This is a genomic window from Actinomyces provencensis (assembly GCF_900155435.1).
GTDB lineage: Bacteria > Actinomycetota > Actinomycetes > Actinomycetales > Actinomycetaceae > Pauljensenia > Pauljensenia provencensis.
Genome location: NZ_LT700212.1, coordinates 2,208,272 through 2,265,085, shown reverse-complemented (window position 1 = coordinate 2,265,085; position 56,814 = coordinate 2,208,272). Strand labels below are relative to the sequence as shown.

The following is a 56,814-nucleotide window of genomic DNA, read 5'->3' as shown; positions in this document are numbered from 1 at the left end:
TCCTCCCCAACGCCCTCATGACGCAGTTCCAGCTGTTGCTGCGCCTGCACCTGTACAACACGCAGATCGGCTACATCCTCATGGTCGGCGTCGGTGTGGGCATCGGCCCCCTGCTCTTCAGCGGGTTCGTCACCTCGATCCCCAAGGAACTCGACGAGGCAGCCGCCCTCGACGGCGTGGGGTACTGGACCTACCTGTTCCGTTTCGTGTTCCCCCTGGCGAAGCCGGCGCTCGCGACCGTGTTCATCCTCCAGGCCGTGTGGATCTGGAACGAGATCATCCTCGCCACCGTCCTCTTCTCCGACCAGGCGAAGTTCCCGATCTCGGCAGGCCTGTTCGCCTTCAAGGGCACCTACTCCAACAACTGGCCGCTCCTGGCCGCAGCGACCCTCATCGTCGCCGCGCCCCTGGTCCTGGGGTACGTGTTCATCCAGCGCTACCTCGTCAACGGCGTCCTCGGCGCCGTCAAGGGCTGAGGACCTGGATCCCCGCCCTCCCCTTCCCGCCCGTGCAGCACCACCGACAGGAGCAACGACGCATGTCGTCCCCCATCCCCAACACCACCGCGCCCGCAGTGCCCTTCGCCCTCACCCGGGTCGGCACGCTCATGCGGCCCTCGGGCGACCCGCTCGAGGTGGACGGCGTCCTCAACCCCGCCACCGTGTGGACCCCGGACGGTCAGCTGCACCTGCTGCCCCGCCTCGTCGCCGCGGGCAACGTGTCGCGCATCGGACGTGCGCGTGTGCTCGTCGAGGGTGGGGTCCCGGTGGACGTCGTCCGTGAGGGGATCGTGCTGTCCCCCGACCGTGGGTGGGAGCACGGCACCCACCACGGTGGCGTGGAGGACCCGCGCAACACGTGGATCCCCGCGATCGGCCTCAACGTCATGACCTACGTGGCCTTCGGCCCGCTGGGTCCCCACCCCGCCCTCGCGGTCTCCGCGGACGGCCTGTCGTGGACGCGCCTGGGTCCGCTCCTGTTCGGGTACGAGGACGACCTCGACACCGACCTCAACCTCTTCCCCAACAAGGACGTCGTCTTCCTGCCCGAGCCGGTGCGGGGACCCGACGGACGCCCGTCCCTGGCGGTGCTCCACCGCCCGATGTGGGACCTCACCTTCGTGCGTCCCGACGACGCGCCCCCGCTGCCCGCGGGCGTGGAGGACGCGCGTCCCACGATCTGGATCTCCTACGTCGCGGTGGAGGACGTGCAGCGGGACCTGCGCGCCCTCACCCGCGTGTTCGGACACCGCCAGGTGACCACCCCCGCCTTCCCCTGGGAGGAGTCGAAGATCGGCGCCGGGCCGGCACCGATCCGGGTGGAGGAGGGATGGCTCCTCATCCACCACGGCGTCACCGGTGCGATCGAGGGTTCCGCCTTCACACCCCAGCAGTCGGTGCGCTACGAGGCCGGGGCCATGATCCTCGACGCCGACGACCCCTCCCGGGTCATCGCCCGCACGCCGGCGCCGCTGCTGAGCCCGGAGACCGGCGAGGAGACCGAGGGCACGGTCTCCAATGTCGTCTTCCCCACCGCCATCGAGCGGATCGAGGGCGAGGACTACGTCTTCTACGGGATGGCCGACAGCGCGATCGGCGTCGCCCGACTGGACCGCGTGCAGGCCTGAGCCGGTTCAGGGCCGATCGCGGGCCCGGGGCGGGGGCGGACCTCGTGCCCTGATCAGGACGGACCTCAGGGCCCGAACTGAGCGGACCTCGACCCCAGAACTGAGCGGACTTCGACCCCAGAACAGAGCGGACCTCGAGGGCAGAACTGAGCGGACTTCGACCCCAGAACTGAGCGGACTTCGGCGGGGTCTGGGGGGTGGGGGGTGGGGCTGGTCAGCGCAGGTGCGACATGACGAAGGCCAGCAGGTAGGAACGGGTGTTGCCGTCGTCGATGCGTTCCTCCGGCAGGGTCCGGGCGAGTTCCAGCGCCTCAGCCGCATCCTCCGCACCGGCCAGGGACCGGTACATGAGCAGCTGGTCACCGAACATCACGTCGTGGTCCTCGGCCCCCGCCAGGGCCTCCTCCAGGTTCTCCCGGATCCGCCCCGGGTCCCCGGCCAGGTAGTCGGCGACCGGGGGCGCGGGGATGACGAGGATCCCCAGCATGGCCGAGGGCTCGGGGGAGAACCAGGTCGCCCAGTCCCTCTTCCCGCCCCACTCCAGGGACACGACCGTGTGGTCGAAGCCCTCGTACACGGGGTCCGCCCGGTCGAAGTCCGTCCAGTAGGCGTCCGAGGCGTGCGCCTCCATCGACAGCATCCAGGTCGCGCGCTCCTCCAGGTCAGCCTGCCCGCGCACGCGCGCCCACAACGCCAGCCCGTTCCACGCGTTGACGGCCTCGGACACGGACTCCTGGTTGTTCCCGTCGGCGAAGGGTGCCCAGCCGGAGGCCCAGGAGTGGGACCAGTACACGTCGAAGGTCCGCAGGCGTGGCGCGAAGGTGCTGGTGCTGCCCGCGCCCACCGTCTGGGCCAGGGCGTCGATCACGGGTGCGATCTCCTGGGCCAGTTCCGGATCCCCCGCGCCCACCATGGCGGCCGCACTGAGGAAGTAGCCCAGGTGGAAGTGGGCGTCATTGGCGGTCTCGGAGCCGAAGGCGATCGCCTTGCCCACCACGAGGTGCTGGACGGGGTCGTAGGTGAAACAGCGCTCGTCCCGGGAGGAGCACCCCTCGGCCTCCGCCCAGGTCCGCAGTGCGTCGCCCACCCGGGTGCGCAGCTGCGCGGCCTCGGCGTCCATCCCGAGTTCCTCGGCGATGAGCATGAGGGAGGCCTCGCGCTGCAGGGCCTTGCCCCCGAAGTACGTGTCCGCCGGCAGCTCCCTCTCGGTGGCCGCATCGGTACGCACCTGGTCGGTGAGCTCATCCCTCTCCTCGTCCGTGAGCCGGCCGAGGTCGAGGCGGTCCAGGGCCTCCACCACCGGTGCCGTCCACTCCAGGGAGTTGCCGGAGCACGCGTGGAGAGTCCCGTTGACGGAGGGGTAGGTCCCGACCTCGGTGCCGCACGTCCCCTGGTGCGGGGCCGTGGTGAGCAGGGTCGGGGAACCGTCGGCCGTGAGGTAGTCGAGGGTGGTCCGCGCCTCCCCGTCCTGCGTCGAGTGGGTGGCGCGCGTGGAGGTCACGGGTACCGCCCCGGTGACCTCGTCGCCCGCGGTGGGGGTCAGTCCGTCCGGTGCGGCGACGAGGGCGGCGCCCTCGTCCGCGTCCAGTGGCACCGTCAGCGTCCCACCCGAGGCGCTGGCGCCTGCGGGGGCGGTGACCACCCAGGCGCGCCCGGAGGCGGAGCTGCCCACCCACTGCCCGTCCCCGCCGAGCTCCTCCCAGGACTGGGCGTGGAGCGTGAGGTCCAGGTGGGCGCGGGCGCTGAGCCCGACCACGGGGGAGCCCTCGGCGAGTGTGACGTCGAGGAGGTCCCCGCCCGTCGAGCCGTCAGCGGCCTGTCCGCGCAAGGTCAGGGTGAGGCTCGCGTCGTCGTAGCGGGTGACGAGGAAGTCCCCGGCACCCGCCTCCACCCGGATGTCGGGGGCGGCCGGACCCATGATGGTGGAGGCGGAGGTCGTGACCTCCGGGACCCCGACCTCGAACCCGTCCGTGGTGGGGGTGTAGGACAGCGGGCTGGGGAAGACGGGCTGGGCCTCCTCAGGGAAGACCAACCCGGAGAACCAGCGGTTCGTCGGGGGGACGAGGTCCTCGGCGAGCCTCAGTGCCGGAGGTGTGGCCAGGGACTCCTCGGGGAGGGCGGCGAGATCGGTGGGTGGTGCCGCCATGCTCTGGGACTCCTCGGACTGGGCGTACTCCGCACCGGCGTCCCGGCAACCGCCGAGGGCCAGGACGGCCAGGAGGGCCCCCAGTGCGAGCCGTGCGTGGAGACGGGGGGAGTCCATGGCCATCCCCTCATGATCCCAGACGCTGGAGGAAGAGGTCCAGCGTCGTGAGGGCCTCGGAGACCGCACCGTTGTCCTGCAGGTGCACCGAAGCCGTGACGGGAGTGCCCGGAGCAGTGAGCGTGGAGCTCGTCGTGGCGGCCAGTTCCTCACTGGCGATGCGCACGGTGGCCGTGGCCCACCCGTTCTCGGAGGTCACGGAGACGGCGTCGACCATGCCGGCGAACTCGGTGCGGTCCGGGAGGGTGATGGTCGCCGGGGCGCCGACGATGAGACGGGCGTAGTCGCGGGCCTCCAGTTCCATCTCGGCCTCGACGTACTGGGAGCCGGCGACGTTGATCGTGGTCACCACGGATCCCGCGCGCAGGAAACTGTCCACGCGTGTGCCGACCTCGGTGACGGTCCCGGGCTCGGTCGCGACCAGGGTGAGTTCCCCCTCGGGTGTCACCTGGCCGGGGAAGGTCGCGGCGCTCACCTCGCCCGTGGTCAGGTCGTGCTGGAGCAGGCCGGAGTGGATCGTGGCAACGGGATCGCCCGCCTCCACCACCTGGCCCTCCTTGACGTGGAGATCACGGACCGTGCCGCCGTACTCGCTGCCGATGTCGTAGGTGCCCACGGAGATCACCGCATTGGTGGAGGTCGCCTGGCTGGTCCGGCGGTTGAGCATGAGGGTGAGCCCGAGGACCATCGCCACGGTGAGCACGAGTCCGGTGAGGAGCCTGAGGCGGATTGTCCAGGTCATGGTGTGTTCCGATCGTCGAGGGCGCGTCGGCGCCGACTGGGGAAGGTCGGGGGGAGGGCAGCGGGGGCTCCCCTGCCGGGTCCGGGAGTCGGGTCCGGGAGGACCCGGGCGACCGGGGAGGGGAAGGTGCTCCGGGCGGCCCGGTGGTCCGGGTCCCGCGGACCGGACGGTGAGTCGACCGCGGGGACGGGTGGGGTGGCAACCGGGGAGTCGGTCGGGGACTCGGCCCGGGTGGCGGACCGGGAGTCCACCCACGGGGTCGCCGCCACCGGGACGGGCGGTCGGGAGGTGCCGTGACCCTGAGCGGGCAGGAGGTCCTGTCCGACCACCTGCCCCTCGGTGTCGGACAGGTCCGCGCTGGCCCTTGGGGTCGGCGCCGGTGCGGTCGCTGCCTCGCGGCGCGCGCGACGCATGCGACGTGCCTCGACGGACGCCTGGAACAGGAAGCCGAGGAAGATCAGGGTGTTGACCCCGTTCCAGACGAGGGCGAGTGCCCCGTCCGTGGTGTGGCTGAGCTTCCAGGCCCCCACCAGGCTGGTGAGGAGCAGGAATGCGGCGGTGATGATCTGGGGCAGGATGTGGGCGAAGGGCGAGGTCGCCCGTCGTCTCGACCCCGTCGCCTGCCAGGCCTGGTCCCGCGCTGTCAGAGCACTCCACAGGGCCTTGACATAGGCGGGGAAGGTCACGATGGAGAGCAGGAGGACCTCCCAGCGGAACGAGCCCATCGAGAAGAAGGCGACGAGCACCTGGGTCCCGTAGAAGCCCAGGTAGAAGATGACCCAGGTCGTCACCGAGGTGGAGGCCGCGATCGGGGCCAGGTCCAGGAAGATCTGCATCGGGGGGACGACGAGGAGCACCAGGGGCATGATCCCGGTGAAGTAGAAGGTGGAGGTCACCCCGTACTGGATGCGCTGGTCGACGGTGAGACGGCGCCGGGGGCTCCACGGGAAGTGCGTGAAGAGGAGTTCGAACCCGCCCGTCGCCCAGCGCGTCTGCTGCTTGAGGTAGGACTCGATCGTGTCCGGGGTGTCGCCCACGGCCACCGTCCGCGCGATGTAGATCGACCGCCACCCGCGCTCGTGGAGCAGGATCGAGGTCCACACGTCCTCGGACTTCGAACCCGTGTACATCCCCCCGATCTCGGTGACGGCCTCCCGGCGGAAGATGACGTTCGTCCCGACGCAGAACGCGGCGTTGAACTGGTTGCGACCGGTCTGGATGAACCGGTAGAAGACGGTCTGCATGTAGCCCGCACCGCGGGAGATGACGTTGTCCATGTTGCCGTAGACCTGGGGGCCCTGGACGAAGGCCACCGTGCGGTCCGCGAAGAAGGGGACCATCTCGGTGAGCATGTCGGGTCGTGGGACGAAGTCCGCGTCGAGGATGGCGAACAGTGGCCCCTTGGCCAGGGTCAGGGCGTAGTTGACATTGCCGGCCTTGGCGCCGTTCGAGGTGGGGCGGCGCACGTACCGGGCGCCCAGTTCCCGGGCGAGTGCCGCCACCTCGTCGCTGCGGCCGTCGTCCAGGATCCACGTGCGGTGGGCGCCCTTCATGGCCAGGGCGGCCACGACCGTGCGCCTCAGGACGTCCACCGGTTCGCCGTAGGTCGTGATGAAGACCTCGACGGTGACGGGGCGCCCACCCAGGTGCATCGGCCAGAGCTCCGGCCGGTCCTGGATGCCCTCCCGCACGATCTCCTCGGGGTCGAAGAGGTGGTTCGAGGCGTGGTGGAAGGAGCTGTCGTGCGGGTCGTAGCCGGAGGACAGGATGGTCCACATCGCCAGCAGGGCGTTGAGGATCACGACCGCCTCGGCCACGACGATGAGGAGGTAGGGGAGCATGTCCCCCCGGTGGGCGGGGTTGAGCAGGAAGGCCGCATATGCGATCACGCCCATCGTGGCCAGCAGCACGAGCGCCATGAGCGAGGGCGAGGGGCCCCGGGTGCGTGTCGTCTCCTCGTGGCGTCCGGTGAGGTCGCCCCCGTCCACGACGGCGGCGAGGGCGTCACCGGGATGGTCGTGGGCAAAGGTTCCGGTGCCCGGGCCCGGGGTCTGGCGTGCGGTCGTGGCCAGGAGCTTCTCGAAGTCCTCGAGGGTGCTCCCGCGCTCGGGTGGGGGCAGGGGGGAAGGAGAGTCGGGTGGGGTGTTCATCGGCGGGACCTCCAGGGAGGTTCGGAGGGGAGATGGGCAGTGATCTGCCGACATCGTTCGACTCCGCACCACGACCGAGGCTCGCGGCCCCCGCCGTGGCCGTCATCGGTCATCCCCGGGCCCTCCCCGCCTGGAGGTGTTCCCGGTACTGGTGCGAGGGTAGGCATGGTGGACGCTGTGGGTGGAAGCGGTATCTCGCCCCTCGGGCACCGGCGGGCCGGGTCGGGGTCGGGTCGGGCTGCGTCACGGTCCGGACCTTCGGGGGCAGGAGCGCAGGTGGGAGGCGGTTGGGACCTTGGTCCCGAGCCTCCGGGAGGTCGGGTCCGGGCAGGCGTGTGTGAATTGTTGCAATTCGTGAACGACTGTCCTCAGGGCCGTCCGTGACCCCCGAAGGGCCCGGGGTCCTGGGGAGGATTGGTGACCCGTCCGGCTCCGCCGGGGCCGCCCTCGTCCGCGTCCCTCCCGTGTCCTGCGCCCCTCGCGCCGCGCCTGTCCGCTCGCCCGCCACGCGGGGTGACGTCGCGGCGACGGACGGTCCACCCCGTCCCGTGATCGGCGAGGAGCTGGCGCACCTGGGAGGAGGTGAGCGAGAGCGTCCACTCGGGGTTCTGCGGGAGCTGCCAGCGGCGACGGTGGGCGACCACGGTGAAACCGGATCCCACGACCGTGGCGGCCAGCATGCCGACCATGTCGAGGCCCGCCTGGGAGAAGGTGACCATGACGGCCGCGGAGACCAGGGCGGGTGTGGCGTAGAGGTTGTTGCCACCGAACACCTGGGGGACGTTCCCGGCGGCCACGTCCCTGATCATGCCGCCCCCGACCGCCGTCATGATGCCCAGCAGCAGCGCCGGCATGATGCCGAAACCTGCGGAGAGCGTCTTGAGGGCCCCTGTTGCCGCCCAGCAGCCCAGCACCGTGCCGTCGGCGATGACGAGGGCGATGCGCCAGGGTCTGGAGTCCAGCTTCCAGAGCATCGCGATCCCCGCACCCACCAGGGCGGTGGCGAGGTACCAGGGATCGGTGAGTGCCACCGGCGGTCCCACCTGCAGGAGGACGTCGCGCACCATCCCCCCGCCCAGCGCCGAGATGACGGCGAGCACCGAGAAACCCACCGCGTCGAAGTGCTTGGTGCGTGCCAGCCTCCCCCCGAGGACGCCGTTGAGGAGCACGCCGATGAGGTCGATGACGCGGAAGAGGTCCGGGAGAGCGGTGTTGAGGGGTTCCAGCACGGGGGACATTGTCCGCGAGGGGCGGCCGCAGCCGCATCCCGGCTCCCCGGTGCCCGGCGTGGCTTCGCCCACTGCGTGGCGGGCGCGGGCGGCGGGGCCCTGCTCAGCCCAGGGTGGCGTCGAAGAGCAGCCCCAGGGCATAGGTGATCGAGGCCGCGCCGTAGCCGATCACCAGTTGGCGCAGGGCACGTGGCCAGGGTGACTGTCCCGACAGGACTCCCACGACCCCTCCGGTGGCGAGCAGGGCGAGGCCGACGATGACGGCCGCCACCGCGATGGCGACGTATCCGGTGAGTCCCAGCACGTAGGGGATCAGGGGGATCGCGGCGCCCACGGCGAAGAAGCAGAAGGAGCTCAGGCCTGCGCGCAGCGGTGTGCCGATCTCCTGCCCGGCCCCGTGCGTGGCGGACTCCGTGTCGCCCAGGGCGGCCCGCACCGCGATCGACCCGGACTGCTCGGTACGGGGTTGTCTGATCTGGCCGAAGACCGCGGTGGCATGGGCCCGGGCCTCGGCCTCGTCCTCGCCGCGGGCCCGGAAGACCAGGGCGAGCTCATTGGCGTCCACGTCCAACGCGGGGACGGAGCGGTGTGCCTGGGGGTCCGGCACGGAGGCGTCCAGGAGTTCGCGTTGGCTGGAGATGCTCACCCACTCACCCGCAGCCATCGACAGCGCGCCCGCCAGGAGTCCCGCGACGCCGGTGGCCAGCACCAGGTGGGGGGTCATGCCGGTGGCCGCGACACCGAGGATCAACGCGAGGTTGGAGACGAGACCGTCGTTGGCGCCGAAGACCGCGGCGCGGAAGGACCCGGCCAGTGCCTGACGGGAGCGTGCGGTGAGGCCGCGGATGACCTCGCCGTGGATGTGCTCGTCGGCGGCCATCTGCGCGGTGGCGTCGGAGTCGTGGTCGTAGGTCGTGCGCTGCTCGGCGCGCTGCGCCATGGCCAGGACGAAGACGGTGCCGAAGACGCTCGCCAGACGGGCATGGATGCGTGCGGAGATCGAGGGGCGTGGGGCGGGCTCGGAGTGGGGACCCAGGAGCTTGAGCCAGTGGGCCTCGTGCCGGCCCTCGGCGTCCGCCAGGGCGAGCAGGACCGCGCGGTCCTCGCCGCTGCGTCGGTCCGCGAGCCGCCGGTAGGTCTCCGCCTCCATCCGTTCCTCGGCCAGGTGGTGTCGCCACTTCTTGATCTGGGCGGGGGAGGGGTCGGGGAGTGCGACCGGCGGGTCGGCGGGGGACTGGCCGGGCGACCCCGTCGGGTCGCCCACGGGGTGGGACCGCGCCCTCGTCGGGTCGGCAGAAGGGGAGCGGGCCCCCGCCGGGTCGGGGGAGGGGCCGGGTGGGGCGGAGGAGGGCACGTCGTTCTCGGACACGGTGCCCACCGTGGCACCGGGTCCCGGGGGTGTCCACGAGCCGTCCCGAAGGAACGGTTTCGGGGGGCCGCAACCTCGCGGCACGGTGCGGCCCGGGCGTACGAGGGCGCTCCCGCATGTGACGAATCTGTGACCGCCCGAGGACTGCCGAGGGGTCAGTGCGTGTCCGAGTGGGCCCAGGGGTCCTCGACCTCGACCTCGACGTCGACGTACTCACCACGGGAGGGGGAACCCCCGAAGAGTCGTTCCTTGACGACGTCGGCGACACGGTCGGTGACCCTCTCGCCCTGGACGCGCACGGCGTCGGAGACGCGGTCACCGATGGAGTCGAGGGGTCGGGCCACCAGGGGGGTGCTGCGGATCCGTGTCGCTGCCGAGCGGATCGACTCGTAGCGCTCGCGGCCCGCGCGGGTGCCCAGGACGTAGCCGACGCCCAGTCCCAGGATGATGCCGGTCTTCATGCCCATGATGTGATGCCTCCCAGTCGTCCGCCCCAGACTACCGGGCGCGTGTGTCCGACGCCCGGTCCCGCGGGACGGTCCTGGTGTCCTTCCCTGCTGCCCGCCCTGTGGGCCGGTCCTCCTGTGCCCGTCCTGCGCGCGGGACTCAGACGCCCAGGACCTCGCGGAAGGACCGACGCGGGCGGGGGTGCACGCAGGAGATCCGCTCCAGGACCATGTCGTCAGTTGGCCAGGGTGTGTCCTCGGGCCAGGGCTCGTCGATGTCGCGTCCCTCGTGACCGGGGAGCATCCGGACGTGCGCGCGTCGCCAGAAGTCGAGGGAGAGGTCGCCCTCGCCCTCGGCCGCGGCGTGGAGTTCGTCGACCTCGTCGAAGGGGACGACGGCCACTGCGTCGGTGCGCACCAGGGCGCGCGGGTTGCCCGCGCCGTCACAGACGATGCCGAGTTCTCCGACCTCGGGGAGGGGTTCGCCCTCGTCCTCGTAGTCGGAGAGCGGGCCGGCGGTGGCGGTCTTGGCACCGGAGAGGACCAGGTCGAGGAGGTGGGTCGCCTGGTCCGCGGTCCAGCCGAACTGCCAGGCCGGTGGTTGGACGAGGGCCTCCGGGTTCGATCCGATGACCACGTCCAGGCGCGTGAGGCCCGTCGCCTTGCTCGCCTCCTGCCAGAACAGCTCCACGGCGTGCTCGTCGGGTGCCACTGCGTCGCCGCCGGAGTAGGCGATCTCCTCCTCGTGGAGTTCTGCGTCCACACCCGCATCCGGCGAGGAGCCCGGAAGGGGGGTGGAGTCATCGGGCGTGTTCGCTGCGGGGGAGTCGGTGTCCATGACCCCATTGTGGCGCGGGTCGCGCAGCCTGTCCCGAGGTCGCGGTGCGCGGGTGCTCCTGTGGGTGCTGCGGCGGCCCGCCCTCGTTCCCTCCTGCGGCGGCCCGCCCTCGTTCCCTCCTGCGGTGCCCTGCCCGGTCCTCCCGTGGGCACCCGGGCCGTCGGCACTGCGGACACGCGCCTCCCCCGCACGGGTCCACGGGGTCCTCGGAACGGGGATGGCGGGGCTCCCACGGGCAGTTCACCTTCGTGCACACACCGGGACTCCCCCTGCCGTTGTGGGCCCCCAGCCACTAGGTTGGATGCGTGAGTGAGGTCCGGATCCAGACCCCCCGCGGGCTGACGCTCGCGGGGACCTTCATCAACCCCGTCGACGCCCTGGATGCCGCCGTGCTCTTCTCCCATTCCTTCCTGGCGAACCGCCACTCGGGGGAGCACTTCGACCGCTTGGCCCGGGTCTACCGCGCCGCAGGCTACGCGACCCTGGAGTTCGACTACTCGGGGCACGGTGACTCCGATGACGACATCGTCACCTCCGAACACCAGGTGGAGGACCTGCGGGCGGCATCCGGTTGGTTGGTGGACCAGGGGTTCCCGCGTCAGGCCGTCCACGGTCACTCCTTCGGGGCGGTGACCGCACTCCTGGCGCGCCCGCGCGCAGCCCGGACCATGATCCTCTCGGGAGCTGTCACCGGTCCCCTCTCCTTCGACTGGGAGTCGATCTTCTCCCCGGTCCAGCTCGACGAGTTGGAGGAGCACGGCGTCACGACCATCCCCGACGACTCCCCGGGCCCGCGCCGCAACTTCACCATCTCCAAGCAGACGCTGGTGGACCTCTCCATGGTCGACACCCATCAGGTCCTCGACGGTCTGGAGACACCGGTGCTCATCATCCACGACGCCGATGACGAGCAGGTCGGTCTGGTGGAGATGACCCAGGAGAACTTCCAGCGCCTGCCCGTCGGCTCACGTGTGGAGGTGGTCCAGGGGGCACGCTTCGGTGCGGGGGAGAACCCGCGGGCACTCTCGGACCTGTCGCTGGAGTGGGTGAGGAAGTTCCTGCCGCTGGAGCACTGAGTGTCCCGGTCATTACCCCGCGTCCGACGCGATGGAGTTTCGGCAGGTCACAGGCAGTCGTCGACGGTGTCGCGCGGGTGTGGTCCGCAGATTGCCTGCCGCCGGCCACCGGCCGTCTGACGTCGGCTGCTGACTGCAGGGTGGCGGATGTCGGTCGTTCAGGCCGGGACGGCCAGGCCCTCCACCACCTCCGCGCCGGGCAGTGCCACGAGGAGGTCACCGGTGACGAAGAGCTTGGACCGCCGCAGGCCCGATCCGATGCAGGACCACCCCACCGCGACACGCTCGTCGATGAGGAGGCGCCACTCGGCGGGTACGCCGACCGGCGTGATGCCGCCGTACTCCATGCCTGAGGCCTCCACGGCGTGCTCCTGCGGCCAGAAGGAGGCCTTGCGCACGTCGAGGGTCTTCTTCACGACGTGGTTGACGTCGGCGTTGGTGGTTGCGCGCACCACGCAGGCCGCGACCCGTTCCTCCCCGGCGCGCTTGCCCGCCACGAGGATGCAGTTGGAGGAGAGTGCGAGGTCCATGCCGTAGGTCTCGGTCATGACCTCGGTGTCGGCCAGGGACGGGTCGATGGGCACCACGCGCGCGAGGTCGACCAGGGCCGGGTCGTGACCGGCCAGGGCCTTCAGCGCGTCCGCCACGGGCCGTGCGACCAGGTCGAGGTGGTCCAGCGCGGGGAGGGTCTCGAGGTGACCGATGCCGGGGATCTCGGGGTCGGACTGGGACATGGGTTCCTCCTGTGGGCGGTGTTCGCTGCTCGGTTGTCACGACCGGGGGGACCGGTCCGGCCGACGGGGCGAGTGCTCCGGGACGCCGGAGTGGGGCCCCGGAACGGGGTGCGCCCCCCGAAGGTCGCCGGCCGGACCTGGTCCGTCCTGCCGGTCCGCTCCCACGCTAGACGGAGGGGAGAGGGTGTCCCGGGGTGTGGGCCACAGTGTGGTCACCCTGTGTCCGGACCGGTCGCAGTCCCGCACCCGGCGTGGGGTGGAGTCGGGTGGGGCATCCCGCACGAGGGCGAACCCGGTCCCCACGGGGCGGTGGGATCGGGGAGGGCGGACTTCGAGGTGGCAACTGAGCGGAGCTCAGGCTCGGAGCAGGGCGGAGCATCCTCGTGCCCAGAACGGAGCGGACCTCGACCCGGGAACGGAGCGGACCTCGACCCCAGAACAGGGCGGACTTCGACCCGGGAACGGAGCGGACTTCGACCCCAGAACAGAGCGGACTTCGCGGAGGGGGTGTTACCGAATCGTGTCCCTGCGAATGTGACGTCCAGCGGGTGAGTGTGGCACCATTGACTCAACCCGCTGAGAGCGCTCTCGCATCCGGGTTCTGCACGAGTGGTCCGCGAGGTCGCGGACCTCCCGCCCAGCGATCCCACACACGAAGGAGCAGTTGTGAAAACCAGAACGATCATGGGCACCGTCGGCATCGCCGCCGTCAGCGCCCTGGTGCTCGGAGCCTGCTCGTCCGGCTCCGCCCAGTCCGGCGAGTCGGGGGAGTCGGGATCGGCCGACGGAGACATCACCCTGACCGTCGCCACCTTCAACGAGTTCGGCTACGACGACCTCTACCAGGAGTACATGGACTCCCACCCGGGCATCAAGGTCGTCGAGAAGAAGGCCGCCACCTCCAACGAGGCCCGCGACAACATGAACACCCGCCTGGCCGCGGGTTCCGGCCTCTCCGACATCGAGGCCATCGAGGTCGACTGGCTGCCCGAGCTCGCGCAGTACCCGGACGAGTTCACGGACCTGACCTCCGACGAGACGAACGGCCGCTGGCTCGACTGGAAGACGGAGGCCGCCACCGTCGACGGCAAGCTCATCGGGTACGGCACCGACATCGGGCCCGAGGCCATCTGCTACCGCGCCGACCTCTTCGAGAAGGCCGGGCTGCCCACAGACCGCGACGAGGTCGCCTCCCTCCTCGATGGTGGATGGGACAAGTACTTCGAGGTCGGCAAGGACTTCGTGTCCAAGACCGACATCCCCTGGTACGACGGGGCCACGGCCACCTACCAGGGCATGATCAACCAGGTGAAGAACCCCTTCGAGCAGGACGACAACACGGTCATCCCGCTCAAGGACAACACCGAGATCAAGGGCGTCTACGACGACGTCCTGACGGCTTCCGTCGACGACAACCTCTCCGCCCACCTCTCCCAGTGGTCCGAGGACTGGGTCAACGCCTTCCAGAAGGACGGCTTCGCGACCATGCTCTGCCCGCCGTGGATGCTCGGCGTCATCGAGGGCAACGCCGCCGGCGTCACCGGCTGGGACGTCGCCCCGGTCTTCCCCGGTGGTGGCGGCAACTGGGGTGGCTCCTACCTGACGGTGCCCGCACAGGGCGACCACCCGGAGGAGGCCAAGGAGCTGGCCGCATGGCTGACCGCTCCCGAGCAGCAGATCAAGGCCTTCAAGACCAAGGGCACCTTCCCCTCGCAGGTGGAGGCCCTGGACGATCCGGAGCTCCTCGACTACACGAATGAGTTCTTCAACAACGCCCCCGTCGGGAAGATCTACTCCGAGCGCGCCAAGGCAGTGACGGTCCAGCCGCACAAGGGCCCGAACTTCTTCGCGATCACGACGATCGTGACGGACGCGATGACGCGTGTCGACGTCGACAAGACGGATGACGCCGCCTCCTCGTGGGACAAGGCCCTCACCGAGTTCGACCAGCTCGGCCTCGAGTGAGACCACGGTGGGCCGGGACCGCGAGGTCCCGGCCCACCGGATCCGCCCTCGTCAGCACTGCCACACCGGGAGACCGGACACCGAAGGACCACACACCATGACCACCACGACCGCTGCCGCGCAGCCCACCTGGAAGGACAGGTTGGGACGCGCCGAGTACCGCTGGTCCCCCTACCTCTACATCGCCCCGTTCTTCGTGGTCTTCGCGATCACCGGGCTCTACCCCCTCCTCTACACGGCCTGGGTGTCGCTGCACAAGTGGCACCTGATCGGCGGTGAGCAGGGATTCGTCGGGATGCAGAACTACGTCGACGTGGTCCAGCAGCCGACCTTCTGGATCGCCCTGCGCAACACCTTCTCGATCTTCCTGCTCTCCTCGGTGCCCCAGATCATCGTGGCGGTGTTCATCGCCTGGATCCTCGACTCCAACCTGCGGGCCAAGACCTTCTGGCGCATGGGTGTCCTGCTGCCCTACGTCGTCGCCCCCGTGGCGGTGTCGATGATCTTCACGAAGGTCTTCGCCGACCAGTCCGGCATGGCGAACACCCTGCTCGGGATGATCGGTGTCGACCCCATCGGCTGGCACGCGAACGCCTTCGCCTCCCACATCGCGATCGCGAACATGGTGAACTTCCGCTGGACGGGCTACAACGCCCTGATCCTCCTGGCAGCCATGCAGGCGATCCCCCAGGAACTCTACGAGGCCGCCACCGTGGACGGCGCGGGCCGACTGCGCCAGTTCTTCTCGGTGACCATCCCGCAGCTGCGCTCCACCATCATCTTCGTCGTCATCACCTCCACCATCGGTGGCCTGCAGATCTTCGACGAGCCCCGCATGTTCGACACCATGGGCAACGGCGGCGCGGACAAGCAGTGGTTGACCCTGACCATGTACCTCTACCAACTGGGCTGGGGGCCCCAGAAGAGCTTCGGGCGGGCCGCGGCCATCGCCTGGATCCTCTTCCTCATCATCATCCTCATCGGGATGATCAACTTCGCGATCACGCAGCGCATCGCCACCTCCGGCGGGGACCGGCGTCGTGGGCGTGGGCGTGGGGGACGCGGACGGGGGCGGGGCGGCTCCTCCGCAGGTGAGGGCTCCACGCCCCTGCCGACGCCGGCCCCGCAGACGGGACTGGACGTCACCCCCGGCGCCGTCCTCGTCGATGACGGGAAGGAACAGCGATGAGCACCACCACCAACTCCCCCTCGGTGGCCATGACCGAGCAGCGCGCCGGCAAGGGCGCGGCGCGTGCCGCCCGACGCAGGCTCGAGCGGGACAACCGGCGTCGTTCGGCCCGCGTGGAGCACCGCTCCTTCGGCGTCAACCGTCGGCCCGGGTGGGTCACCTACGTGATCCTCACCGTGGCCCTGCTGGTCTCCGCCTACCCGCTGTGGTTCGCCCTCCAGCTGGCCTCCTCCACGGCGGCCGACATCGCGCGCAACCCGATCCCCCCACTGTTCCTGCAGGGGCACCTGGTGGAGAACATCCAGCGCGTGCTCAACTCCGACATCGACTTCCTCGGGGCGTTCGTCAACTCCGTCATCGTCTCCACCGTGGTGTCCCTGTCGGTGGTGTTCTTCTCCACCCTCGCCGGCTACGCCTTCTCGAAGCTGCGCTTCCGGGGTCGCGACGGACTGCTGACCTTCGTCATCGCCACCATGGCGGTGCCCGCCCAGCTGGGCGTGGTGCCCCTGTTCATCGTCATGGCGAAACTGGGGTGGACCGGTGAGCTGGTCTCGGTCATCGTGCCCGGCATGGTCTCCGCCTTCGGGGTGTTCTGGATGACCCAGTACATCCGCGACGCGCTGCCCACCGAACTCATCGAGGCGGCGCGTGTGGACGGGGCCTCCATGTTCCGCACGTTCTGGTCGGTGGCCCTGCCCTCGGCGAGGCCTGCGGCCGCGATGCTCGCGCTGTTCACCTTCGTGGGTTCCTGGACCAACTTCTTCTGGCCCTTCATCGTGCTGGGTGCCAAGAACCCGACCCTGCCCGTGGCCCTGCAGTTGCTGCAGGCCTCCTACTTCAAGGACTACTCGCTGATCATGGCGGGCGTGGTGGTGGCGACCGTGCCGCTGCTGGCCCTCTTCGTCCTCGCCGGACGCCACCTGGTGTCGGGCATCATGCAAGGAGCTGTCAAGGGATGACCACACTGACCTTCCCCGAGGGATTCCGCTGGGGTGCTGCCACCGCCGCCGCCCAGATCGAGGGCGCGGGGCACGAGGGCGGGAAGGGTGACTCCATCTGGGACACCTTCTGCCGTGAGCCCGGCACGATCATCGACGGGTCCGACATCGAGGTCGCCTGCGACCACTACCACCGGGTTCCCCAGGACGTGGCCCTCATGCAGGACCTCGCTCTGGGCACCTACCGCTTCTCGGTGTCCTGGGCGCGGGTCATGCCCGACGGGCACACCCTCAACCCCGAGGGCCTGGACTTCTACGAGTCCCTCGTTGACCAGCTGCTGGCAGCTGGGATCCGCCCCTGGCTGACGCTGTACCACTGGGACCTGCCCCAACCCCTCCAGGACAGGGGCGGGTGGACGGAGCGCGCCACCGCACAGGCCTTCGCCGAGTACGCCCGGACGGTCTACCGGCGCCTGGGGGCGAAGGTGGACACCTGGACGACGCTGAACGAACCGTGGTGTTCCTCCCTGCTGTCCTACGCGTGCGGCGAGCACGCCCCCGGGCACACCAGCCCGGAGGAGGCGGTCGCCGCCGTCCACCACCTGCTCCTGGCCCACGGCCTGGCCGTGCGCGCCATCCGCGAGGAGGCACAGGCACGCAGCGAGCAGCCCCGTGTGGGGATCACGCTGAACTTCTCCACCGTCCACGCGTGCGACCCCACCGACGAGGGCGATCTCGATGCGGCGCGCCGCATCGACGGCCTCGCGAACCGGCTGTTCCTCGACCCGATCTTCCGCGGTGAGTACCCAGCGGACGTCGTGGAGGACATGCGCGCCGAGGCCGACATCCTGGCCTCGGTGGAGCCGGGGGACCTGGAGGTCATCAGCTCACCGATCGACGTGCTCGGCGTGAACTTCTACAACGGGCAGCAGGTGGCGGCCCCCGTGCCGGGGGAAGCACCGGCCGTGGAGTGGCGCAACGGCGCGGGCCTGCTGCGACGCTCCCCCAACGTGGGCTCCGAGGGGGTGCGCATGGTGCCCCGCGACCTTCCCCACACGGCAATGGGCTGGGAGGTGGACGCCGAGGACCTGCGTCTGCTGCTCGTCCGACTGCACCGGGAGTACACGGGGCCCGTGGGCGTCCCGCTGGTCATCACGGAGAACGGGGCGGCCTACGAGGACCACCCGGACGCCGCGGGCTTCGTGGACGATTCCGCCGACCGCCTGGCCTACGTGCGCGACCACCTGGCTGCGGTCCACGCCGCCATCCAGGAAGGGGCGGACGTCCGTGGCTACCTCGTGTGGTCCCTGACGGACAACTTCGAGTGGGCCTGGGGCTACACCAGGCGCTTCGGGATCGTCCGGGTGGACTTCACGACGCAGCAGCGCACGCCGAAGGCCTCCGCGCTGTGGTACCGCGACGTCGCCCTCGCCAATGCGGTGGAGGTGGACTGAGGGAGCACCGGGACGCCCACGACCCCTGAGGCACGCCTCCCCGGACCCGTGAGGCACGCTGTGCGGACGGTGGGGCGCCGGGACGAGGTGGGACCCGCTGGCGGGACATCGGTATCGTGGGTCGACCAGGCTCGTGGATGGAGGCGGACATGTCGGTGGAACCCGGACCTTCTGTCACGCTCGAGGACGTCGCCCGTGTGGCGGGGGTGTCGCGCGCGACAGCGTCGCGTGTGGTGCGCGGTGACCACGGGGTCTCCGAGGAGCGGGCAAGGGCGGTCCGCAGCGCGGTGTCCTCATTGGGCTACGTCCCCAACCGGGCCGCACGCTCCCTGGTCACCCGACGCACCGACACCGTGGCGCTGGTGGTCCCGGAGCCGGACCAGCGGATCTTCTCCGATCCGTTCTTCGCCGTCACCGTCCAAGCGGTCTCCCAGGCGTTGGAGGACACCGACATCCAGTTGGTCATGGCCTTCGCGGACCGGGCGGGCAGCCACCAACGCCTCCGTTCCTTCCTGCACGACGGGCACGTGGACGGGGCGATCGTCGCCTCCCACCACCAGATCCCCGGCCAGATCGAGACCTTCATGCGCGCCCCCATCCCGGTGGTGTTCATCGGGAGACCCGCCCAGTCGACCTCGTCCCTGGCTTGGGTGGACGTCGACAACCGGGAGGGCGGGCGCATCGTCGCGCGTCGACTGCTCGAGCGGGGCTCGCGCGCGCCTGCCATCATCACCGGCACCCTCGACATGGTCGCCGCCCAGGACCGGTTGGAGGGGTTCTCCCAGGAGATGGAGACCCATGGGATCGTCCCCCGGGTCATCCACGGTTCCTTCACCCAGGACTCGGGTGCCCGCGCCGGTGTCGAGTTGACGCCCCTGATCCGGGACGGATCCGTGGACGCGGTCTTCGCGAGCTCCGACCTCATGGCGCTGGGTGCGATGGGCGTGTGGGGCAGGGAGGGCATCCGGGTCCCCGAGGACGTGGCCGTGGTGTCCTTCGACGACCTGGAGGCCGGGGCCCTGGCGGACCCGGCGCTCACCTCGGTGACGAACCCTGTGGACCGGATGGGCTGGGAGGCCGCGCGGATGCTGCGCGAGCGTCTGGCCGGGGGAGGCGTGGAGGGACCGGTCCTGCTGCCCGCGAAGCTGGTACCGCGCGTCTCGGGGTGACCCCCCGGGCCTTCCGGGGCGCCTCTCGGACGTCCTCGTGGACGTGTAGACTGGTGGCCGATCCTCCGCGTGACGGTATCGTCCGAACCTCCCCAGGGCCGGAAGGCAGCAAGGATAAGGTCGCTCTGCCGGGTGCGCGGAGGATCCTCCAATTCAGCCGGTTGTGGACGGAGCGTCGGGGCGGTGCAAATGCCCACGGGTGCCCGTAAGGTTCGAGTGTGACGACAGCTCTCTACCGCAGGTACCGACCCGACACCTTCGACGAGGTGATCGGGCAGGACCACGTGACCGAGCCCCTGCGTGCGGCGCTGCGGGCGAACCGGGTCACCCATGCCTACCTCTTCTCCGGTCCGCGGGGCTGCGGGAAGACCACTTCGGCGCGCATCCTGGCGCGCTGCCTCAACTGCGCGGAGGGCCCCACCGACACCCCGTGCGGGCACTGCGACTCCTGCCGTGAGTTGGCCACCGGCGGGTCGGGGTCGCTGGACGTCGTCGAGATCGACGCCGCCTCGCACGGCGGCGTCGACGATGCGCGCGACCTGCGCGAGCGTGCCACCTTCGCCCCGGTGCGCGACCGGTACAAGGTCTTCATCATCGACGAGGCCCACATGGTGACCACCCAGGGCTTCAACGCCCTGCTGAAGTTGGTGGAGGAGCCGCCCGAGCACGTGAAGTTCATCTTCGCCACCACCGAGCCGGAGCGCGTCATCGGGACGATCCGTTCCCGCACCCACCACTACCCCTTCCGCCTCGTCCCCCCGGACGTCCTGGAGCCCTACCTCCAGAAGCTCTGCGACGAGGAGTCGATCACGGTCGGGGACGGCGTGCTCGGACTCGTCGTGAGGGCCGGTGGCGGGTCGGTGCGTGACACCCTCTCGGTCCTCGACCAGCTCATGGCGGGCTCCCCCGACGGGAACCTCGACTACCACCGGGCGGTGGCGCTGCTGGGGTACACGGACTCCGCGCTGCTGGACCAGACGGTGGATGCCCTGGCGGGCGGGGACGGCGCAGCCGTCTACCGGGTCGTGGAACGCATGGTGGAGTCCGGACACGATCCCCGTCGCTTCGTGGAGGACCTGCTCCAGCGTCTCCGTGACCTCCTCATCATCGCGGTCGCCGGGGACGGAGCGGTGGACGTCCTCTCCGGGACGCCCACGGACCAGTTGGAGCGCATGCAGGTCCAGGCCCGCAACTGGGGACCCCGGCAACTCTCCCGGGCAGCCGACCTGACCGATCGCGCGCTGCGCGCCATGACAGGGGCGACCTCCCCGCGCCTGCAGCTGGAGCTCCTGCTCGGGCGCATCCTGGTGCCCCCGGCCACGGTGGCCGCGCCGGCGGACGGGCCCGTGCCCGGCACCGTCGGCATGGTGGGAGGCGGGGCACCGCGGGATCAGGGCCAGCGCACCGCCGTGCAGGGGGGTGGGAGCGGCGGCGGAGCGGGATACGGTGCCGCCCAGGCGAAGGCCGAGTTCAGACGGAGGAAGTCCTCCAACGCCGATCAGCACGAGGGCGCGGCCTCCCCGGGAGGTGTCGGTTCCCAGGAGGACGACCCTCGGCGCTCCGACCACCGCCAGGACAGTGCGGCCTCACGGCAGGGGAGTGGGCAGCAGACGTCCCCCCGGCAGCAACCGCAGGCACAGCGCCCCGGCCAGCAGCGACCTGACCAGCAGGGTCCCGGTCGGGCGGAGGCACAGCAGCGCGCGGACCGGAGGACGCCTGTCGGCCCGTCCGCGCAGGAGCACGGCTGGGCCGAGGAGGTCGCCCCCATCGGCGGCGCCGCGGGCCAGCAGACCCCGCGCACGACGGAGCAGGACGCGCCCACCGAGGTCGTGCACGACCAGAGTCCTGCAGGCGTCGGTGCGCCCGGGCAGCGCGCGGACGTACGGGGCGACCGTGGGCAGTCCGTGACCGGGCAGTCCGCTGCGACTCCTCCCACGGGTCCGACCGGAGCCCAGGTCTCCGTGTCCCCGGGGGACGACGCCGCGGCGCGGCCCACGGGCGCAGGTGGCCCGGGCGATGCCGCGCGTGACGCGGACATGCTGCGCCAGCGGTGGTCTGAGGTCGTCGAGAGACTCTCCTCGATCAGTCGCGCCACCTGGTCCCTCGTGCAGAACAACGGGCAACTGGGGGGCGTCGACGGGTCCGTCGCCGTCATCCTCTTCCCGACCGACGGCCTGCTCGGCGCCTTCACGCACGGCAACCGCTCCGCCGATGTGGAGAAGGCCATCCACGAGGCCACCGGTCTGGACCTCTCGGTGCGGGCCGAGGTCGGCCAGGCCGGCGGAGGCCCCAGCGTCACCACGCCGGGAGCCGTCGCAGCAGCTCCCCCTGCCGGACCGGCGGCTCCCGCCCGGGAACGCACCGGGGACGACGGGCGCGACGGTCGCGGTCGGGACGCAGGCGGGTCCACCGACACCTCCGGAACTTCCGAGGGGTCACGCAGCCACGGGCGGGACGCCGGACCCGGCCCGGACTCCGCGCTGGTGCAGGACTCCGCACCGGTTCCGTCCGCACAGGCTCCGTCCGCACAGGCTCCGTCCACCTCCTCGTCCGAACCGGTTCCGTCCGTCCCCCCGTCCGACTCCCTCCCGGCGGCAGATGTCCCCCCGGCGAGTGACGGCTGGGGACCTGTGGCGACCCCGGGTGCCCCGGGGACAGCACCCGGGGACCGCCGGGCACTGGAGCATGACGCCGGACCCCGGTCCACGCCCACCGGCGCCGGTTCGACGGACACCCCACCCACGGATGCCGCGGGGTCCTCATCGGTGTCGGGGTCCCCGTCCGCTCCCGGGCCGGGATCCCCCGCAGGTTCCGTCCCGGCGTCCAGCCCGGCCCCCGGGGCGGTGGACGCTGCCCTGCGTGCGCCCACGTCCGCATCCGGCGCGACCCCACCGGTCGCGGCGTCGTCGGCCTCCACCCCCTCCGGTGCCGCCTCCTCCCCGTCACGTCCTGCTCCCACCCGGCAGACCGACGTGGAGGCCGTGACGCCGGTCCCCGGTACATCCCCGCAGGTGCCCGCCTTTGAGGACGACCTTGAGGGGCCGGTGGTGGAACCGGATCCCATCGAGGACCGTGACGACACCGGCTGGTCCGAGGCGGTCGCCGCCATTCCCGGCGGCATCACCGAACCCGCCTTCGAGGACGACTCCCCCGGGCCCACCCCGCCCACACACGGAGGACGGGACCGGGGCGGTCCGCCCTCGTCCGGCAGGTGGCAGGAACGCACCGACCGCGGGAACACGCCCACTCCTCCCGAACGGGAGGCCGGCGCGGACGACAACGACGATGGTGCGCCGGAGGAGTCCCTCGAACCGGTTGCCGGTGCCCACCCCGCGGTCGCGGCCTCGCTGGACGACACCGCGAGCGTCGACGACGCGGACATGGAGACCACCACCAGTGCCGGACTGCCAGCAGTCCTGGAGATCCTCGGTGGCACGGTCATCGAGGAGATCGCCGATGACGGGAAGGATTGGTAGGCGTGTTCGAGGGAGCCCTGCAGAACCTCATCGACGAACTCGGTGCCCTGCCCGGCGTCGGTCCGAAGTCCGCCCAGCGCATGGCCCTGCACCTGCAGGCGTCCGAGCCCGAGGACGTCACGCGCCTGGTCGAGGCGATCCAGGCGGTGCGCGTGCGCGTCCACCACTGCGAGGTGTGCGGGAACCTCACCGAGTCAGAGACCTGCTCGATCTGCCGGGACGCCTCGCGTGACCCGTCGGTGATCTGTGTGGTCGAGGACGCCAAGGACATCCAGTCCGTGGAGAACGCCCGCGTCTTCCGAGGGCGCTACCACGTGCTGGGTGGCGCGATCGACCCGATCCACGGCATCGGGCCCGACCAGTTGCGCATCCGCCAGCTGCTCACACGCCTCAGTGACGGACAGGTCACCGAGATCATCATCGCCACCAACCCGAACATCGAGGGCGAGGCCACCGCCTCCTACCTGGCACGCACCCTGGGCACCATCGGGATCGAGACCTCGCGACTGGCCATGGGTCTGCCCGTGGGCGGGGACCTCGAGTACGCCGACTCCGTGACACTGGGGCGTGCCCTGGAGGGGCGTCGCACCATGGCGTGACACCGTCGGTCCAGCAGCATCCGCACGTCCGGTCGGCGTGCGCGTTCCGATGACGGAGGAGGGGGCCGTGGTGACACAGGAGGAGCCTCGACCACCCAGGGTCTGGGCACCGGACCTGCGGGGACTGACCCCCGGGGACGCCAGTGACCTCGCACCCTGGGAGGACGTGGAGGGACTCTCGCTGCGCGGCGTCGACCTCGGGGGATCGGACCTGGAGGGCGTGGGCCTCACCGGGTGCGAGATCGTCTCCGTGCGTTCGGGAGAGGTGGCGATGCCCGGCTCGCACCTGAGCGAGGTCCGGTTGGAGCGCATCGAGGTCGCCGCCTGGTCGGCACCCCGGTCAGGGACCACTGCGGTCAGCCTCGTGGCGTCCCGTGTCGGGGCGCTGGACCTCCACGAGAGCGAGATCCACGGTCTGACGGTGGAGGACTGCCGCCTCGACTGGGTCAACCTGCGCGGTACCAGGATGCGCGACGTCCTCGTGCGGGGTTGTCATCTGGGCGAACTCGACCTGGAGGGTGCGACCCTGGAGCGGATCGCCTTCGAGGGGTGCACGGTCGGCACCCTGAGGGTCGGGCGCGCACGGATGCGCGACGTGGACCTGCGGGGACTCTCGATCGGCCGGGTCCACGACGCCGAGGGGATGCGCGGAGCCTGGGTGTCCGGTGACCAGGTCCTGGACATGGCCCGGGACCTGGCGACCCAGATGGGGATGCGGATCCTCGGCTGAGGCATCCGCCGTGCACACACAGCAACTCCACAGCCGCGCGCACACCCACGATGGGACAATGTGAGCGTGACTGACGCCGATTCCACCTTCGTCCGAGAGGACGGCTCCCCCGCCCACGTCCTGGTCGTCGACGACGAGGAGGTCCTCGCGGAACTCCTCGCCGCGACACTGCGCCACCACGGCTGGGAGGTCTGCACCGCTGCCAACGGTTGGCAGGCACTGGACGCCGCGCGCGACTTCGACCCCGACGTCGTGGTCCTCGACATCCAGATGCCGGGGCTGGACGGCATCCAGACCCTGGAACGCCTGCGCAAGACGGATCCCCGCCTGCCGGTCCTCTTCCTCACGGCCCGTGACGCCGTCTCCGACCGGGTCGCCGGGCTGCGGGCGGGTGCCGACGACTACGTGACCAAACCCTTCGACCTCGACGAGGTCATCGCGCGCCTGGACTCCCTGCTGCGCCGTTCCGGGATGAGTGCGCGCAGCGTGTCGCACGTCCTGACCGTCGGCGACCTGGAACTGGACGAGGACTCCCACGACGTGAGCCGGGCGGGGACCCTGATCCCCCTGACCAACACCGAGTTCGAGGTCCTGCGCTACCTGATGGAGAACCCGAACACGGTCCTCTCCAAGTCGCAGATCCTGGACCGGGTGTGGTCCTACGACTTCGGTGGACAGGCGAACGTGGTGGAGCTCTACATCTCCTACCTGCGCAAGAAGATCGAGGTCGACCGCACCCCGATGATCCACACGGTGCGGGGCGCGGGCTACATCCTGCGCCCCGGGGAGGACGCCCGGTGATGTCCGGGGCGCCGCGTGGGGAGGGTCGATCGGCGCCGCGTGGGGACGCCCGGGTGGGCCAACCCCGGCGTCGGCGGTCCCTCTCGTGGCGCGTGAGCCTCTTCGTCGCACTGGTCGTGACCGTCGCCCTCTTCATCATGGTCGCCGCATCGGGTCTGGCCATGCGGCAGTGGATGGTCTCCCAGACCGACACCGACCTGCAGGACCGCCTGCGGCGTGCCACCTCCCAGACCGGAGGTCCGGCGCAGGGGGACTGGGGATCGGGTCCGCAGTCCGGCGTCTCAGGCGCGCAGTCGGGGGAGTCCGCAGGACCCACGACCACCGGTGCGGAGGGGGGAGTGCAGTCCCAGGCACCCGGGGTCGGGCGACCCGGACAGCAGTCCGGCGTCGGCTCCCCGTCCCAGGGGGACCTGCCCGGTGTCCCCCCGGGCCTCGACGGTCCGGGCTCCGACGAGGGATCACTCCAACTGATCCGGCGCGACGGGGTGACGACCTCCGGCATCGTCCAGGACTTCGCCGTGCTGACACTGGACGAGGGCGACCAGGCGATCCTCCTGCAGGTCCCCACCGACGGGCGCGGACACACCGTCTCCCTGTCGGGTGAGGGACGTTTCCGGGTGGTCGCCGCCGAGACGGACTCGGGGCAGGTGGTCATCGGGCAGTCGCTGGCCCGGACGGACAACACCATTGCCACGCTGGTCTGGGTCGGGGCGCTGCTGGCGTTGCTCATCGCCGGGCTCGCGGCGCTGGCAGGTCGTCGTTGGCTCAGCCGGGAGATCGCCCCCCTCGGGCGGGTCGCCGCCACCGCCAGACGCATCGGTTCCCTGGACCTGAGCAACGCACGCCTCGAGCCCTTCGAGAGGGTGGACCCGGACTCGGTCGAGCTCGGGACCGAGGTGGGTGACGTCGGCCTGGCCCTGGACACCATGATCGACAACGTCGAGTCCGCCCTGCGCGAGCGCATGCTCTCCGAGCAGCGCCTGCGGCAGTTCGTCGCCGATGCCTCCCACGAGCTGCGCACACCCCTGGCCTCCATCCAGGGCTACGCCCAACTCCTCCAGCGCGGTTCCGTCGACCCCGAGTCGGCACTGTCCCGGATCGGGTCGGAGTCGCGGAGGATGTCCGCCCTGGTCGAGGACATGCTCCTGCTCGCCCGCCTGGACGCCGGACGAGAACTGGAGTCCGTCCCCGTGGACCCGGTGCCCCTGGTCGTGGACGCGGTCTCCGACGCCCACGCCGCCGGGCCCGACCACGTGTGGTCCCTCGACATCGACGAGGTGCCCGCCAACTGCCTGGTGCTCGGGGACGAGTACGCCCTGCGCCAGGTCCTGGCCAACCTCATCAACAACGCCCGTGTCCACACCCCCGCCGGCACCCGGGTCGTGGTCGGTGTGCACGCCCTCTCCGCGGCCGAGGTGTGCGTCTTCGTGGCCGATGACGGACCGGGGATCCCCGAGGACCTGCGTGCCACCGTCTTCGACCGCTTCGTGCGGGGTGACCGCTCGCGCACGCGCAGCGGTGCGGGCAGTTCAGGACTGGGGCTCTCCATCGTCTCCACCATCACCACCGCACTGGGAGGGCGCGTCGAGATGGACACCTCGGAGGAGGGGACGAGGTTCAGGGTGTTCCTGCCCCGCGTCGGTGGGTCGGGGACGGGGACCCAGGGGAGCGACGATCCGCAGGGATGAGTGGCCCGCGGGGACAGGTGCTCCCGGGGGCGTGGGGCCCGTCGGGGCGGGCGAGGGCGCGTGGGTTGCGTCATGCACGCCCGTATCGCGGTCACCACGCTCCCTCGCCGCGCAACTCCCTAGGATTGACCGCGACCCGCGCACCCGGCGGGGTCGGGGGGAGGACCCGTGGCACTGATCGTGCAGAAGTACGGCGGTTCGTCGGTGGCCGATGTGGAGGCCATGAAGCGCGTCGCCAGACGCGTCGCCGACACCCGCAACGCCGGTCACCAGGTGGTGGTCGTCGTCTCCGCCATGGGTGACACCACCGACGACCTCCTCGACACTGCCGCCCAGATCACCACCCACGCGCCCGAGCGTGAGATGGACATCCTGCTCACCGCCGGGGAACGCATCTCGATGTCGTTGCTGTCCATGGCGGTCAACGAACTCGGCGTCCCCGCACAGGCGTACACGGGCGCCCAGGCGGGCATCCGCACCGACTCCCACTTCGGGCGTGCCCAGATCATCGGCATGGTCCCCGAGCGGATCGCGCGTGCCATCCGCGAGGGACAGGTCGCGATCGTGGCGGGCTTCCAGGGGATCTCCAAGGACGAGGACGTGACCACCCTGGGACGCGGCGGCTCCGACACGACGGCCGTCGCGCTCGCAGCTGCCCTGCACGCGGACGTCTGCGAGATCTACACCGACGTCGACGGACTCTTCTCCGCCGACCCGCGCATCGTTCCCCGTGCGCACCGCCTGCGCACGATCAGCCAGGAGGAGACACTGGAGCTGGCGGCGCACGGCGCCAAGATCCTGCACCTGCGGGCCGTGGAGTTCGCGCGCCGGTACGACGTCCCCCTGCACGTGCGCTCCTCCTTCTCGGAGAAGGAGGGCACGTGGATCTCCAACCGACCCGCCAATCCCGAGCTCGCCGGCCTCGTCCCGGAAGCAGCCCTCGCACACAACCAGGAGGAACTGGTGGAGGAACCCCTCATCTCCGGCATCGCCCATGACCGGTCCCAGGACAAGATCACCGTCAGGGGCGTCCCCAACGAGCCCGGCAAGGCCGCGCGGATCTTCGAGGTCGTCGCCGCGGCCGGCGTGAACATCGACATGATCGTGCAGAACATCCCCATCACGGACCAGACGAGGGCGAACCTGACCTTCACCCTCCCCGAGGGTGACGCCCAGCGTGCCCTGGACGCCCTCGAGGCCGCCCGGGACGAGCTCGCGTTCCAGGAGCTGCGCTACAACCCCGACATCGGCAAGCTCTCACTGGTCGGTGCCGGGATGCGCACCAACCCCGGTGTCTCCGCCAAGCTCTTCGGTGCGCTGTCGGATGCGGGGATCAACATCGACCTCATCTCGACCTCGGAGATCCGCATCTCCGTCGTGACGAGGTTGGAGGACCTGGACCGAGCGGTGCAGGCGGTCCACACGGCATTCGGCCTGGACTCCACGGAGTCCGAGGCCGTCGTGTACGGAGGGACAGGACGATGAGTGGGAGGACAACCGTGGGTGGACTGACAGTCGGCGTCGTGGGGGCAACCGGACAGGTCGGGCGCGTCATGCGCACGCTCCTGGAGGAGCGGGCATTCCCGGCGACGACAGTGCGCTTCTTCGCCTCCTCGCGCTCCGCCGGTCGTGTGCTGCCGTGGAAGGGTGGGGAGGTCGTCGTCGAGGACGTGGCCACCGCGGACCTGTCCGGGATCGACATCGCCGTGTTCTCCGCCGGGGCCACGGCCTCACGTGAGTACGCACCGAAGTTCGCCGCGGCCGGTGCGGTGGTCGTGGACAACTCCTCCGCGTGGCGCAAGGACCCGGACGTTCCCCTGGTCGTCTCCGAGGTCAACGGCGCTGACATCACGCAGCGCCCCAAGGGCATCATCGCCAACCCGAACTGCACGACCATGGCGGCCATGCCCGCCCTCAAGCCGCTGGTCGACGAGGCCGGTCTTGAGAGGCTCTTCGTGTCCTCCTACCAGGCCGTGTCGGGATCGGGACTGAAGGGAGTGCGCGAACTGGAGGGTCAGGTGCGTGCCGGCGCCGAGCAGGACCTGGCAGCACTTGCACTCGACGGGCGCGCGGTGACCCTCCCGGCCCCGGAGGTCTACGTGGCCCCCATCGCCTTCGACGTCGTGCCCCTGGCCGGCGCCATCGTCGACGACGGGTCGGAGGAGACCGACGAGGAGCAGAAGCTGCGCAACGAGTCGCGGCGCATCCTCCACATCCCGGAACTGCGGGTCTCGGGCACCTGCGTGCGCGTGCCGGTCTTCACCGGTCACACGCTGACCATCCACGCGGAGTTCTCCCGGGCGATCACCCCCGACCGGGCCCGCGAACTGCTGGCCGACGCCCCCGGTGTCCGCCTGGTCGACGTGCCCACACCCCTGGAGTGCGCGGGCATCGACGACGTCCTGGTGGGTCGGATCCGCCAGGACCAGGCCGTCGAGGACGGGCGCGGGCTGGTCCTGGTCGTGGCCGGGGACAACCTGCGCAAGGGGGCGGCGCTGAACGCCATCCAGGTCGCGGAACTGGTGGCCGCCGACCTCGGGGCCTGAGAGCACGACACCCACACACGAGCGCGACGGACCTGGAGCCGCCCCGGACCGAAGGGTCCGGGGCGGCTCCGTCCTCGTCAGTCCTCCCCACACGGGCCCGGCCGGGAGCGGGGGAGTGCCCACACGGGCCCAGCCCGGGAGCGGGGGAGTGCCCACACGGGCCCAGCCGGGAACGGGGTCGTCCCGATGATGGCCCAGCCGGTGGCGGGGCAGTCCCGACACCCGAGGTGAGGTGTGCGCGGTCGGATCCCTGAGCAGTCCCCTCTCGGGGGTCAGGGGTGGCTGTTCAGGCCTGGGGATCGTCCTCGGCGGCCGTGGCCTTGGCATCCTCCGCGGCGATCTCGGCACGGACCTTGTCCATGTCCAGGTCACGGATCTGACCGATCACGTCCTCCAGGGCGGGGGCGGGCAGGGCGCCGGACTGGCGAAAGATGGCGATGCCGTCGCGGAAGGCCATCAGCGTCGGGATCGAGCTGATCTGCGCAGCCGTGGCGATCTCCTGCTGGGCGTCGGTGTCGAGCTTCGCGAAGACGATGTCGGAGTGCTTCTCCGAGGAGGCCTCGAAGATGGGTCCGAACTGGCGGCACGGACCGCACCAGGTCGCCCAGAAGTCGACCAGGACGATGTCGTTGCCCGTGATCGTCTGCTGGAAGTTGTCAGTCGTCAGTTCGACGGTGCTCATGGATGAGGCCTCCGGTGGTAGTCACAGCCGTCGGTGGTTCCGCGGCTCCTTCGTGTCTCAACGATGCCCCATCCAGGACTATTCCACGAGTGGGGGCCGGCAGGAGGACGGCAGGAGGACAGCAGGACAGCCGGGAGGTTGCGTGTGACAGCGAGCGGGCGGCAGCGGGGCGGGGCGGGTCGGGACGGCCGAGTGGTGCCGCATCCGGGTCCGGCCACGTGTTCGGGTCGTGTTGGCCCCGGGAGGGGAGCGCGTCCCGGTCTCAGGACCTGCTGACGGGGCAACGCAGGAAGGCCTGGGGCCCGGCCGGCAGGTCGCCGGCGGGGTCGGCGACCGGGGTCTGCACGGGGACCGGCGGCAGGGGGCAGACCTCCTCGGGCACCCCGATGCCGCGCAGGACGAACGCCTGGACCACGCGGATCGCGGCCTCGCGTTCGGTGGGGTCGGAGGGGAGCACCTGGCCCGCCAGGCTGGACAGCACCAACGAGACCAGTGCCAGGGAGTTCTGCCGCGGGATGCGCTCCTGGACCATGGCCTCCTCGAGGATGTGGAAGAGGATGTGCTCGACGATGCCGGCATGGTCGCGCAGGTGATCGGCGCTGGAGGAGGAGACCATGGAGCGCAGGTCCAGGCGGGAGGCCAGGTGGAAGCGGCCACGCAGTTCCAGATGGGCCCGGATGTAGATGCGCAGCTGCTCGATGACGTCGTCCTCGTCCGCCAGCGCCTGGGTGAGTGCGTCGGCGAATCCGGAAGTGGCGTGACGCATGAAGGCCAGGAGCAGGGACTCCTTGTCGGCGAAGTGGTTGTAGACCGCGGTGCGGCCGACATCGGCGCGCTGCGCGATCTGCGACATGGTGATCGAGTCGAATGACTCTTCGGCCAGGAGCTCCCCCAGCGCATCGAAGAGCTTCTGGCGGGTCAGTTCGCGATGGTCGGCCAGCGTCGCCCCGATGATCTTCGGCATGGCATCATTCTGACATCTGCCCCCTCTGTGTCGTCAAGCGTGGGGGAGTGACATCTCGCGGACGCCGGGACGGGGCCTGGAGGGGTGGGCCGGGGCAGGCTGGATCGACCGGGCCTGGTGGATCCGCTGGATCTGTTGGGCCCGCTGAGCTCGCTTGGGCCGACCGGGACGACTGGGCCCACTGGGCCGACTGGGCCCACTGGGCCGACTGGGCCCACTGGGCCGACTGGCCTGGACCTCTGGGCCCGGATCCACGAGCCCGTGCATTCAGGTGTGGTCTCGTTGCCATTTCGTGCCGGATCGGGGGCAAAACTCCGTCGAGACAACACATGGATGCGCGGCCCGTCGGATCGCTGGGTGTGTGCCCGCCGGATCGCTGCCCCTCAGGCGGCGGCGTGCCGACGTGCGTTCGAGACAGCGGCGCGCGCAATGGGGAGGTCGTGGCCGATCCAGTCCAGCGTCGCGACCTCGTCCAGGGGGACCCATCGCAGCTCGACGTGGCTGGTGCCGAGGTGCGGTGCGGGGGAACCGGGGCGGACCTGTGCCAGCCACACGCCCATGCGCCTGCCCTGGAGGATCGGCCACCACCCGTCGTCAGGACCCGGGACTCGGTTCCCGATGCTGAGGGTGGTGCGCAGTTCCTCCGCGATCTCACGGCCGAGCGCTTCCAGCGGGGTCTCGCCGTCCTCGACCTTGCCGCCGGGGAGCTCGAAACGTCCCGCCAGTTCCTCGGGGTAGGCGCGCGCCGCGCACAGCAACCGGGTGGGGTGGTCCAGGGAGTCGAGGATCGCCGCAGCGACGACGGGGCGCTTGGTCACCCGGTCATGATAGGTGCGGGGTGCGGGGTGCGGGGTGCTGCGGGCCGGCTCCTGCCGTGTGCGGGTGCTGCGGTCGGCTCCTGTCCCGTTGCTCAGGGGATCGACGAGGGCGACGCGGATCGGTTGCGGGTGCGGAGCCTCAGCACCGGGGCTCCGCTTGGACGAAGGGGCTTCGAATGGGTATCATCGTCTGGTCGCGCCGCACACAGGGGCGACGATGCGGGCGTAGTTCAATGGTAGAACTCCAGCTTCCCAAGCTGGTAGCGCGGGTTCGATTCCCGTCGCCCGCTCCACCAGGAGCCCTCGCCACGGCGGGGGTTTTCCGCATCATTCCGCCGTTTCCGGCCTCCACCCCCGGAGTTGCGGGCGGAGCTGCACACGCCCCCATCTACCCTCGAACGCACTAGAAATGGGCGCCAAAATGGGCGCCATAGTGGCTTGGATTCTCGACCCCTCCGGGAGGGTGTCGTGAGCGGGCGAAGGGACGGCATGAACACGGGCATTCAGACGTACCGGCGGTCGGACGGGTACTGGGTGGCTCGCATCGAGGCCGGCTGGACACCACGTGGCACGAGACTTCGGCCGTCGGCTGTCGCGCGCACCGAGGCTGAGGCGAAGCGACGGGCACGTGAGCTCCTGCGCAAGTACCGCGAGGGCGGGCAACAAGCGCTTGCCGGCCGCAACGTCACCGTCGCCGCCTGGGCGGCGCGCTGGGAGAAGATCCACTTCGGTAGCCTCAAGCCCCGGGTCCGAGAGGACTACGAGAGCAAGCTCCGCCTCTGGATCATCCCCACCATCGGGCGGCGCAAGCTCAGCGAGCTCAACCCCGGTGACATCCGCCGCGTCGCCGATGCGATCGCCCAGGCGCGCCTGTCCACCACCAGCGCCAAGAACGCGCACCGCGTCCTCAAGAACATGCTGCGTGCCGCCAAGCGCGAAGGACTCTACGTCCCCGACGCCGCCCTCCTGACCCAGTCACCCAAGGCCGCGAAATCCACGCGCACCGCCATCGCCCCCGAAGAACTCGCCGCCATCCTCGAAGTCGTCCAGGCCCAGCCCGACCGCTCCCGCTGGCTCACCGCCCTCAGCTACGGACTCCGCCAGGGTGAGACCCTCGGACTCACCTGGGGATGTGTCGACCTCGAGCACGGCCACCTCCGCATCGACTGGGAACTCCAGCGCATCAAGTACGCCGACAGGAAGGCCGGAACCTTCGACATTCCCGACCACGTGCGCGCCCGCCAGCTCTACGGCGGACTCCACCTCATGGAGGTCAAGACCGACGCCACCGAACGCGAGCTCCCCCTCATCGACGACCTCGCCGACGAACTCCGCGCATGGCGCAAGATCGCACCCTCCAGTCCCCATGACCTCGTCTGGCCCCGGGACAACGGGCACCCACGCAACTCCATCTACGACCGGCGCGAGTGGTACGAGATCCAAGCCCGGGCAGGCGTCGTCAGCCCCGACGGTGATCCCTACGAGCTCCACGAGATCCGCCACACCGTCGTCTCCGTCCTCGACGCCCTCAAGGTCCCCGAAGCGACGCGCATCGCCATCGTCGGCCACGCCTCCGCCGGGTCCTCCCAGCCCTACCTCCACACATCCGACCCACAGATGGTCGCCGCCCTCGAAGCCGCTGCCACTACCCTCGGACTCGGAAAGAAGTTGGGTCACGGGAAGGCACAGGCATCATGAGCGACCATCAGTGGGACATCGTCATGACCGGCGCCGAACTCGCCGCCACCCGCACCTGGCTCGGCGTCACGAGAGCATGGCTCGGGCAGTACCTCGGCCAGAGCGACAACGACATCTCCCGCATGGAACGCGGTAAGGACGTCGTCACCTACCGCCAAGCAGAAGCGATCGACAAGCTCGTGCAGATCACCCTCGCGGCCGAGACGCAGCTGGCGGAACGTCTCACCCAGGACGAGAGTCCCACACTCACCGTCTGGCGCAGTGACGCCGACGCCGGGCGAGACCCCGAAGCCCGACGGCTCCCCGCCGGATGGTGGCTCGCCACCGCTGGACGCCTCCAGCGCCAGATCCGCGACCTGGCAGTCGAGTACAGCGAGAAGTGACCCGCGAGCGCGCTGGTGCGCATGTCGGCACCTACGCTCTCGGCATGGATGACGAAACGGTGACCCTGCACCTGACGAAGGCGGAAGCGTTCGCCCTGTCGGTGGCGCTGCGGATGTCGGGCGTCCTGCTCGTGTCACGCAAGCACTCCCTGGAGGCGGTGGAAGAAGAGTTCCCGGCGAAGCTGGGGGTGTCGGCCTACATGGCCCGGCGTGTGCTCTCGGCCCAGGGGCCCGAGCTCATGGAGAAGCTACGGCAGGCGGGCGGGGGCCTGTGAGCGATGCGGATCCCGAGCGGTGCCCGGAGTGTGGTGGGATTGAGCTGTGTCTGCGGTGTGCGCGTCACGGATGGAATGAACGTTGCCCGGACTCACCAGACACACTTGTCGCCCGCAGCGAGCCGCTATAGTCGTTGACGTGCGACAACGACGTCGAATCGGCTCGCACCTGTTCCCCTCGGCCGCCGCCTCGGCCGGGGGGAACAGTCATCTCACGAGTCCCGGCGTGTCGACCGGACCGTGGCCGTAGCCTCAACGGGTGGGTCGGTGTTGAGCTTGCTCCTGACCCGCAGGCTCCCCCAGGTCAGTCACAAGGCCAGGGGAGTCTGCGTAGAAGGGCGCCACGGCGACGGGTCGCCCACGCCTCCATCCGCCGCAACGCATCATCTCGTCTTGCCAACTATCTCGACGAAGCACCCCACACATGAAGAAGCCGCCCCGCCTGGACTGATCCAAGCTGGGCGGCTGTCAAGAGAACTCACTCTTCAAACAATGGCTGGTCCGTTGGGGTCTCTGAGATGAAGTGCCAAGAGGTCTTGCTGCGCAAACCCACGCTGTCGACTTCGTTCTTCTCTTCAACTGAGAGCACGACCCACTCGCCGACGCGCCGCATGAACCTGCCCATCTCTTCCGGAGCGACCTTGACGGTCTTTCGGTGCCTCCCCGCGGGAAGCGCATCAACCAACGCGATCGAACCACTGAGGTCGACAGCGCCGATGTAGCCGTCGACAGTCGCAGGCTGTTCCCTTTCCAACCGACGAAACATGGATCGAGCGTGTCCTCGGGCCCGCGAGGTTACTTCGGATGTCCGCACACTTCCACTGGATCCGTACCACGTAACCCCCATGTCGAGATCACATTGGTCCAGCCCGTCCATTACCGCACGCGTGGCCTTTAACAACTTGCGTGCAGTTCCAAACTTCGCCGCGATCTCCCCAAGTGGAGCTTCTTCTTCAAGAAGGCTGTTGAGCTGAGCGATCTTCTCTACTGCGAGATCCAAGGAGCTGAGCGATATGAGCCTTCCATCTTCATGCTCAGCTCTAGCTCGCGGCTCGAAGTGAAGGATTACGCTGCCCTCGCTTACCCCAACGAGCCCAAGTTCCAGACTCTCCTGTGGTCTATCGAGAGCGACAGCGAACTGACGACACAGCGGTGCTGCAACTCTCTCCTGGACCCTCTCAGGAACCCATCCGGGCACCCCTTCGTCGGTCGTGCTACGCAATCGAACGTTGAGTCGCGAACGGATTGCCAAAGTCGGATCGGCGCTGAGCGCAGCCTCGTATGCCGAAGCGTCGAGGATGTCGGCAATGTCGCCATTCGGTTCGTCGTATTGTGCGAAGAAGCGCTTCGCTCGCTCTGAGAGCTCTGGACGCGCCCTCGACTCGTCACTGGTGGTCATAGGATCACCTCCAAGTAGCCACGCTCAGGGTAGGGCGGAGACGGTTCCGGCGCCCGTTCTGGACCAGGCGGGCGGACCCTCTGCCACCAAGCATCCAGTGCACCTCGTGCACACAATGAGTCACGTTCGGATTGGCTACATGTCGCGGGGAACAGGCTGGAGCGCACAGGGGTCCACTTGTATGGGAAGACCTCAACGTGGAACATCGACCTAACTCCATCACGATGTCTCACGAGCTTCTTCATGTCTCCATGACCGGGGCGTCCCTTCGTCGCTTCCATGACCTTCACGTCTAGCACGGGGGTGCAATCGAGGTCGCTTGGGTCGATCTTGGCGCTGATGAACGATCCCGCCAGCCACACTCCGAGGAGCGCCCGGCCTGGAGCGGCGGTAGATTCCTCGGCAGCCCTCCAAGCTCCGATGTACTCCAGGAACCCGCCCCAGATGGTCCTTCGTGTAGCCGAACCGCCGAACGTGGCATTCGCAACAAAGCGGTCCTCAACCTCATCCAGTGTTGTGAGAAATCGACCCGGAGGAAGCATGCCTGCGGCATCCAGCACAGGGATAGACATTGGTCGTTTCCGGCTCTCACTAGTGGGTCCTCAACGCAGCCCAGAGTAACTGACCCCGAACAAGCTCGATGTCGGTTTCGTACCCACGGACTCGCGATAGATGTGACGAGACTGCCCCCGGCCCACCCGTGAAGGTGAGCCGGGGGCGGCTTGGCTTGAGGTGTCAGCGGAGCTTGCGGATCTCCTCGCGGATGTCCTTGTGCTCCTGGTCCGCGTGGCGGTCGAGCTCGTCGAGGCGTTTGCCGACCTCGCGGCGGTCCTCGGCTTCGTTGGCGAGCTGGTCCTTGATCTCACCTACCTGGTGGCCCAGGGAGCGGCGCCACTCCCGGTGCTCGTCTCGGTCGTGGGCCTGGTCCTTGGCGAGGCGTGCTTGGGACTGCTCCACGCGGCGCAGCGCGTCTTTCATGGAGCCGCCGTGGTTCGGGGTGACCTCGTGGACGACCCGGTCGAGCCTGGTGGTGAGCTGGTCGAAGCGGTCGGTGATGCCTCCGGCGATCTCCTCCAGGGATGCGCGGGACTCCGAGGCCCGGGCTTCCGCTTCGGCTGCTCGCGCCTCGGCCTCGACTTTGCGGGCCGTGGCCTTCGTGAGATCCTCTTCCGCCCTGGTCTTGCCGCGACCCCACCGGTAGGAGGCGACCCCGACCACTGCGGTGATGAGGACCGCGAGCGCGCCGGTGAGGCCGACTAGGTCGTCCAGGTTCATGCCTGAGGTGCCTCTCCCTCGCCCTGGGAGGTGGCCTCGACGTTGGGTACGGCGGTCACGCCGCCCGCATCCGTGACAGTCAGCGCCGGAGGCGTGACGGAGGGCGTCTCGTCCGTGACAGTGCTGGCACCCCCAACGACGCGAGTCTCTCCGCCGGGGGTGACGCGCCCGATCCAGTCGATGACGCCGAGCTTCTTCAGGAGGGCGAATGCTGCGGTGGCGGTGGCGATGATGACCGAGGCCTGACTCCACACGAGCTGGGCGGTCAGGGGGTAGGCACCAGCCCACCACAGGGCCAGGGACAAGACGATGCCCGCGATGATCACGAGGGCGAGACGGCGGCTCCTGGTCCATGTGGGCCGGTCGAGGGCGGCCTGGATGGTGGGCCAGATCAGGCCGACGATGACGGCCCACCCGAGCGGGTCGAACGAGAGGTCAAGCTGGGGAAGCATGCGTGTGCTCCTTTCAGAGCGGTTGGTTGGCGAGCGCCTCGGCCAGGAGGGTCAAGACGTGGAGGAGGCGGGTGAGCTGGATCGTGATGATCACGCCCCACGTGAGGGCTCCCACCGCCACGCCCGCCACGACAGCGGCCAGGGTGACGGTGAGAGCCTCACGGGCTGGGTCAGAATCCAAGGCCCGCATTGAGGTCCTTCTGGATCCGCATGACGCACTGGCTGTACTCGTCGATCCGCCCGTCGACCGGAGTGCCCTTGTGGTCCTGGATGTGGCGGATCGTGTCGGGGCCGATGAGACGGTCAGGCGGGGCTCCAACCTTGCGCTGGATGGCCTCGATGAGCTGGGACCCCTCGGCATCCTCGGAGTTCACCCACTCCCAGCCGGTGCCCAGGCCCGGATTGCGGGACTCCCAGTAGACGTCCTGGCTGGAGACGATCTTGTCTGCGGGCGTCCCCAGGGCGATCTGCAGCCAGTAGCTCGTCTCCTCGCCCCACCAGCCGTCAACCTTGAGGTTGGGGGCCGAGGTTGCGGAGTTTGTGGTGGGAGATCCGTCGTAGTAGGGGCGGATCACGTAGCGCACGTCATCCCAGTCGCGGGTGCGGCGGTACACGCCATTGCCTGCTGACTGGCTGCCAGCGTTGCCCGAGGACGTGTTGCCCTCAATGGCGATGACGACCGAATCGCTGGACGGGTCCAGGCACAGGCCCGTGTGGTCGGTTGCCATGGTCCCGTAGTTCCAGTCATAGATCAGGACGTCGCCAACCTGCGTGTCGTTCTTGTCGACGAGGCGGTTCTCCCGCCGCGCGGCGGCCACGGCGGCGTCCGTGTTGAACTGGGGGCCACCCGGCATCCGTCCGCCAGACTTGTAAACCCACATGCTGACGGCGGCCATGCACCACCAGATCCGCGTGGATGGGCCCCGCAGCCACGGTTGGTTGAGCTTGTCGGCGAGCCAACGTCCGGCCGCCGAGCCGGGCTCTGGGTCGTCGGGAGCGTAGTACCCGATGTCAGCTGCTGCGATGTCAAGTGCTGCCTGTGCGGTCATGATGCGTCCTCCTCGGGGACTGGTGGGCATGAGAAACGCCCCTGCCGTGTGGCGAGGGGCGTGGGGTTCGAGAGTGAGGTCAGGCCATGGTGATGGGGTCCGCCGTCACGACGAGTCGCACCCACTTGTCATCAACAGACACGCGAAGACTCCCACCACCACTAAAGCCGATCACGCCCACCTCGATGTCCGGCGCGACGCCAGCAGGAACCTTGCCGGTGTTGATTGCGAACTGCGAGTTACCGCCCGCCCAGAACTGCGCAGCAACATGATCGTCACCGATACGCATATCGACGCCGAGACTGCCCGTCGCGACACCCCAGACGAGGCCGTGCGCGGTGACCATCCTGTCGTACGGGCGCACAGGAAGAGTGGACTTCAGAATGCCCTTGAACTCGCCGTTCCCGACCGAGACCGTGGCACCAGACCCGATCGCCTGCTCCACGAACTCCTTCTCATTCCACGGCTTAAGGACCCAGGTGGTGTGATTCTTCGTTCCGTCGGCCTTGTAGAAGATGCCATTGACGTCGAAGTAGGCGGGGTGGTCGGTCGTGGGGGCCGCTCCGGCGGTCTCCCACTGGGTGAGGGCAACGCGAGCGCTTGCGACGCTGGAGGCGTGGGTGATGATGCCAGCAGTGTCAACCGCGACGACCCACGCGTCGAGCAGGTCATCTCCCGCGCTGGGAATTACGACGCCCTTCCTGTGCTGCGTGCTCACTGGTCCTCCTCAAGAGTTGTGAGTGCGGCGCGTATGGCGTCGCACGTTCCGCCTGCTGCGAGATAATCTCGGGCAGCTGGGATGATCCTGGTATTGATGGTGTCGGCCAGAAGTTGGCGGCGTGACTGCTCGGCCGCATAGACGCTGGCCTGGTCTGCCAGGTCGGTGTCGCTTATCTCTCGTATCTGCTGTTCATCCATGGCAACTTCTCTTTCACGTGATGGGGGAGACGGATACCCATAGACTCTTGATTGGCTTCGAGATGAGCGCTCCCATGCTGTAGCACCAGTAGAACGGGGCGATCCAGTACTTCTGTCCGGGAGTGAGGCCCGTGACAACTTCGCTGCCGTTCATGAGCTGTCCGACCCCCCCGATATGCCGCGCGCATTCAGCCCTGCCTCTCCCGCCGACGATGGTCTTCATCGTGTCACCGCGCCCGTAGGACGTGGGGTCAGATGTGTAGATGCCCCACTGGACGGACGCGCCGATCTGGTAGGTGGGCGCACTGCCGATGTCAACTCCGCCCTGGATCATGACCTTTCCTGTGGGCGTGGTGAACGAGCCGACGGCACCGATGTCCTTGGACACGTAGGCGCCATCGGCGGTGCGGAAGAAGTAGGGCCCCCACCATGGGGTTGTTCCTGCCCCGGCCTCCCAGAATTTCATGTCGAACGTGTCAGTGATCGACCAGCTCATTGTGTTCGCGGCTAGGAGCGAGATATCAACCATTCCGCCGCTGATCTGATTCACGACACGCACGCCGGTCTTGTCCGTAGCCAGGACCTGCTTGCCTGTCCCGTCGTAGAACTCCATGTAGGGGCCAGTTGGGTCCACTCCGAGGACTGCGCTGCCGTTTTCACTGTTGTTGGGTGTAGTGATCTGCACCCCATAGGTGTCACCCACACCGACCTGCCCGGACAGGGGCCCGATACGCACCATGGGAAGCGAGCCGCCGCCCGCCTCAAACAGGCCGCCACGGATGATGATGCCCGTGATTACGTTGGCCAGGAGGTCCTCGGTGATGGTGGCGTTGCCTGCGATGAGCATGCCGGTGGTGACCTTCGCGAAGCTCGCGAGCTTGGCCCACAGTTCGTTGCTGGCCTTGATGTTGGCCGCAAGCACACCGTCAGGGCCGATCTCGGTCGTGCCGACGCTGCCGGGGACGAGGATCCGCCCTGCCATCCACAGGTAGTCCACCCACCCGCTGGTGCCCGTCTTGGAGGCGCGCTTCATGCCGATCATGCGGCCGGAGGCGTCCAGGGGGAACCACAACTGACCCACCACCGTGGCACTCGGGGTGGCCTGCTGCACGAACGGGGGGACGGCGGCGAGGGCCGCGTTCGCCACGTTGGTCGCCGCGACCGCCTTGTTGAAAGCGCTCTTCGCCGCCTCGTAGCTGGAGGATTTCGACACGGCCGAGTAGTCGAAGGTGCCGTCGGTGAAGACCGTGAGGTCGACCGTGTAGAGGCTGGTGGTGGAGCCCTCCGTGTAGGTCGGCTCCGCCGTCACCCACGGGGAGGGCGCGGGGTTCGAGGTGGGCGCTGCGGGCGGGTTGAGGGTCGAGGACTGGAGTAGGTAGTAGCGGCGCACGTTGGCAACGTCAGTAAGGGCGGCGAGCGTGACGTCATCGCGGGCTTTCACAGCCATGTCGGCCACCCGCTTCCACATGAGCGGCCCCGCAACCTGCCACATCGTGTCCCCACCCGATGTGGCCTGTTCGATCTGGAAGAAGAATCCTCCCGCCGTGACGCCGGACTGGTACTGAATCTCACGCTCATAGAGCGCCCACCCCCCCCCCGCCGGGGAGGTCCGCAATCTTCGTGGCAGACACGTAGTCGCGGGGTCCCGTGTTAGTTCCCGACGTGCCCCACGTTCCGACATTCAGGGACTTGGTTCCAGACACTCGGCGGGCGGCGAACTGGACGAGCTGTCGCTCACCTTCAACCACCGGCAGGCTCCGGAACGGCTCCGGTGGACGATGGTCCCTGCCCGCCAGCGTGAACACGCCCCCATGCTCCGGGGCGTCAACATCGGCCGCGACCGAACCGATGACAGGCCCGGACGCCTCGCACCACTGGTTGGGCCAGAGGTTCGTGGCCATGTCATCCCTCCAACTGGGCCGTGTAGGACGCCTTCCCAGACACCTGGCCCGCGTCAATCGTCAGCGTGGCACCAGTGGCAGCAGCCGTGCTGGACCCGTCCTTGTACCACTTGATGGTCCCCAGCGCCGTCAGCTCTGCCCCGGTGACTTCCACGCCTGCCTTGTAGACGTGGGCGGTGAGCACCGTCGCGATGGCACTGTTCTTGAAGATGAACCCGTTGCTGGAGGTGACGACGAGGGTGATGGCGTCCGCACCGTCCGAACCGTCCACGCCAGCGCGAGCCACGCTGTACGTGGTGCTGATCGCATTGTCGGTGTAGGTCGTCACTGTCCGGGTCCACAAGAACTGTCCCTGGGGAGTGGTCGGGATCGACACCGCCCACGTGCCGGTTGGAGGAGTACTCCCACTGTTCCCCACCTGGTAGGTCACGTCCGCCTGCTTCACGCCCTTACCGGCGCTGCCTGGGTCCCCCTTCTGGCCCATCATGCCGACCGCGTAGGACGTGACCGTGGAGGTGTCCGTGTATGTGTAGGTCGTCCTGGTCCACAGGAACTGGCCGGCGCCCACGGAGGGGATCGAAGTGGACCACGCGCCGGTTGGTGCGCTTGTGCCACTCGATCCGGCCTGATACTCCACCTTCGTGGACGAGATACCCTTGCCCGCGTTGCCACCAGCACCCGTGAACGCAATCGCGAACGAGAAGGACTTCACGATGGTCACGTCCCCGATGTGCACCGGGATTTTCACGTTGCCCGGTGCGGTCACCGACGTGCTCACCGTGATAGTCAGGGTGGGCGCTGTCGCGTCCGTGTCCTTTGTCACCGTCACCCCACTGGGCGCCGTGATCTCAGACAGTGTCACCGTGGCGGCCACCTGATCCGCCCCCAGCATCGCCACGACCTGCGTAGTCGTGGAACCCGCCTTCGCGGCCGACGTAGTGCCGGGGAACGTATACGCCTCGCTGGTGAGGATCACGCTGTACGCGTCGGTGACATCGACGATGGTGACTTGATCTGCGGCTTTCTGAGCCATGACTGTCCTGCCTTCCGGAAGAGGGGGGTGCTACATGCGGGTTGAGGGGTGCGTGAGGCGGGTCAGGTCTTCAAGACACACATGAACACGGTCTTCGTGTCCACATCCGCCGGGCTCACCGTGAGAGTGAAGCCTCCTGCTCCGATGCGCGTGTCCTCACTGGAGATCACACCGAAATCTGAATCGTCCAGGCGACGCCACTGCCACTCCAGGAAAGCGCCCGCACCGAACACGTCATGCAGGTCCACGATGTCCGTGATCGTGCGCCCCTTCGCGAACACACTCACCGACAGCACGGTGGACACCATGCTGTTCTTGAACACCAAGCCCCTGGAAGAATCCACTCGCAGGACCACAGCAGAGGAAGCGTCCTCCACGGCCTGGCTCGCGGCCGAGAGAGCCTCGACCGCGTCCCTCACGGCGGCATCAGCCTTCGTCTGGGCGGCATCCAGTCCCGTCTCGGGATCCTCCAGCTTGGCGCGCGCCTCGTCGAGAGCCACCTGCGCGGCGTCCAGCTGGGCACCCTGCGCTGCGGTGGTCGCATCCAGCTGCACGAGACGCTCACCCGTCACACCCACCGAGAAGGTCACCGCGCCCTCAGGGATCCGGTCGGGGATGCTGACCTTCGTCACCCGTCCCGTCGAGTCCCGCAGGGCCCGCACCGACGCGCCCACGGCACTGACACCGGACTCCGAGGGCGCCACCACGTCAGGGAGATCGTCGGGGGTTCCGTCGATACGGATCGCGACGTTCGTCTGGTCGACCTGCTCGGTGATGGTGGCCGACACCCAGGAATCCCGCTGCGACAGCTGCCCCGCGGTCGCGGCCGCATCGTCGGGCTTGACGTCCAGGAACCGTCGTTTCGTCACCACAGGAGGACCTCCGCATCCACTCGCATGTTCTTCTTGTGATCCGACACCGGGAGGTAGATCTGCCGGGCCCTCCCCGTGAAGAACTCCCCAGCCTCCGTGTGCACGCTGATGACATCCCCGCGCTGCAGGCGAGAATCCGAGGGCATCTCCAGGCTGCGGACCTCCGTGGCGATCATTGCGTTGCGCATGTAGGTGTTCGCCGCTGCAGTGACTTGGGACTGGCTGGTGGCCATGTTCATCTCGTGGCGCTCATGCTTGACCCCATACGCCTCAGGGTCGTAGGGCGGCTGGGTGGCGCTGACAGTCGCACTCCACCGCTGCTCATCCTCGCCACTGCCCTGGGTGCCGACCACCGTGAATCGGTTCGCCCGCCGGGGCAGGCTCTTCCTCGGGGATGACAGGAGACGCCCCGGGCGGGCACCCGGCGTCCCCAGGTCCTTCACGCCGCCGTAGGTCGCCACCGGATCCCTACCATCCCGTCGGGCCCACACGTGCAGGTACCCGTCGTCCTGGACCGCGTAGTCCTTCCCGTAGCTCGAGCACAGGTCACGGATGTTCTCCGTCCGGCTCGTCGCGTACTGCGTGTTCCTCGGGACCGCCGGGTTCGAGGGATCATCCAGGACCACCGGGAGGGGGGCGGCCATGCGACGCAACTCCGAGAGGAGCGTGGCACCCGCCGGCGGACTGGAGGGCCACACCAGCGGGTCCTCATCCGGGATGGACAGGAGGTCCAGGGCAGTGACCTGCACGCCCTCGTCCTGCTCCTCCCACGAGTCGATCTTGAACCAGCCGATCCCCACCTTCCACGGCCGAGTGCCCGCCGTGAGGGTCTGGGTGACGTGGACGCGCTGCCCGAAGTTCGCCAATGGTGCGAGGGGGTGGGTCGGGACCCACGATCTGGGTGCCATGAACGTCAACTGGCCGGGGACCACCCGATCGTCGGTCTCGTCGAGCTCCACATTCCACGCGGGCACACCGCCAGGAGCGAGGACCTCACGGCCGCGCACCACCGACAGGTCACACCCCACCACCACACTGTCCGCCAGGAGATCCGTGGGAGGTCCCGGCCTCATGACGGCATCCCCGCGATCAGGCGCGCCAGGTCCAACATCGTGCGGTTCTTCCACCCATGGTCATACTCCTGCCATTCGCCCCAGGTGACCACTTCCGCTGCGCCCGACTGCCCGACCGCCTCCGTCCAGGACACCTCGAATCGCAGCATCCCATCACGCCACCTCGCGATCGAGCGGGCGACGGTCTGGACATCTACCGCGATCAGTGGCGGGAGCCCTGGGACGGGTAGACCTGGCGCAATGATCAGAGAATCCGTGGACTGCAGGACCCGCCACGCTTCGTCCTCCAGCGCTGGGTCCATCAGGACGAAACGCCCGGACCCCGTGCGGGCGGGGAGGACCTCAGGCCGACGAGAGCCACCACCCGGATAGAGGACCACGTCGGAGTTCCACTCACGCTTCCCCTCGTCACGCTCCCAGCGCAACATGGGAATCGCCCGCCCCCAGATGTTCGAAACGACATCCAGGCCCGGCGATGGCCGCCGCGTCAGGGTCACGCTCTGTGACCCGTCCACGTAGGTGGCGGCCACGCCGGGAACTGCCAGCGCATCGGACACCAGGCGTTCCGACCCCGCACCGACGACGCACAGCGTGCGCTCCCCAACCGTGACGAGGGCGGGCCCTGTCACGTGCAGGCTCGGCAGGCCCGTGTGAGTCGCCACCCAGCCGACGATTGCCATAACGTCACCCCCTGCTGTTTACGACGTCGATCGCCACATCCTCAGCGACCGTCTCCAAGACCGCGATGATCTGCCCCTTCCGATCCACCACGGTGATCCCGCCCAGATCCAGACGCACCGTTCCTGCCCCTGACGCCAGCGCCGCGAGCGCATCTGCTTGTGTGCTGGTAGCGGTGGATGTATTGGTCGGGGGTGTGGTTGCGAGGGTCGAGGTGAAGGTCTGGAGGTTGCGTCGCACGCTGGCGAAGCGGTCCTCCAGTCCGTCCTCGAACCCCTCGATGACCATCTGACCCGACGGGCGCAGAATCCGCCGATCCAGGGAGGCGGGCCCCTTCCAGTCCGGTAGCATCGAGGTGAGGTTCCCGAGGGTGTCCTTGACCTTGCCGAAGGCGCTTTTCAGTCCGTCGACCAGGCCGTCGATGATCGACTTGCCGATGTCCCAGAGCCAGCGTCCGGCGCCGGAGAACACGCCCATGATCATCCGCGGGATGTCCTGGAACACCGTCTTGAGGGTCCCGGAGATCAGGCCCTTGATGGTGTCCACGAACCCAGAGAAGATCTGCTTGACCCCATTCCACGCCTGGCTCCAGTTCCCGGTGAACACGCCGGTGACGAAATTGATCAGGCCCGTCAGGATGTTCAGCAGCCCCATGATGACGGGCATGAGGTTGGAGATGATCGCCGAGGCCAGAGCGATCACGGGCGGCAAGACCGCCGCGAACAGCGCCACCAGGGGCGGCAGGAGCGCGCCGATCAGCTGCGCGATCGGCGGTAGGAGGGGCAGGATCGCGGAGATGATCTGGAGGACCGCCGCCACCACCTGCATGATCACGGGGATGAGGGCCTGCACCACGGCCATGAGTGGCGGGAGGATCGCCAGCACGACCTGCACGAGGATCGGCAGGACCTGGGCGATCACCATGGCGATCTGGCCCAGCACCGGTAGCAGCATCGGCAGGATCTGCGCGACGAGGCTCCCCACGACGGAGAGGACCATCGTCAGGACTGGCGTGAGCTGCATGATCGACTGGGCCAGGACCCCGGCGATCACGGACCCGACACCCGTGAGGGACGTCATCAGCTGAGAGAACACTGGCTGCAGGGACTGAACGATGGTCCCCAGAGTCGAGAACACTCCAGACACGAGGCCACCCAGCGCGCCCTGCAGCTCGGGGCTTGTAGCCACGAGTCCAGCGAAAGCTCCGACCAAGAGACCGATCGGGCCCGAGAGGAGCTTCGCCGCCGAACCGACCCCGGGCAGGAGCTTCGCCAGGGGACCAAGCTTTGCGAGCACTCCCGACAGGCCACCTGTGCCCAGCGCGATGAACGCACCCGCCAGGGGTGCGATACCACCCGTGAGCCCGGACAGCTTGGAGACCAGCCCGCCGGAGCCCTCGCCCAGCTTCGAGATCGACGTCGTGATCCGGTCGAGCACCGGGCCCAGCTTCGCCCCGATGACCTCGCCGAGAGCCTTCGCCTTGTCTTCGACGGGCCCCAGGGCCGTCATGATGGCCTGCAGGAGAGGAGCAATCTTCGGGTAGATCCCCGACAGGAGGTTCGCCCCGATGCGTCCGAGGGAGGCCATCGTGTTCTTGAAGGCCCCGGGCACCGTAGTGCCCATCTCGGTCGCCACCGTGCCCGCGGCGGACTCCGCAGCCGCCCGGAATTGCTCGAAGCTGATCTTCCCTTCCGAGGCCATCTTCTGGGCCTCGTCGGTCGTGACCCCCATGGCGTCGGCAAGCTTCTGCCAGATCGGGAGACCAGAATCGGCGACCTGGCGGATGTCGTCGGTGTAGGCCTTGCCGGAGGTGGCGACCTTGTTGAAGATCGCACCCATCTCCGACATTGGCCGACCCGTTGCTGCCGCCGAGTTCGCGACGGTCGAGAGGACCTTGTCCAGGGCCTCCCCAGGCTTGATACCGGCCGCCACAGCGCCCGCCGCGGTGGTCGCAGCCTCGTCCAGCCCGAAGGCTGTCCCCTTCACGGACTTCTGGGCCGACGCCATGATCTTGTCGACCGTGGACGCGTCGTTGCCGAGACCACGCAGCTTCGCCTGAGCCGTGTCCAGTGACGTCAGCCGGGAGAAGCCCTTGGTGAGGGCCACCCCGATCCCTGCAGCCGCTGCTGACACGACTGCTGTTGCCGGGCCCGACAGGCCATTGGCAAGAGCGGAGGTGACCGAGGCGACCCCACGCCCCGCGGCCTGCACCATGGACGACATGCCCGACGCGAAGCGGCCCACCATGGAGGACACGCCAGACCCGACCGCGGGGCCGAGCTTGCCCGCGAGCGCGCCGACGGCTGTGCCGACGGGGCCGAGGTGTGCGCCGATGCGGGAGCCGAGTCCCTGGAAGGGCTTGGTGATGGCCTGGCCCATGCGCTCGGCACCTAGGGCCGCGGCGGTGGCCATGGAGCTGACTCGGGATGAGACGGCAGCGACGGCCGGTGAGAGGAAGCCTCCGACCTTGCGTCCGAAGCTGACGAACGGGCTGGCCAGTCGGGTGCCGAGCCGGGCGAATGTCGTTCCGATGGAGGATGCGGTGTCCGTGGCCTTGGTGCGGGCGCGGCCGAGGACGTCGCCGACCTGCTTGCCGAAGCGCACGAAGGGATCGGTCGCCCTCGAGGCGGCCCGGGACATGGTGTCACCGACGGACGTCGCGAAGTCGGAGACGTGAGCTCGGGCAGAGCGGAGTCCGCCGGCCACGGAGGAGCCGATCGTCTGGGCGACCTTGCCGACGCGCTCGCTGGCCGCGACGAAGGGTTTCGCGATGGTCGCCCCGATGCGGCCGAGAGTCTGGCCGACGGAGGTCGCCATGGAGGCGACTCGCATCCTGATCGGCATGAGGGCCAGCGCCGTCTTGGCGGCGACCTGAGCGCCCCAGGACATGACCTGGGTGCCTAGGCGACCGAGCTCGGTGCCGACCCCGGAGGCGACCTGGGCGAAGGTCTTGCCGATCTCAGTCGGGATACCCCGCGCAGCGCGAGAGACCGATCCGACGAGGCTCCCGAACGCCCCCGACAGCCCGGTGGCAGCATCCTTCCCGGCGTCGAGGCTGTTGAACCCTGACTTGAAGTCACGACCGGCTGCCTTGACCTTCGAGGCGAGGCGGCTCGTTGCGGACTGCGTTTCGAGGGTGGCGACCTTGAGGCGCTCCTGCGCCTCGGAGAGTCGGGAGGAAGCGACTTGGGTGTTCGACTCAGCGGTCGCGAGGTCCCGCTGGGCCTTCTCCAGCTGCTGGGTGGCTCGCAGCTGCTGGGAGGACCCCTCCCCGTAGCGGGCGGTGACTTCGACGAGCTTCTGCTCTGCGACAGCCACCTTGCCCGCGGCGTCAGCCTGCTTCAGGCGAGCGTCGGAGAGTGCCTTGGCGGCCTTGGAGACGCCGGACTTGAAGGGGGTGAGGACCTTCTCTGAGAGTGACTTCGAGGAGTTCCCGGCGCTCTTGGTGAACCGCTCACCGAACTGCCGGCCCGCGGCCGTGGCCTCCTTCTGGGTGTTCGCACGAACGCCCTTGAAGGTGGGGAACACGCTCACGGCCGCGGTGCCGACAATTCGATCTGCCATCAGGACTCGCCTCCGTCCTCCTGTGCACCCGGGATTGCCGAGTACCTGTCGAGCTGCTCGCGGAGGCGACGCCGCTCTTCGGGCGTCACGTCCTGGGCAGGCTTGGTCCGCTTCTTCTCGTCCGGGTCAGGCCATGGCCACATCGGGATGACGGGCTTCGAGTTCTTCGGCCTGCCGTCGTTGATTGCTGCCGCGTGGGCCGCGAGGGCGAAGACGTCACCCTGCGAGAGAGGCTGCGAGTATCCCGCCACTCGGGCGCCGAGCATGGTCCCGGTGTCCCAGAGCAGGCGGTGGACGACGACGACACCCGTCGTCACGTCCGCGCGGAGGAGGTCCGCGGTCTCCATTCGGAAGATCGCGCGGAGGTCGAGAGCGAGCTGGGTCTCATGTGTGAAGGCGAGCTGGAGCTCGCCCCTCATTCCCCCGCGGTGACCGGCTGCCCGATCGCTCGGCTCACGCGCTCGGCGAGGGCGTCGCCCCACTCTTCGACCAGCTGCGTGGTGTCGAGGATGTCGAGCTCGTCCACCTGGGCGGCGGTCTTCTCATCCCCGATCGCGTCGAGGAATCGGAAGAAGGCACCGAGGTCGTTGAGGTTCTCCAGTTCGCGGAACACCTTCGTCTTGCATCGCAAGCTGATGGCGACTTCCGTGCCGTCGGACGCCGTCCAGTGGAGGACGTCATCGGCGGTGACGAATGTCTTCGGCTTCGGTGCGGCCTTTGGCTTCGTGCGAGCGGCTGGGCGGCGGGTAGTGGTGGGCTTACGGGTGGTGGCCATGGTTGGTCCTCCATGATCGAGAGATGGATGAGTGGCGGTCCTCCGGATGTGAGTCGCCCCCGCCCGGGAGGACCGCTCGGGCGGGGGCGACGACCATGGGTCAGGGAGCGGGGGTGAGGTCCGCGGGGGTCAGGAACCACTCGTGGAACTGGCCACTGGGATGCCCCGCGGCCTCCTTGAACGTCCAGGTCACCTCGATGCCCTTGACGGTGCCACGCTCGTCCTTGTCCTCCTTCCAGGAGGCCACGGTCGCGTTCTCGCAGGCACGGCGGCGGATGTTGCCGTTCTTCGCGATCTCCTCAGTCCACACCACATACTGGAGCGGGTTGCCCGACGCGTCCACGATCGTGTGGTTGTTCGCGTCGAACTTCGTGCCGCGCACCGTCTCCAGGTTCTTGCGAGACGTCTCGGCGAGCTTGACGACCACCTGGACGTTCGCCTCGCCGGACGGGATCGAGTACCCCTGCTGGAAGAACACGATCGGGTCACCCGACGCCTCCTCCGTCCACTCGAAGCCGCCGTCCTCAGCGAACAGGCCCAGCTTCTCGAAGACCTCAGCGAGCGTCACCGTCGCCTTCGCGCCATCCGCCGGTGACGGCACTGCCGTCCCGAACGGCGCGATCGCGATGTTCCCCGTGACCGGAATGAAGACGGCACCGAGGTCGTTGCCTGCAGCATCTGCAGCCATGATTGCTTCCTCTCCTCACCCGTCATGGGGTGATCTGTTGAGCGATGATGGTGAGGCTCAGGGGCATGTACCCCAGGACCCCGTAGGTGTCGTCCTGCAGAGGCCAGGGCCACTGCATGTCCGGCACAGCGACCACGGGCGTGGTCGGGTCGAGCGGAGCCGCCTCGATGACCTCAGCGACCTCCTTGGCGAGCGCCTTCGTGTCGTCCTCCGTGCGGCCCCGACAGGTGAGGCCACCAGAGAAGATCCCGGTCGCCACAGACGCCCTCGTCGTGCCGTCGTCACGCACCGCTACCCATCGGGCGGGCGGCGACTCCACGTCGGGGAAACGCGTGTCCACAGCGACGTCGGGGACGAGGGCGGCCAGGTAGTCCGCCAGCCAACCAGCGGTGTCACCGAACGTCGATCCCGTCTGGTTCATCGGCGCTTCGCCCTCTTCAGGGCCCGCGCCAGGTTCCCGGTCCGGGCCTCCACCACGAGCGCATGAGGCACGTCAGCGACGACCTTCGCGACGGTGCGGTGCCGGGTTCTGACGGTCTCGACGTGGATCGAACGCTGGTAGTCGCCGGTCTTGACCGGCGCGGAGAGCTTCGCTTCAGCCATCACGTCGCGGGCAACGGAGTCCACGAGCATCTCGACCGCGCCAGAGTGGCCGACATCGTCCAGGAACGACTCCATGCCGGAGAGGTCGACCTTCACGGAAGCGGTTCCCCTTGGCATGGGATCACCCCCTGGTCTCGACGAGTGGCGTCTCCGCGCCGGCCGCCCACCCGTCGAACGGGCTCCGGTAGGAGAGCGGCTGGCCGACGACATCCCACAGGGCGCCGGATGGCTCCCGGATCCGGTCCCCCACCTGGATGGGCGGGTCGACCTCAGTGAGGAGTGAGACCGACGTGGTGACCTGCTCGCGGCCGATCGTCACCACCCGCTGGGAGCTGGACGGTCCGATCGCCCCACCTTCAATGGCCACCTCTTCGGGTGGCCACGCTGGATCGTCCCAGTCGGCACGACGCTGAGCGTTGCCGTTGGGCGACCTGACGAACGTACGGCGCAGGCGGACCAGTGTCGCTGGGAACTCGAACTCCACGACTCACACCCCCCAGTTGAGGCGGTAGGGAGCGAGCTGCTCCTTCTCCGACTCGAACAGGCCGAGACCGCCGAGGAGGCCGTCCGATCGGGCCTGCCGACGCTCAGAGAATGGGCCCGCCGCGCGCTGCACCTTGTCCGACGCCGGGACGATCGACCGGGCCGCCAGGGTGCGGATCAGATCCGCGATCTCCGGGACCTCGTCCGATGGGTATCCGTGGGTCATGGTGACCTTCACCGATCGGCGCCGACGCGGGAACCGACGTCGGCCGAGCAGCTCCAGCGTCCCCTCCTCACCCCAGTCCGCGAGCGCCGTGGCGTCCTGATCCTCGATGAGGACCTCGGTGACGGCGGTGACGTGCTTGGAGGGGAGGAGGATCGTGCTCCCACCGTTGCCGTTGAGGGTGAGAGTCTCGGTGATGGAGGGGGCGACGTGCCACCCGCAGTAGCGGCGGATCGCTCCATGCGCTGCTGCGAGGGCACTGTCCTGGTCCGCCTTGAGGTCAGGCTTCTGCAGGATCGGTGGTGGCGTCGTCATCGGATGCCTTCTTGCGTGTGGCCCGCTTCTTGGGTGCCGGCGCCGGGTCGGCGGGCGGATCGGCGGGCGGGTCCTCGGGGTCGGCCGACGGGTCAGCGGGCGGGTCCTCGGGGTCGGCCGGCGGATCGGCCGGCGGTTCCTCCGGAACCTCGGTCTTGACCACGCCGGGATACAGGAGGCCCGCAGCCTCCCACTCGTCGTAGGTCGCCTGGGTCACCTGGAACGTTGAGACGACGCCATGCACCATGCGCGTCGCCTGGACAAGCTTCTGTGCCACGATCTGCTCCTTTCAGGGCAGGGGTACCGAAGGCGGTGCCGGGCACGAGGAAGGAACCCTCGACGGAGAGCCCCTGGAATGCCCGACACCGCCAGGTAGGTCAGGCGTCGTCGACGGTGACCTTGACGAAGGCGGCCGGCACGCGCACCGCCATGGCGAGACGCTCACGCGCCTTGATGGACACGCGGTCGTGCTCGAAGTCGTCGCTGTTCTCGAACGACGTCTCGACCTCGATGCCGCCCTTGCGGTAGACGGTGGCCGCATCGGATGCGCCCGTGAGGATCGTGCCCGCGGGCACCGCCGAGGTCTTGATGACCGTCTTGCCCCAGATGGGCGGTTCGATGAGGACCGCGCCGTTGCCGTACTGACCCTGGAAAGGGCCGCCAGCGATGTACTGACCGTTCCCATCCTTGGCGAGGCGCAGCTTCTGGTAGTCGCTCGGGTTGATGACCACCGCGTCAGCGGTGAACCCCGTGACCAGCTCGACCTGGTCGATGGCCTTGTACAGGTTGTCGGCCAGGGCGGCGCTCGTGGTGGTCATGGTCTGCAGACCCGGACGGTTCAGGAGGCCCAGCGGGTTGGTGCCGGTGCCGTCACCGTTGAGCAGCAGCGCTTCCTCGCGGATGGCGAGGCGACGCAGGAGCCGGGAGTTGATCTCCGTGACGACGAAGTCGGCGTCGTCGAGCATCTCCCGGGTGACCTTGATGAGGCCCGCGACCTTGCGCAGGACCTCAGTGACCTCGTCGTACCCACCGAAGTGGAGCTGGGGAATCTTCCCCTCCTCCGCGACGGTCGCGAAGTCACCCTCGACGGCACCGGTGATCTTCTCGACGAAGTAGATCAGCGCGTTCGAGGCGATGGTCCCGGCCAGCAGCCAGTCCGACACCCACAGGCGCTCCTGGAAGGGGCGCACGATGTTGCGGTCGATGTCGGGCAGGATCAGGTGTGCGGGCGACGTCGGCACCTGGTGGGTGTCCGTGGCCGCCTTGTACTCGGGCGCCGAGACGACCGCCGCCTGAGAGGTCATGTTCGACTTCAGGTGGGACAGGTCGACAGCATCCTTGAAGTGCTCGCCCAGCGTCATGCCGAAGGCGTTCTTCTTGCGGAACTCCTCGGTGTCCTTCACACCGAAGGAGTCGATGAGCGACTGAGCCTTGGAGTGTGCCTCGACCTTCGCGTTCATCTCCTTCACCGAGGACGCGATCTCGTCGATGCGCTTGACCTCGCTGGTGTCGAGATCCCGGGCCGCCGACTTCGCGGCGTCCAGGATCCCCTTCGCTTCCTTGATGAGCAGATCCCTCTGCTCCATGAGCGAGTTGCCCATTGTGATGTCTCCCTTCCGGAGAATCAGGCCCCGATCTCCAGGGCAGTGATGATGGCGCGAGCAGACTCGACAGATCCCTGCTTGACCTCTTCCGGCTCCTCCGCGTTGGCCGTCCCCGGCTCCTCCGCGTTGGCCGACTTCGGTTCCTCACCGGTGTCGCCTGCTTCTCCAGACCCGCGAGCGCCCTTGGCGTCCTCGGGTGGCTTGTGACCGTCGGTGTCGTCCTCGACGAGGTCGAGGGCCGTCTTGACGGAGATGATCTCGGTCTCCTGGTTGGCGCCCAGGGCCACCACGGAGACCTCCCAGAGGTTGAGCTTGCGCAGCTCGTAGTAGGAGCCGCCCTCGTCGGCGGCCTTGTCCACCCACGCGCCCTCCACGACGGTGAACATGAAGCTCATCTGCGTGACGCGCCCCTCCTTGAGGAGCTTGTGGACGTAGGCGCCGTTCGGGTTGTCGAGGTCGAGCTGGACGCGCACGCGCAGCCCGTGGTCATCCTCGATGGCGCTCAGGGTGACGCCGATGTTCTTCATCGGGTCGCTGACCTGGTGGGACCAGTAGCAGGGGACGCCGGCGCCGTCCTTGCCGTAGGTGGCCAGGGAGTCAGCGAAAGCGCCGGGGAGGATGATCTCCCCGTAGCTGTCCTTGTTCCCGAAGACCGCGGCGTACCCCTCGAAGATGCCGGCGGCCGCGTCCTCTTCGCTGGCGGCCTTGACGTTGAAGGCCTTCGTCTTGAACTGGGTCACGGGGGCCCCCTTTTCCTCTGGTGGGTCGGTGATGATCTCGGCGTCGTCCGGTACGTCGGGCGGGTCGTCGTACCAGGCGCGGATCCGGTCCTCGGTGCCCTCGGGCCTGTCGTCGTCCTCAGCACGGCGGAGGCACTCGTCCAGGCCCGGGTCGAGAAGGTGGAACATGCATCCCTGGTCGTGCCAGGCGTCGATCTTTTCGGCGGTGGCCGTGGACTGGATGACCCAGGCGTCGGCTTCGACCCCGTCGAAGATCCGGGCGACGGCCGCGACGCGAGCCGCGAATGCTGCCTGCCCGATCGCTTCGGGCGGGTCGTGGTGCTCGCTGGACCCCAGGGCGTGTGCCAGGGCGTCGTAGTCCACGACCGGCTCATCCTCGGATCGCTGCTCAGCAATCCACGTGGTCTTGCCCGCGCACGGCGGGCCCATCACGATGTGGATGGTCATGCCGCCGCCTCCAGCATTGCGATCGCCGAGTCCGGCTGGCCGCCGGCCTGGAATGCGTGGCCCGCTTCCTCGGTCAGGCGGGCGGCGAGCCACAGCGCGTCAGCGGGGTCGACGTCGGCCTTCACGAGGTCGGTCTCAAGTTCACGCTGCCAGCGCATCGGGTCCCACCACGGGCCGTTGCCTGCCTTGCGCTTGGCGGACACCGATCGGTTCATCCGCTCGATCCACGGGCGCACGATCGTCTCGACCTCCTCACGGGACTTCGCCTCCTCGGGGCGCCCATCGCCGCCATCCTCCGGGGAGGCGAGACCACCCTCGGAGACGTTCTTCGGGACGATCAGCTCGTCGCCCCCGTCCACCGGCGGCATGTTGTCGAGCTTGCGGGCCTCGTTGCGAGTCCACCACGGGCCACCCGTGGCCTTGGAGATCACCGCAGCGCGCTCCTCGAAGGACCCGCGCAGCTTCGCCTCCACGTTGAATTCCACGAACACGTCCGCATCGACGCCGAGCATCGGCATGAGGAACGCGTTGAGACGGTCCTCGAGCTGCTTGATGATCGGGCCGAGGGAGTCCGTGTAGAGGGAGCGGTTGAACTCCTTCACGTTCGAGTAGTTCGCGTTGTCCAGGACGCCGACCATCGTCGGGTTCACGTGGTAGACCTGCGCGCACGTCACCAGCGAGAGCTTCACGGAGTCCGCCCACTGCGACTCCTGCGGGGTGCGAGACCCTCGCGAGTAGGTGATCCCGTCCTCCAGGAGCATGTCCTCCCCAGCGCGGGCACCATGGTCCCCCGTGAAGTCGTGGACCATGTCCATGAACCGCTTCCTCGCCCCGTTGTCCCAGCCGTCCTTCGGTGCATCGGCTGGACGGCTGAAGAACCCTCCCACCCTGCCCTTCCGCTTGGCGACCTGGGCACGTTCCTTCCACGCTGCGGCCTGCTCGGAGATGATCAGACGCAGGGTGTCGACCTTCGAGGACCCACCCGATGAGGACCCGGGCGACCACGACACGAAACGGCAGATCTCCGAGGGGTCGATCCACGCGTGGTTCGTATCGTCCGTGGGGTCCACGAACGAGAACGTCTTGACCATGCCGAACGCGTTCTCCGTGGTCGTCACCCACTTCGTGGGGATGACCTTGGACTCCATGTGGTCCGGGCCCTGAAAGACCCACACGTAGGCCGCGTCATAGAGGGCGAGCTCACCGACGAGCTGCTCCACGAACTCGTACATCGTCTGCTCCGAGTTCGGCTTCCGCAGCCATTCGGACACCTCACCGTCACGCACCCGCGAGCGCTCCTCGCCCTCTCGCTTGAAGGCGTGGAGGCCGAGCTGAGCGACGTTGGTGGCGATGAAGCCGACGACGGTGCGCAGGTGCGGCTGGGTCCGGTAGATGTCGTCCGGGGACATGCGCTCGGGGTCCCCGGGGGATGCCGGGTAGCTCGTCATCGTCAGTTGGACGGGCCGGTTGCGGTTCGTGTCGAAGCCGTTGATGACGCCGGCCACGCCGCTACGCACCAGGCGAGTGAACGCCCTCAGGGTCTGGTCGACCGCCATGAGCACCTCCCCTCCGGATCAGAGCCACCACTTGTCCACCTCTTCGCCCACCGCGGTGAGCGTCGGGTCTGTGCCCGGCTTGCGCCACCACTCGTCCATCTGCCCGTAGGCCGACGTCTGCTCGTCCTCCTCCAGGGGGAGGTTGGCGAGGGCGTAGAGCGCCCACGAGGCGGCCACCAGTGGAGAGATGTCCGTCATGGAGGCGTTGCGGTCCCAGACCTGCGCCTCGCCGAGCTTCTTCGTCACCGCACCCTCAATGGCCACGTCCATCGCGGGCTGGGAGATGTGACGCATCGAGCGGTCCCGGACCCGGTCGTGGAACTGGCCAGTGGCGAAGCCGAGCTCAGAGCCCTGCAGCGCCCTGACTTCGAACCCTTCCCGCTCCAGCGGCTGAGCCATTTCCGAGGCCGCGCAGCCGCGGGCCTGCAGGACGACCTCGTTGATGCCGAGCGCGTCGCACACGGTGCGCAGGAACGGGAGCACCCAGAAGACGTTCTCGCGGCAGGCGATCGTCTCGACGTGCGCCCGCCCATCCGACCGCCACCCAGCCACCGACACCGACGACCACTTGCGGTCGGCTGACACGTCGACCGCGATCTTCACGTCCGAGTCCGGGTCGATCTGAGAGGCGACATCGGAGAGGGCCCGCCACTCGTCGGGGTTGACGTAGGTCTCGACCATGGCCGTCACCCACTGGCACAGGTTCTCGGTGCGGAACGTCGCCTCCGGGTCGGAGCGAGCGTTGATGAGCGCATCCAGGCCCATCGTGTAGCCGAGGGCCGGGTTCGCTTGGGCCCACGCGGTGACGTCGTCGAGGTCGCAGTCCTCGGGGGCCGACCACTCGAAGATCGCATTGTCCGTGCCCTCGTCGACCTCGGCGATGCCGATCTTCCGACGTTCCGCCAGGACGACCGACGACGCGTCCCCCGCATTCGAGATCCCGATGACCAGCCCGTTGTCGCGGGCCATCGTCGTGTTCTTGATGGCCGACCACGCGGCCCAGGTCTCCTGCTCGCGCAGCTCGTCCATGAGGACCGTGTCGACCGACATCCCGCGACCGCCCTTGCGGGTGGCCGCAGCGACCTTCCAACGGCGGACCTGACGATTGACCTTGACGAGGAGCTGTTCCTTGCCGTTGCCCGTCTTGACGTCCCGGAAGACGTCATCGAGCTCCGGGGAGGACTCCAGCAGCTGCACGGCGTCGGCCCACACCTCGCGGGCGACGTCCAGATTCTGGGCCGTGCCGAGCACGAGACGCGTATCGTCCACGAGGAGCCGGTACAGGCAGATGACCTGAGCGACCAGGCTTTTCCCGTT

At 68.8% G+C, this 56,814-nt stretch carries 55 protein-coding genes, 1 tRNA gene and 1 other RNA gene (2 of these 57 only partly in view); 20 read left to right on the top strand and 37 right to left on the bottom strand.

The annotated features are described in order from the left end of the window. Nucleotides 1-476, top strand: the 3' portion of a protein-coding gene (locus tag BQ9890_RS10150) for a carbohydrate ABC transporter permease (protein ID WP_230297897.1). 436 nt of this gene lie to the left of the window's left edge; 476 of the gene's 912 nt are visible here — the last part of the coding sequence; the start codon falls outside the window, past its left edge; the stop codon is at nt 474-476. Between the two features lie 62 nt (nt 477-538). Continuing rightward, nucleotides 539-1,627: a glycoside hydrolase family 130 protein gene (locus BQ9890_RS10145; RefSeq protein ID WP_075891289.1), complete on the top strand. Its 1,089-nt coding sequence runs from the start codon at nt 539-541 to the stop codon at nt 1,625-1,627. Nucleotides 1,628-1,841: 214 nt separating this feature from the next. Here the strand turns inward: BQ9890_RS10145 and BQ9890_RS10140 are convergent, their stop codons facing one another. From BQ9890_RS10140 to BQ9890_RS10110, 7 genes are all read right to left on the bottom strand, one after another. Further along, nucleotides 1,842-3,896, bottom strand: coding sequence for a glycosyl hydrolase (locus tag BQ9890_RS10140; protein ID WP_078062371.1), 2,055 nt, complete (start codon nt 3,894-3,896; stop codon nt 1,842-1,844). 4 nt (nt 3,897-3,900) lie between these two features. Next, nucleotides 3,901-4,632 (bottom strand): HlyD family efflux transporter periplasmic adaptor subunit, encoded by a 732-nt coding sequence (locus BQ9890_RS10135; protein ID WP_075891287.1) that lies wholly within the window; start codon nt 4,630-4,632, stop codon nt 3,901-3,903. Beyond that, the gene (locus BQ9890_RS10130; protein ID WP_075891285.1) at nt 4,629-6,782 is read right to left on the bottom strand and encodes a glycosyltransferase family 2 protein; all 2,154 of its coding nucleotides are present in this window, start codon (nt 6,780-6,782) and stop codon (nt 4,629-4,631) included. The genes BQ9890_RS10135 and BQ9890_RS10130 overlap by 4 nt, the downstream gene beginning before the upstream one ends. 368 nt (nt 6,783-7,150) lie before the next feature. Beyond that, nucleotides 7,151-8,020, bottom strand: a complete 870-nt coding sequence (locus BQ9890_RS10125) for a trimeric intracellular cation channel family protein (protein ID WP_195907660.1) — start codon at nt 8,018-8,020, stop codon at nt 7,151-7,153. 94 nt (nt 8,021-8,114) lie between these two features. Continuing rightward, nucleotides 8,115-9,161, bottom strand: coding sequence for a VIT1/CCC1 transporter family protein (locus tag BQ9890_RS10120; protein WP_143226438.1), 1,047 nt, complete (start codon nt 9,159-9,161; stop codon nt 8,115-8,117). Between the two features lie 374 nt (nt 9,162-9,535). Then, a complete protein-coding gene (locus BQ9890_RS10115) occupies nt 9,536-9,847 on the bottom strand; it encodes a protoporphyrinogen oxidase (RefSeq protein WP_075891283.1) in 312 nt (103 codons plus the stop codon). A 139-nt stretch (nt 9,848-9,986) separates the two neighbouring features. Continuing rightward, nucleotides 9,987-10,664, bottom strand: coding sequence for an ASCH domain-containing protein (locus BQ9890_RS10110; RefSeq protein ID WP_078062370.1), 678 nt, complete (start codon nt 10,662-10,664; stop codon nt 9,987-9,989). A 305-nt stretch (nt 10,665-10,969) separates the two neighbouring features. On the opposite strand from BQ9890_RS10110, the gene BQ9890_RS10105 reads away from it, so the two are divergent. Continuing rightward, complete coding sequence (locus tag BQ9890_RS10105; protein WP_075891281.1) at nt 10,970-11,740, top strand: alpha/beta hydrolase family protein; 771 nt, start codon at nt 10,970-10,972, stop codon at nt 11,738-11,740. Between the two features lie 158 nt (nt 11,741-11,898). Here the strand turns inward: BQ9890_RS10105 and BQ9890_RS10100 are convergent, their stop codons facing one another. Then, nucleotides 11,899-12,474 (bottom strand): YbaK/EbsC family protein, encoded by a 576-nt coding sequence (locus BQ9890_RS10100; RefSeq protein ID WP_075891279.1) that lies wholly within the window; start codon nt 12,472-12,474, stop codon nt 11,899-11,901. Nucleotides 12,475-13,140: 666 nt separating this feature from the next. On the opposite strand from BQ9890_RS10100, the gene BQ9890_RS10095 reads away from it, so the two are divergent. From BQ9890_RS10095 to BQ9890_RS10035, 13 genes are all read left to right on the top strand, one after another. Continuing rightward, the gene (locus BQ9890_RS10095; protein ID WP_230297896.1) at nt 13,141-14,439 is read left to right on the top strand and encodes an ABC transporter substrate-binding protein; all 1,299 of its coding nucleotides are present in this window, start codon (nt 13,141-13,143) and stop codon (nt 14,437-14,439) included. A 97-nt stretch (nt 14,440-14,536) separates the two neighbouring features. After that, nucleotides 14,537-15,628 (top strand): carbohydrate ABC transporter permease, encoded by a 1,092-nt coding sequence (locus tag BQ9890_RS10090; RefSeq protein ID WP_143226305.1) that lies wholly within the window; start codon nt 14,537-14,539, stop codon nt 15,626-15,628. Further along, nucleotides 15,625-16,587, top strand: a complete 963-nt coding sequence (locus tag BQ9890_RS10085) for a carbohydrate ABC transporter permease (protein WP_075891275.1) — start codon at nt 15,625-15,627, stop codon at nt 16,585-16,587. The genes BQ9890_RS10090 and BQ9890_RS10085 overlap by 4 nt, the downstream gene beginning before the upstream one ends. Continuing rightward, entirely contained in the window at nt 16,584-18,020 is a 1,437-nt protein-coding gene (locus tag BQ9890_RS10080; RefSeq protein WP_075891273.1) for a GH1 family beta-glucosidase, read from the top strand. The genes BQ9890_RS10085 and BQ9890_RS10080 overlap by 4 nt, the downstream gene beginning before the upstream one ends. Nucleotides 18,021-18,169: 149 nt before the next feature. Then, on the top strand, nt 18,170-19,189 hold the full coding sequence (locus tag BQ9890_RS10075; RefSeq protein ID WP_075891271.1) for a LacI family DNA-binding transcriptional regulator: 1,020 nt from the start codon (nt 18,170-18,172) through the stop codon (nt 19,187-19,189). A 56-nt stretch (nt 19,190-19,245) separates the two neighbouring features. Next, nucleotides 19,246-19,341: signal recognition particle sRNA small type (gene ffs, locus BQ9890_RS10070), an RNA gene on the top strand. Nucleotides 19,342-19,407: 66 nt separating this feature from the next. Next, nucleotides 19,408-22,665: a DNA polymerase III subunit gamma and tau gene (locus BQ9890_RS10065; protein WP_075891269.1), complete on the top strand. Its 3,258-nt coding sequence runs from the start codon at nt 19,408-19,410 to the stop codon at nt 22,663-22,665. 2 nt (nt 22,666-22,667) lie between these two features. After that, nucleotides 22,668-23,264 (top strand): recombination mediator RecR, encoded by a 597-nt coding sequence (recR, locus tag BQ9890_RS10060; RefSeq protein ID WP_075891267.1) that lies wholly within the window; start codon nt 22,668-22,670, stop codon nt 23,262-23,264. A gap of 67 nt (nt 23,265-23,331) precedes the next feature. Continuing rightward, complete coding sequence (locus tag BQ9890_RS10055; RefSeq protein WP_195907659.1) at nt 23,332-23,994, top strand: pentapeptide repeat-containing protein; 663 nt, start codon at nt 23,332-23,334, stop codon at nt 23,992-23,994. Between the two features lie 66 nt (nt 23,995-24,060). Then, complete coding sequence (locus BQ9890_RS10050) at nt 24,061-24,795, top strand: response regulator transcription factor (RefSeq protein WP_075891265.1); 735 nt, start codon at nt 24,061-24,063, stop codon at nt 24,793-24,795. Nucleotides 24,796-24,887: 92 nt separating this feature from the next. After that, nucleotides 24,888-26,483 carry a sensor histidine kinase gene (locus tag BQ9890_RS10045; RefSeq protein ID WP_195907658.1) on the top strand — a complete coding sequence of 532 codons (1,596 nt, stop codon included), beginning with the start codon at nt 24,888-24,890 and terminating at the stop codon, nt 26,481-26,483. Nucleotides 26,484-26,651: 168 nt separating this feature from the next. Further along, entirely contained in the window at nt 26,652-27,968 is a 1,317-nt protein-coding gene (locus tag BQ9890_RS10040; protein ID WP_075891263.1) for an aspartate kinase, read from the top strand. Between the two features lie 14 nt (nt 27,969-27,982). Next, nucleotides 27,983-29,029, top strand: a complete 1,047-nt coding sequence (locus BQ9890_RS10035) for an aspartate-semialdehyde dehydrogenase (protein WP_075891261.1) — start codon at nt 27,983-27,985, stop codon at nt 29,027-29,029. A 286-nt stretch (nt 29,030-29,315) separates the two neighbouring features. On the opposite strand, the gene trxA is transcribed toward BQ9890_RS10035, so the two are convergent. The 3 genes from trxA to BQ9890_RS10015 all read right to left on the bottom strand — a co-directional run bounded on the left by trxA (nt 29,316) and on the right by BQ9890_RS10015 (nt 31,493). Then, nucleotides 29,316-29,711 (bottom strand): thioredoxin, encoded by a 396-nt coding sequence (gene trxA / locus BQ9890_RS10030; protein WP_075891259.1) that lies wholly within the window; start codon nt 29,709-29,711, stop codon nt 29,316-29,318. 262 nt (nt 29,712-29,973) lie between these two features. Further along, nucleotides 29,974-30,675 carry a TetR/AcrR family transcriptional regulator gene (locus BQ9890_RS10025; RefSeq protein WP_075891257.1) on the bottom strand — a complete coding sequence of 234 codons (702 nt, stop codon included), beginning with the start codon at nt 30,673-30,675 and terminating at the stop codon, nt 29,974-29,976. A 383-nt stretch (nt 30,676-31,058) separates the two neighbouring features. Then, complete coding sequence (locus BQ9890_RS10015) at nt 31,059-31,493, bottom strand: NUDIX domain-containing protein (RefSeq protein WP_075891255.1); 435 nt, start codon at nt 31,491-31,493, stop codon at nt 31,059-31,061. Between the two features lie 219 nt (nt 31,494-31,712). On the opposite strand from BQ9890_RS10015, the gene BQ9890_RS10010 reads away from it, so the two are divergent. The 4 genes from BQ9890_RS10010 (at nt 31,713) to BQ9890_RS09995 (ending at nt 33,849) form a co-directional block, all read left to right on the top strand. Beyond that, nucleotides 31,713-31,786 (top strand) — tRNA-Gly (locus tag BQ9890_RS10010). Nucleotides 31,787-31,982: 196 nt separating this feature from the next. Then, nucleotides 31,983-33,191 (top strand): tyrosine-type recombinase/integrase, encoded by a 1,209-nt coding sequence (locus BQ9890_RS10005; protein WP_075891253.1) that lies wholly within the window; start codon nt 31,983-31,985, stop codon nt 33,189-33,191. Beyond that, nucleotides 33,188-33,574, top strand: coding sequence for a helix-turn-helix domain-containing protein (locus BQ9890_RS10000; RefSeq protein ID WP_075891251.1), 387 nt, complete (start codon nt 33,188-33,190; stop codon nt 33,572-33,574). The genes BQ9890_RS10005 and BQ9890_RS10000 overlap by 4 nt, the downstream gene beginning before the upstream one ends. A 44-nt stretch (nt 33,575-33,618) precedes the next feature. Then, on the top strand, nt 33,619-33,849 hold the full coding sequence (locus BQ9890_RS09995; protein WP_075891249.1) for a hypothetical protein: 231 nt from the start codon (nt 33,619-33,621) through the stop codon (nt 33,847-33,849). A 478-nt stretch (nt 33,850-34,327) separates the two neighbouring features. On the opposite strand, the gene BQ9890_RS15390 is transcribed toward BQ9890_RS09995, so the two are convergent. The 26 genes from BQ9890_RS15390 to BQ9890_RS09870 form a co-directional block, all read right to left on the bottom strand. Next, nucleotides 34,328-35,248 carry a hypothetical protein gene (locus BQ9890_RS15390; protein WP_143226304.1) on the bottom strand — a complete coding sequence of 307 codons (921 nt, stop codon included), beginning with the start codon at nt 35,246-35,248 and terminating at the stop codon, nt 34,328-34,330. Then, on the bottom strand, nt 35,245-35,820 hold the full coding sequence (locus BQ9890_RS16915; RefSeq protein WP_075891245.1) for a DUF6932 family protein: 576 nt from the start codon (nt 35,818-35,820) through the stop codon (nt 35,245-35,247). Before BQ9890_RS16915 ends, BQ9890_RS15390 begins: the two co-directional genes overlap by 4 nt. A gap of 163 nt (nt 35,821-35,983) precedes the next feature. Further along, nucleotides 35,984-36,523, bottom strand: a complete 540-nt coding sequence (locus tag BQ9890_RS09980) for a hypothetical protein (RefSeq protein ID WP_075891242.1) — start codon at nt 36,521-36,523, stop codon at nt 35,984-35,986. Continuing rightward, nucleotides 36,520-36,975 (bottom strand): hypothetical protein, encoded by a 456-nt coding sequence (locus tag BQ9890_RS09975; protein ID WP_075891240.1) that lies wholly within the window; start codon nt 36,973-36,975, stop codon nt 36,520-36,522. The genes BQ9890_RS09980 and BQ9890_RS09975 overlap by 4 nt, the downstream gene beginning before the upstream one ends. 13 nt (nt 36,976-36,988) lie before the next feature. After that, nucleotides 36,989-37,156, bottom strand: coding sequence for a hypothetical protein (locus BQ9890_RS15685; RefSeq protein ID WP_154671912.1), 168 nt, complete (start codon nt 37,154-37,156; stop codon nt 36,989-36,991). After that, nucleotides 37,146-38,024 carry a hypothetical protein gene (locus BQ9890_RS09970; protein ID WP_075891238.1) on the bottom strand — a complete coding sequence of 293 codons (879 nt, stop codon included), beginning with the start codon at nt 38,022-38,024 and terminating at the stop codon, nt 37,146-37,148. Before BQ9890_RS09970 ends, BQ9890_RS15685 begins: the two co-directional genes overlap by 11 nt. Before the next feature lie 79 nt (nt 38,025-38,103). Then, entirely contained in the window at nt 38,104-38,742 is a 639-nt protein-coding gene (locus BQ9890_RS09965) for a hypothetical protein (protein ID WP_075891236.1), read from the bottom strand. Beyond that, nucleotides 38,739-38,942, bottom strand: a complete 204-nt coding sequence (locus BQ9890_RS15385; RefSeq protein ID WP_143226303.1) for a hypothetical protein — start codon at nt 38,940-38,942, stop codon at nt 38,739-38,741. The genes BQ9890_RS09965 and BQ9890_RS15385 overlap by 4 nt, the downstream gene beginning before the upstream one ends. A gap of 13 nt (nt 38,943-38,955) precedes the next feature. Continuing rightward, nucleotides 38,956-40,557 (bottom strand): hypothetical protein, encoded by a 1,602-nt coding sequence (locus BQ9890_RS09960; RefSeq protein ID WP_075891234.1) that lies wholly within the window; start codon nt 40,555-40,557, stop codon nt 38,956-38,958. 287 nt (nt 40,558-40,844) lie between these two features. Then, nucleotides 40,845-41,876, bottom strand: coding sequence for a hypothetical protein (locus BQ9890_RS09950; protein WP_075891230.1), 1,032 nt, complete (start codon nt 41,874-41,876; stop codon nt 40,845-40,847). Nucleotides 41,877-41,938: 62 nt separating this feature from the next. After that, entirely contained in the window at nt 41,939-42,745 is an 807-nt protein-coding gene (locus tag BQ9890_RS09945; protein ID WP_143226302.1) for a hypothetical protein, read from the bottom strand. Beyond that, nucleotides 42,742-43,821, bottom strand: coding sequence for a hypothetical protein (locus BQ9890_RS09940; RefSeq protein WP_075891226.1), 1,080 nt, complete (start codon nt 43,819-43,821; stop codon nt 42,742-42,744). The genes BQ9890_RS09945 and BQ9890_RS09940 overlap by 4 nt, the downstream gene beginning before the upstream one ends. Then, nucleotides 43,818-44,501 (bottom strand): hypothetical protein, encoded by a 684-nt coding sequence (locus BQ9890_RS09935; protein ID WP_075891224.1) that lies wholly within the window; start codon nt 44,499-44,501, stop codon nt 43,818-43,820. Before BQ9890_RS09935 ends, BQ9890_RS09940 begins: the two co-directional genes overlap by 4 nt. A 4-nt stretch (nt 44,502-44,505) precedes the next feature. Next, nucleotides 44,506-48,063, bottom strand: coding sequence for a tape measure protein (locus BQ9890_RS09930; RefSeq protein ID WP_075891222.1), 3,558 nt, complete (start codon nt 48,061-48,063; stop codon nt 44,506-44,508). Then, nucleotides 48,063-48,482 (bottom strand): hypothetical protein, encoded by a 420-nt coding sequence (locus BQ9890_RS09925; RefSeq protein ID WP_075891220.1) that lies wholly within the window; start codon nt 48,480-48,482, stop codon nt 48,063-48,065. Before BQ9890_RS09925 ends, BQ9890_RS09930 begins: the two co-directional genes overlap by 1 nt. After that, nucleotides 48,479-48,838: a hypothetical protein gene (locus tag BQ9890_RS09920; RefSeq protein WP_075891218.1), complete on the bottom strand. Its 360-nt coding sequence runs from the start codon at nt 48,836-48,838 to the stop codon at nt 48,479-48,481. The genes BQ9890_RS09925 and BQ9890_RS09920 overlap by 4 nt, the downstream gene beginning before the upstream one ends. A gap of 100 nt (nt 48,839-48,938) precedes the next feature. Beyond that, the gene (locus BQ9890_RS09915; RefSeq protein ID WP_075891216.1) at nt 48,939-49,526 is read right to left on the bottom strand and encodes a phage tail tube protein; all 588 of its coding nucleotides are present in this window, start codon (nt 49,524-49,526) and stop codon (nt 48,939-48,941) included. Between the two features lie 22 nt (nt 49,527-49,548). Next, nucleotides 49,549-49,947, bottom strand: coding sequence for a tautomerase family protein (locus BQ9890_RS09910; protein ID WP_075891214.1), 399 nt, complete (start codon nt 49,945-49,947; stop codon nt 49,549-49,551). After that, nucleotides 49,944-50,246: an HK97 gp10 family phage protein gene (locus tag BQ9890_RS09905; protein WP_143226301.1), complete on the bottom strand. Its 303-nt coding sequence runs from the start codon at nt 50,244-50,246 to the stop codon at nt 49,944-49,946. The genes BQ9890_RS09910 and BQ9890_RS09905 overlap by 4 nt, the downstream gene beginning before the upstream one ends. A 4-nt stretch (nt 50,247-50,250) precedes the next feature. Then, nucleotides 50,251-50,613 (bottom strand): hypothetical protein, encoded by a 363-nt coding sequence (locus BQ9890_RS09900; protein WP_075891212.1) that lies wholly within the window; start codon nt 50,611-50,613, stop codon nt 50,251-50,253. Between the two features lie 3 nt (nt 50,614-50,616). After that, the gene (locus BQ9890_RS09895) at nt 50,617-51,150 is read right to left on the bottom strand and encodes a hypothetical protein (RefSeq protein ID WP_075891210.1); all 534 of its coding nucleotides are present in this window, start codon (nt 51,148-51,150) and stop codon (nt 50,617-50,619) included. Continuing rightward, nucleotides 51,116-51,427 (bottom strand): hypothetical protein, encoded by a 312-nt coding sequence (locus tag BQ9890_RS15680; protein ID WP_154671911.1) that lies wholly within the window; start codon nt 51,425-51,427, stop codon nt 51,116-51,118. Before BQ9890_RS15680 ends, BQ9890_RS09895 begins: the two co-directional genes overlap by 35 nt. Before the next feature lie 100 nt (nt 51,428-51,527). Further along, nucleotides 51,528-52,736, bottom strand: coding sequence for a phage major capsid protein (locus BQ9890_RS09885; protein WP_075893011.1), 1,209 nt, complete (start codon nt 52,734-52,736; stop codon nt 51,528-51,530). A 38-nt stretch (nt 52,737-52,774) separates the two neighbouring features. Continuing rightward, complete coding sequence (locus BQ9890_RS09880) at nt 52,775-53,941, bottom strand: HK97 family phage prohead protease (RefSeq protein ID WP_075891206.1); 1,167 nt, start codon at nt 53,939-53,941, stop codon at nt 52,775-52,777. Beyond that, nucleotides 53,938-55,497 carry a phage portal protein gene (locus BQ9890_RS09875; RefSeq protein WP_075891204.1) on the bottom strand — a complete coding sequence of 520 codons (1,560 nt, stop codon included), beginning with the start codon at nt 55,495-55,497 and terminating at the stop codon, nt 53,938-53,940. The genes BQ9890_RS09880 and BQ9890_RS09875 overlap by 4 nt, the downstream gene beginning before the upstream one ends. 18 nt (nt 55,498-55,515) lie before the next feature. Further along, nucleotides 55,516-56,814: the 3' portion of a terminase large subunit domain-containing protein gene (locus tag BQ9890_RS09870; RefSeq protein ID WP_075891202.1), read on the bottom strand. The gene runs 201 nt beyond the window's last position; 1,299 of the gene's 1,500 nt are visible here — the last part of the coding sequence; its start codon lies beyond the right edge, outside the window — the gene reads right to left on this strand; its stop codon occupies nt 55,516-55,518.

Bases quoted from the DNA above. Each gene is read 5' to 3' on its own strand.
- BQ9890_RS15390 (WP_143226304.1), bottom strand. From the start codon at position 35,248: ATGACCACCAGTGACGAGTCGAGGGCGCGTCCAGAGCTCTCAGAGCGA.
- BQ9890_RS09950 (WP_075891230.1), bottom strand. From the start codon at position 41,876: ATGGCTCAGAAAGCCGCAGATCAAGTCACCATCGTCGATGTCACCGAC.
- BQ9890_RS09910 (WP_075891214.1), bottom strand. From the start codon at position 49,947: ATGAACCAGACGGGATCGACGTTCGGTGACACCGCTGGTTGGCTGGCG.
- BQ9890_RS10135 (WP_075891287.1), bottom strand. From the start codon at position 4,632: ATGACCTGGACAATCCGCCTCAGGCTCCTCACCGGACTCGTGCTCACC.
- BQ9890_RS09880 (WP_075891206.1), bottom strand. From the start codon at position 53,941: ATGACCATCCACATCGTGATGGGCCCGCCGTGCGCGGGCAAGACCACG.
- BQ9890_RS10080 (WP_075891273.1), top strand. From the start codon at position 16,584: ATGACCACACTGACCTTCCCCGAGGGATTCCGCTGGGGTGCTGCCACC.
- BQ9890_RS09970 (WP_075891238.1), bottom strand. From the start codon at position 38,024: ATGACCGCACAGGCAGCACTTGACATCGCAGCAGCTGACATCGGGTAC.
- BQ9890_RS10025 (WP_075891257.1), bottom strand. From the start codon at position 30,675: ATGCCGAAGATCATCGGGGCGACGCTGGCCGACCATCGCGAACTGACC.
- BQ9890_RS09980 (WP_075891242.1), bottom strand. From the start codon at position 36,523: ATGAACCTGGACGACCTAGTCGGCCTCACCGGCGCGCTCGCGGTCCTC.
- BQ9890_RS09895 (WP_075891210.1), bottom strand. From the start codon at position 51,150: ATGACGACGCCACCACCGATCCTGCAGAAGCCTGACCTCAAGGCGGAC.
- BQ9890_RS10140 (WP_078062371.1), bottom strand. From the start codon at position 3,896: ATGGCCATGGACTCCCCCCGTCTCCACGCACGGCTCGCACTGGGGGCC.
- BQ9890_RS09975 (WP_075891240.1), bottom strand. From the start codon at position 36,975: ATGCTTCCCCAGCTTGACCTCTCGTTCGACCCGCTCGGGTGGGCCGTC.
- trxA (WP_075891259.1), bottom strand. From the start codon at position 29,711: ATGAGCACCGTCGAACTGACGACTGACAACTTCCAGCAGACGATCACG.
- BQ9890_RS10005 (WP_075891253.1), top strand. From the start codon at position 31,983: ATGAACACGGGCATTCAGACGTACCGGCGGTCGGACGGGTACTGGGTG.
- BQ9890_RS09905 (WP_143226301.1), bottom strand. From the start codon at position 50,246: ATGCCAAGGGGAACCGCTTCCGTGAAGGTCGACCTCTCCGGCATGGAG.
- BQ9890_RS10085 (WP_075891275.1), top strand. From the start codon at position 15,625: ATGAGCACCACCACCAACTCCCCCTCGGTGGCCATGACCGAGCAGCGC.
- BQ9890_RS10100 (WP_075891279.1), bottom strand. From the start codon at position 12,474: ATGTCCCAGTCCGACCCCGAGATCCCCGGCATCGGTCACCTCGAGACC.
- BQ9890_RS09935 (WP_075891224.1), bottom strand. From the start codon at position 44,501: ATGGCAATCGTCGGCTGGGTGGCGACTCACACGGGCCTGCCGAGCCTG.
- BQ9890_RS10125 (WP_195907660.1), bottom strand. From the start codon at position 8,020: ATGTCCCCCGTGCTGGAACCCCTCAACACCGCTCTCCCGGACCTCTTC.
- BQ9890_RS10115 (WP_075891283.1), bottom strand. From the start codon at position 9,847: ATGGGCATGAAGACCGGCATCATCCTGGGACTGGGCGTCGGCTACGTC.
- BQ9890_RS09875 (WP_075891204.1), bottom strand. From the start codon at position 55,497: ATGGCGGTCGACCAGACCCTGAGGGCGTTCACTCGCCTGGTGCGTAGC.
- BQ9890_RS10090 (WP_143226305.1), top strand. From the start codon at position 14,537: ATGACCACCACGACCGCTGCCGCGCAGCCCACCTGGAAGGACAGGTTG.
- BQ9890_RS16915 (WP_075891245.1), bottom strand. From the start codon at position 35,820: ATGTCTATCCCTGTGCTGGATGCCGCAGGCATGCTTCCTCCGGGTCGA.
- BQ9890_RS10130 (WP_075891285.1), bottom strand. From the start codon at position 6,782: ATGAACACCCCACCCGACTCTCCTTCCCCCCTGCCCCCACCCGAGCGC.
- BQ9890_RS09940 (WP_075891226.1), bottom strand. From the start codon at position 43,821: ATGAGGCCGGGACCTCCCACGGATCTCCTGGCGGACAGTGTGGTGGTG.
- BQ9890_RS10000 (WP_075891251.1), top strand. From the start codon at position 33,188: ATGAGCGACCATCAGTGGGACATCGTCATGACCGGCGCCGAACTCGCC.
- BQ9890_RS15385 (WP_143226303.1), bottom strand. From the start codon at position 38,942: ATGGATGAACAGCAGATACGAGAGATAAGCGACACCGACCTGGCAGAC.
- BQ9890_RS09885 (WP_075893011.1), bottom strand. From the start codon at position 52,736: ATGGAGCAGAGGGATCTGCTCATCAAGGAAGCGAAGGGGATCCTGGAC.
- BQ9890_RS09930 (WP_075891222.1), bottom strand. From the start codon at position 48,063: ATGGCAGATCGAATTGTCGGCACCGCGGCCGTGAGCGTGTTCCCCACC.
- BQ9890_RS10110 (WP_078062370.1), bottom strand. From the start codon at position 10,664: ATGGACACCGACTCCCCCGCAGCGAACACGCCCGATGACTCCACCCCC.
- BQ9890_RS09995 (WP_075891249.1), top strand. From the start codon at position 33,619: ATGGATGACGAAACGGTGACCCTGCACCTGACGAAGGCGGAAGCGTTC.
- BQ9890_RS10075 (WP_075891271.1), top strand. From the start codon at position 18,170: ATGTCGGTGGAACCCGGACCTTCTGTCACGCTCGAGGACGTCGCCCGT.
- BQ9890_RS09920 (WP_075891218.1), bottom strand. From the start codon at position 48,838: ATGGCCACCACCCGTAAGCCCACCACTACCCGCCGCCCAGCCGCTCGC.
- BQ9890_RS09915 (WP_075891216.1), bottom strand. From the start codon at position 49,526: ATGGCTGCAGATGCTGCAGGCAACGACCTCGGTGCCGTCTTCATTCCG.
- BQ9890_RS09925 (WP_075891220.1), bottom strand. From the start codon at position 48,482: ATGAGGGGCGAGCTCCAGCTCGCCTTCACACATGAGACCCAGCTCGCT.
- BQ9890_RS10120 (WP_143226438.1), bottom strand. From the start codon at position 9,161: ATGGAGGCGGAGACCTACCGGCGGCTCGCGGACCGACGCAGCGGCGAG.
- BQ9890_RS10145 (WP_075891289.1), top strand. From the start codon at position 539: ATGTCGTCCCCCATCCCCAACACCACCGCGCCCGCAGTGCCCTTCGCC.